Source organism: Micromonospora sp. ATCC 39149 (genome assembly GCF_000158815.1).
Lineage (GTDB): Bacteria > Actinomycetota > Actinomycetes > Mycobacteriales > Micromonosporaceae > Micromonospora.
In genome coordinates, this window is the sequence record NZ_GG657738.1 from 67,346 (window position 1) to 121,899 (window position 54,554).

The 54,554-nt window shown below is 70.6% G+C and carries 53 protein-coding genes and 3 pseudogenes; 31 read left to right on the forward strand and 25 right to left on the reverse strand.

The window, feature by feature from the left end; genetic code table 11:
* Window positions 1-140: 140 nt before the first annotated feature.
* A complete protein-coding gene (locus tag MCAG_RS00255; protein WP_036371694.1) occupies window positions 141-479 on the reverse strand; it encodes a hypothetical protein in 339 nt (112 codons plus the stop codon).
* A 50-nt stretch (window positions 480-529) separates the two neighbouring features.
* Here MCAG_RS00255 and MCAG_RS00260 point away from each other — a divergent pair, with 50 nt between their 5' ends.
* Entirely contained in the window at window positions 530-1,195 is a 666-nt protein-coding gene (locus MCAG_RS00260; RefSeq protein WP_232290020.1) for a TetR/AcrR family transcriptional regulator, read from the forward strand.
* A gap of 171 nt (window positions 1,196-1,366) precedes the next feature.
* Here MCAG_RS00260 and MCAG_RS00265 read toward each other — a convergent pair whose 3' ends face one another.
* On the reverse strand, window positions 1,367-1,897 hold the full coding sequence (locus MCAG_RS00265; RefSeq protein WP_050778128.1) for a hypothetical protein: 531 nt from the start codon (window positions 1,895-1,897) through the stop codon (window positions 1,367-1,369).
* A gap of 419 nt (window positions 1,898-2,316) precedes the next feature.
* Entirely contained in the window at window positions 2,317-4,257 is a 1,941-nt protein-coding gene (locus MCAG_RS00270) for an ATP-binding domain-containing protein (protein WP_232290021.1), read from the reverse strand.
* A gap of 103 nt (window positions 4,258-4,360) precedes the next feature.
* On the opposite strand from MCAG_RS00270, the gene MCAG_RS00275 reads away from it, so the two are divergent.
* Together MCAG_RS00275 and MCAG_RS00280 are read left to right on the forward strand one after the other, a co-directional pair.
* Window positions 4,361-4,621, forward strand: coding sequence for a hypothetical protein (locus MCAG_RS00275; protein ID WP_007071004.1), 261 nt, complete (start codon window positions 4,361-4,363; stop codon window positions 4,619-4,621).
* 139 nt (window positions 4,622-4,760) lie between these two features.
* Window positions 4,761-5,417 (forward strand): flavodoxin family protein, encoded by a 657-nt coding sequence (locus MCAG_RS00280; RefSeq protein ID WP_036371699.1) that lies wholly within the window; start codon window positions 4,761-4,763, stop codon window positions 5,415-5,417.
* Here MCAG_RS00280 and MCAG_RS00285 read toward each other — a convergent pair.
* The 7 genes from MCAG_RS00285 to MCAG_RS00310 are packed head-to-tail and all read right to left on the reverse strand — an operon-like array spanning window position 5,360 to window position 10,488.
* Window positions 5,360-5,896 (reverse strand): hypothetical protein, encoded by a 537-nt coding sequence (locus tag MCAG_RS00285; protein ID WP_036371701.1) that lies wholly within the window; start codon window positions 5,894-5,896, stop codon window positions 5,360-5,362. The genes MCAG_RS00280 and MCAG_RS00285 overlap by 58 nt on opposite strands.
* Window positions 5,886-6,134, reverse strand: coding sequence for a carboxymuconolactone decarboxylase family protein (locus MCAG_RS30095; RefSeq protein ID WP_083802145.1), 249 nt, complete (start codon window positions 6,132-6,134; stop codon window positions 5,886-5,888). Before MCAG_RS30095 ends, MCAG_RS00285 begins: the two co-directional genes overlap by 11 nt.
* Window positions 6,131-6,277, reverse strand: a complete 147-nt coding sequence (locus MCAG_RS31935) for a hypothetical protein (protein ID WP_157547768.1) — start codon at window positions 6,275-6,277, stop codon at window positions 6,131-6,133. The genes MCAG_RS30095 and MCAG_RS31935 overlap by 4 nt, the downstream gene beginning before the upstream one ends.
* Before the next feature lie 3 nt (window positions 6,278-6,280).
* A complete protein-coding gene (locus MCAG_RS00295; RefSeq protein ID WP_050777800.1) occupies window positions 6,281-7,489 on the reverse strand; it encodes an MFS transporter in 1,209 nt (402 codons plus the stop codon).
* Between the two features lie 7 nt (window positions 7,490-7,496).
* Window positions 7,497-8,009 (reverse strand): aromatic-ring-hydroxylating dioxygenase subunit beta, encoded by a 513-nt coding sequence (locus MCAG_RS00300; RefSeq protein ID WP_050777801.1) that lies wholly within the window; start codon window positions 8,007-8,009, stop codon window positions 7,497-7,499.
* Window positions 8,006-9,325 carry an aromatic ring-hydroxylating dioxygenase subunit alpha gene (locus MCAG_RS00305; RefSeq protein WP_232290022.1) on the reverse strand — a complete coding sequence of 440 codons (1,320 nt, stop codon included), beginning with the start codon at window positions 9,323-9,325 and terminating at the stop codon, window positions 8,006-8,008. Before MCAG_RS00305 ends, MCAG_RS00300 begins: the two co-directional genes overlap by 4 nt.
* Window positions 9,322-10,488, reverse strand: coding sequence for a glycosyltransferase (locus MCAG_RS00310; RefSeq protein WP_036371704.1), 1,167 nt, complete (start codon window positions 10,486-10,488; stop codon window positions 9,322-9,324). The genes MCAG_RS00305 and MCAG_RS00310 overlap by 4 nt, the downstream gene beginning before the upstream one ends.
* Before the next feature lie 676 nt (window positions 10,489-11,164).
* On the opposite strand from MCAG_RS00310, the gene MCAG_RS30100 reads away from it, so the two are divergent.
* A complete protein-coding gene (locus tag MCAG_RS30100; RefSeq protein WP_083802147.1) occupies window positions 11,165-11,509 on the forward strand; it encodes a non-reducing end alpha-L-arabinofuranosidase family hydrolase in 345 nt (114 codons plus the stop codon).
* A gap of 110 nt (window positions 11,510-11,619) precedes the next feature.
* On the opposite strand, the gene MCAG_RS00320 is transcribed toward MCAG_RS30100, so the two are convergent.
* Window positions 11,620-12,441 (reverse strand): NPP1 family protein, encoded by an 822-nt coding sequence (locus tag MCAG_RS00320; protein WP_007071012.1) that lies wholly within the window; start codon window positions 12,439-12,441, stop codon window positions 11,620-11,622.
* Window positions 12,442-12,719: 278 nt separating this feature from the next.
* Here MCAG_RS00320 and MCAG_RS00325 point away from each other — a divergent pair, with 278 nt between their 5' ends.
* From MCAG_RS00325 to MCAG_RS00335, 3 genes are read left to right on the forward strand one after another with little or no spacing between them, the layout of a single operon-like run.
* Window positions 12,720-13,499 carry a sugar phosphate isomerase/epimerase gene (locus MCAG_RS00325; protein WP_198141451.1) on the forward strand — a complete coding sequence of 260 codons (780 nt, stop codon included), beginning with the start codon at window positions 12,720-12,722 and terminating at the stop codon, window positions 13,497-13,499.
* Window positions 13,492-15,390, forward strand: coding sequence for a heparinase II/III family protein (locus tag MCAG_RS00330; protein ID WP_050777802.1), 1,899 nt, complete (start codon window positions 13,492-13,494; stop codon window positions 15,388-15,390). Before MCAG_RS00325 ends, MCAG_RS00330 begins: the two co-directional genes overlap by 8 nt.
* Window positions 15,377-17,347 (forward strand): DUF2264 domain-containing protein, encoded by a 1,971-nt coding sequence (locus MCAG_RS00335; RefSeq protein WP_007071015.1) that lies wholly within the window; start codon window positions 15,377-15,379, stop codon window positions 17,345-17,347. Before MCAG_RS00330 ends, MCAG_RS00335 begins: the two co-directional genes overlap by 14 nt.
* A gap of 45 nt (window positions 17,348-17,392) precedes the next feature.
* On the opposite strand, the gene MCAG_RS00340 is transcribed toward MCAG_RS00335, so the two are convergent.
* The gene (locus MCAG_RS00340) at window positions 17,393-18,490 is read right to left on the reverse strand and encodes a substrate-binding domain-containing protein (RefSeq protein ID WP_050777803.1); all 1,098 of its coding nucleotides are present in this window, start codon (window positions 18,488-18,490) and stop codon (window positions 17,393-17,395) included.
* 168 nt (window positions 18,491-18,658) lie between these two features.
* On the opposite strand from MCAG_RS00340, the gene MCAG_RS00345 reads away from it, so the two are divergent.
* From MCAG_RS00345 to MCAG_RS00375, 7 genes are all read left to right on the forward strand, one after another.
* Entirely contained in the window at window positions 18,659-19,672 is a 1,014-nt protein-coding gene (locus tag MCAG_RS00345; protein WP_007071016.1) for a hydroxyacid dehydrogenase, read from the forward strand.
* A gap of 55 nt (window positions 19,673-19,727) precedes the next feature.
* Window positions 19,728-20,990: an ABC transporter substrate-binding protein gene (locus tag MCAG_RS00350; RefSeq protein ID WP_007071018.1), complete on the forward strand. Its 1,263-nt coding sequence runs from the start codon at window positions 19,728-19,730 to the stop codon at window positions 20,988-20,990.
* 88 nt (window positions 20,991-21,078) lie between these two features.
* Window positions 21,079-21,993 carry a carbohydrate ABC transporter permease gene (locus MCAG_RS00355; protein ID WP_007071019.1) on the forward strand — a complete coding sequence of 305 codons (915 nt, stop codon included), beginning with the start codon at window positions 21,079-21,081 and terminating at the stop codon, window positions 21,991-21,993.
* Entirely contained in the window at window positions 21,990-22,895 is a 906-nt protein-coding gene (locus MCAG_RS00360) for a carbohydrate ABC transporter permease (RefSeq protein WP_007071020.1), read from the forward strand. Before MCAG_RS00355 ends, MCAG_RS00360 begins: the two co-directional genes overlap by 4 nt.
* A 7-nt stretch (window positions 22,896-22,902) precedes the next feature.
* Window positions 22,903-23,643: a DUF624 domain-containing protein gene (locus MCAG_RS00365; RefSeq protein ID WP_007071021.1), complete on the forward strand. Its 741-nt coding sequence runs from the start codon at window positions 22,903-22,905 to the stop codon at window positions 23,641-23,643.
* A gap of 178 nt (window positions 23,644-23,821) precedes the next feature.
* Window positions 23,822-25,021 carry an erythromycin esterase family protein gene (locus tag MCAG_RS00370; RefSeq protein ID WP_007071022.1) on the forward strand — a complete coding sequence of 400 codons (1,200 nt, stop codon included), beginning with the start codon at window positions 23,822-23,824 and terminating at the stop codon, window positions 25,019-25,021.
* 70 nt (window positions 25,022-25,091) lie between these two features.
* On the forward strand, window positions 25,092-25,565 hold the full coding sequence (locus MCAG_RS00375) for a DnaJ family domain-containing protein (protein WP_036371709.1): 474 nt from the start codon (window positions 25,092-25,094) through the stop codon (window positions 25,563-25,565).
* Window positions 25,566-25,726: 161 nt separating this feature from the next.
* On the opposite strand, the gene MCAG_RS35525 is transcribed toward MCAG_RS00375, so the two are convergent.
* The 3 genes from MCAG_RS35525 to MCAG_RS00390 all read right to left on the reverse strand — a co-directional run bounded on the left by MCAG_RS35525 (window position 25,727) and on the right by MCAG_RS00390 (window position 30,808).
* Window positions 25,727-28,327 carry a tetratricopeptide repeat protein gene (locus MCAG_RS35525; protein WP_255348969.1) on the reverse strand — a complete coding sequence of 867 codons (2,601 nt, stop codon included), beginning with the start codon at window positions 28,325-28,327 and terminating at the stop codon, window positions 25,727-25,729.
* A gap of 458 nt (window positions 28,328-28,785) precedes the next feature.
* On the reverse strand, window positions 28,786-29,238 hold the full coding sequence (locus MCAG_RS00385; protein ID WP_007071025.1) for a hypothetical protein: 453 nt from the start codon (window positions 29,236-29,238) through the stop codon (window positions 28,786-28,788).
* A 715-nt stretch (window positions 29,239-29,953) separates the two neighbouring features.
* A complete protein-coding gene (locus MCAG_RS00390; RefSeq protein ID WP_007071026.1) occupies window positions 29,954-30,808 on the reverse strand; it encodes an SDR family oxidoreductase in 855 nt (284 codons plus the stop codon).
* A 1,319-nt stretch (window positions 30,809-32,127) separates the two neighbouring features.
* Here MCAG_RS00390 and MCAG_RS00395 point away from each other — a divergent pair.
* The 3 genes and pseudogenes from MCAG_RS00395 to MCAG_RS30105 all read left to right on the forward strand — a co-directional run.
* Window positions 32,128-32,715: a GNAT family N-acetyltransferase gene (locus MCAG_RS00395; protein ID WP_007071027.1), complete on the forward strand. Its 588-nt coding sequence runs from the start codon at window positions 32,128-32,130 to the stop codon at window positions 32,713-32,715.
* Between the two features lie 464 nt (window positions 32,716-33,179).
* A complete protein-coding gene (locus tag MCAG_RS00400) occupies window positions 33,180-34,040 on the forward strand; it encodes a hypothetical protein (protein WP_036371717.1) in 861 nt (286 codons plus the stop codon).
* A gap of 466 nt (window positions 34,041-34,506) precedes the next feature.
* Window positions 34,507-35,068, forward strand: a pseudogene (locus tag MCAG_RS30105) (GNAT family N-acetyltransferase); the annotation flags it as partial.
* 71 nt (window positions 35,069-35,139) lie between these two features.
* Here MCAG_RS30105 and MCAG_RS00410 read toward each other — a convergent pair.
* Complete coding sequence (locus tag MCAG_RS00410; protein WP_036375834.1) at window positions 35,140-35,532, reverse strand: MerR family transcriptional regulator; 393 nt, start codon at window positions 35,530-35,532, stop codon at window positions 35,140-35,142.
* Between the two features lie 61 nt (window positions 35,533-35,593).
* On the opposite strand from MCAG_RS00410, the gene MCAG_RS00415 reads away from it, so the two are divergent.
* Window positions 35,594-36,904, forward strand: coding sequence for an MFS transporter (locus MCAG_RS00415; RefSeq protein ID WP_036375836.1), 1,311 nt, complete (start codon window positions 35,594-35,596; stop codon window positions 36,902-36,904).
* Between the two features lie 558 nt (window positions 36,905-37,462).
* Here MCAG_RS00415 and MCAG_RS35985 read toward each other — a convergent pair.
* Window positions 37,463-37,801 (reverse strand): annotated as a pseudogene (locus MCAG_RS35985) (hypothetical protein); the annotation flags it as partial.
* A 154-nt stretch (window positions 37,802-37,955) separates the two neighbouring features.
* Between MCAG_RS35985 and MCAG_RS30115 the strand changes: the two are divergent.
* The 4 genes from MCAG_RS30115 to MCAG_RS00435 all read left to right on the forward strand — a co-directional run bounded on the left by MCAG_RS30115 (window position 37,956) and on the right by MCAG_RS00435 (window position 41,779).
* Window positions 37,956-38,210 (forward strand): nuclear transport factor 2 family protein, encoded by a 255-nt coding sequence (locus tag MCAG_RS30115; RefSeq protein WP_007071032.1) that lies wholly within the window; start codon window positions 37,956-37,958, stop codon window positions 38,208-38,210.
* A 315-nt stretch (window positions 38,211-38,525) separates the two neighbouring features.
* On the forward strand, window positions 38,526-39,494 hold the full coding sequence (locus MCAG_RS00425) for a sensor histidine kinase (protein ID WP_157547770.1): 969 nt from the start codon (window positions 38,526-38,528) through the stop codon (window positions 39,492-39,494).
* Window positions 39,491-40,153 (forward strand): response regulator transcription factor, encoded by a 663-nt coding sequence (locus MCAG_RS00430; RefSeq protein WP_007071034.1) that lies wholly within the window; start codon window positions 39,491-39,493, stop codon window positions 40,151-40,153. Before MCAG_RS00425 ends, MCAG_RS00430 begins: the two co-directional genes overlap by 4 nt.
* A gap of 144 nt (window positions 40,154-40,297) precedes the next feature.
* Complete coding sequence (locus MCAG_RS00435; protein WP_157547772.1) at window positions 40,298-41,779, forward strand: multicopper oxidase family protein; 1,482 nt, start codon at window positions 40,298-40,300, stop codon at window positions 41,777-41,779.
* A gap of 68 nt (window positions 41,780-41,847) precedes the next feature.
* Here MCAG_RS00435 and MCAG_RS34175 read toward each other — a convergent pair whose 3' ends face one another.
* Window positions 41,848-42,006, reverse strand: coding sequence for a hypothetical protein (locus tag MCAG_RS34175; RefSeq protein ID WP_232290023.1), 159 nt, complete (start codon window positions 42,004-42,006; stop codon window positions 41,848-41,850).
* Between the two features lie 38 nt (window positions 42,007-42,044).
* Complete coding sequence (locus tag MCAG_RS00440; RefSeq protein ID WP_007071036.1) at window positions 42,045-42,983, reverse strand: FAD-dependent monooxygenase; 939 nt, start codon at window positions 42,981-42,983, stop codon at window positions 42,045-42,047.
* Between the two features lie 60 nt (window positions 42,984-43,043).
* On the opposite strand from MCAG_RS00440, the gene MCAG_RS00445 reads away from it, so the two are divergent.
* Window positions 43,044-43,670, forward strand: coding sequence for a TetR/AcrR family transcriptional regulator (locus MCAG_RS00445; protein ID WP_007071037.1), 627 nt, complete (start codon window positions 43,044-43,046; stop codon window positions 43,668-43,670).
* Window positions 43,671-44,384: 714 nt separating this feature from the next.
* Complete coding sequence (locus MCAG_RS31665) at window positions 44,385-44,600, forward strand: helix-turn-helix domain-containing protein (protein ID WP_036371728.1); 216 nt, start codon at window positions 44,385-44,387, stop codon at window positions 44,598-44,600.
* Here MCAG_RS31665 and MCAG_RS00455 read toward each other — a convergent pair.
* On the reverse strand, window positions 44,590-45,084 hold the full coding sequence (locus MCAG_RS00455; RefSeq protein ID WP_007071039.1) for a MarR family winged helix-turn-helix transcriptional regulator: 495 nt from the start codon (window positions 45,082-45,084) through the stop codon (window positions 44,590-44,592). The two genes, MCAG_RS31665 and MCAG_RS00455, sit on opposite strands and share 11 nt — an antisense overlap.
* A 35-nt stretch (window positions 45,085-45,119) precedes the next feature.
* Here MCAG_RS00455 and MCAG_RS00460 point away from each other — a divergent pair, with 35 nt between their 5' ends.
* A complete protein-coding gene (locus tag MCAG_RS00460; RefSeq protein ID WP_007071040.1) occupies window positions 45,120-46,346 on the forward strand; it encodes a multidrug effflux MFS transporter in 1,227 nt (408 codons plus the stop codon).
* 52 nt (window positions 46,347-46,398) lie between these two features.
* On the opposite strand, the gene MCAG_RS33145 is transcribed toward MCAG_RS00460, so the two are convergent.
* The 3 genes and pseudogenes from MCAG_RS33145 to MCAG_RS35535 all read right to left on the reverse strand — a co-directional run bounded on the left by MCAG_RS33145 (window position 46,399) and on the right by MCAG_RS35535 (window position 46,731).
* Window positions 46,399-46,536: a hypothetical protein gene (locus MCAG_RS33145; protein ID WP_198141453.1), complete on the reverse strand. Its 138-nt coding sequence runs from the start codon at window positions 46,534-46,536 to the stop codon at window positions 46,399-46,401.
* Between the two features lie 4 nt (window positions 46,537-46,540).
* Window positions 46,541-46,588 (reverse strand): annotated as a pseudogene (locus MCAG_RS35530) (hypothetical protein); the annotation flags it as partial.
* A 47-nt stretch (window positions 46,589-46,635) separates the two neighbouring features.
* The gene (locus MCAG_RS35535) at window positions 46,636-46,731 is read right to left on the reverse strand and encodes a transposase (protein ID WP_255349008.1); all 96 of its coding nucleotides are present in this window, start codon (window positions 46,729-46,731) and stop codon (window positions 46,636-46,638) included.
* Window positions 46,732-46,758: 27 nt separating this feature from the next.
* On the opposite strand from MCAG_RS35535, the gene MCAG_RS00470 reads away from it, so the two are divergent.
* Complete coding sequence (locus MCAG_RS00470) at window positions 46,759-47,367, forward strand: class I SAM-dependent methyltransferase (protein ID WP_007071041.1); 609 nt, start codon at window positions 46,759-46,761, stop codon at window positions 47,365-47,367.
* Between the two features lie 446 nt (window positions 47,368-47,813).
* Here the strand turns inward: MCAG_RS00470 and MCAG_RS34185 are convergent, their stop codons facing one another.
* Window positions 47,814-47,987, reverse strand: coding sequence for a hypothetical protein (locus tag MCAG_RS34185; protein WP_232290433.1), 174 nt, complete (start codon window positions 47,985-47,987; stop codon window positions 47,814-47,816).
* Here MCAG_RS34185 and MCAG_RS00475 point away from each other — a divergent pair.
* The 5 genes from MCAG_RS00475 to MCAG_RS00495 all read left to right on the forward strand — a co-directional run bounded on the left by MCAG_RS00475 (window position 47,908) and on the right by MCAG_RS00495 (window position 53,802).
* On the forward strand, window positions 47,908-49,854 hold the full coding sequence (locus MCAG_RS00475) for an APC family permease (RefSeq protein WP_232290332.1): 1,947 nt from the start codon (window positions 47,908-47,910) through the stop codon (window positions 49,852-49,854). The two genes, MCAG_RS34185 and MCAG_RS00475, sit on opposite strands and share 80 nt — an antisense overlap.
* 26 nt (window positions 49,855-49,880) lie before the next feature.
* Window positions 49,881-51,278, forward strand: a complete 1,398-nt coding sequence (locus tag MCAG_RS00480; protein WP_083802390.1) for an ATP-binding protein — start codon at window positions 49,881-49,883, stop codon at window positions 51,276-51,278.
* Entirely contained in the window at window positions 51,275-51,958 is a 684-nt protein-coding gene (locus MCAG_RS00485) for a response regulator (protein WP_007071044.1), read from the forward strand. The genes MCAG_RS00480 and MCAG_RS00485 overlap by 4 nt, the downstream gene beginning before the upstream one ends.
* Window positions 51,959-52,124: 166 nt before the next feature.
* Window positions 52,125-52,550 (forward strand): Hsp20/alpha crystallin family protein, encoded by a 426-nt coding sequence (locus MCAG_RS00490; protein ID WP_007071045.1) that lies wholly within the window; start codon window positions 52,125-52,127, stop codon window positions 52,548-52,550.
* A 250-nt stretch (window positions 52,551-52,800) separates the two neighbouring features.
* A complete protein-coding gene (locus tag MCAG_RS00495) occupies window positions 52,801-53,802 on the forward strand; it encodes a tyrosine-type recombinase/integrase (RefSeq protein WP_007071046.1) in 1,002 nt (333 codons plus the stop codon).
* Window positions 53,803-53,822: 20 nt separating this feature from the next.
* Here the strand turns inward: MCAG_RS00495 and MCAG_RS00500 are convergent.
* On the reverse strand, window positions 53,823-54,554 hold a 732-nt coding region (locus tag MCAG_RS00500), incomplete at its 5' end, for an acyl-CoA dehydrogenase family protein (RefSeq protein WP_036371735.1).

The following is a 54,554-nucleotide window of genomic DNA, read 5'->3' on the forward strand; positions in this document are numbered from 1 at the left end:
CCGCTGGCAGGCGCCGTCGTTGTCCGGCAGTAGCGAAACGGCCGGCCCGCGCCGGCCCGCTGGGGCACGTCGCGTCCGCAGTGCGCGCAGGGACGGGTCTCGGCGGTGGGGGAGGGCTGGTCGTCCATCGAGGCGGAAGTCTAGCGACGGCCACCGTCGGGCCCGGCCGACGGGCGGCGGCGCGGGACGGCCCGAATCGGGTGCGCGGGCAATCCGATGCCGGCGGTGGGGCCGGCCCCGCGCCGGGACGCAGACGTCGGCATCAGCGCGAACGGCGGCAACTGCATCCCGGTGAACGCCACGTACGGGACCCCGGCCAGCGCCAGGTCGTCGTCGCACAGCAGCAGCGGTCCGGGTACGGTGACCCAGGCACTCGTGCCGAGGCAGCCGGCGGCGAGGCCGATCAGCGGCCCGCGCGGCAGGTCGGTGCCCGGCGCGCGGGCGGGCCGGGGGCATGGTCTGCGTTCCTTCGACGGCACACCGCCCTAAATCCAACAGTTGCCGGATTGCAGGGGGGACAATGGCGGCCATGACCATGCCCCGACGGCGTCCCGGCCGGCCCCGGCGTTCCGAGAGCCGCGACACCCGCGAGGTGGTGCTGACCGCCGCCACCGAGCTGTTCGCCGCGCGGGGCTTCGACGCCGTCGGGCTGCGGCAGGTCGCCGCCGCCGCCGACGTCGACGTCGCCACGGTCTCCCACCACACGGGTACGAAGGCCCAGCTCTACGACGCCTGCTTCGCCCGGGTGTTCGTCGCCGAGCGCGAGGCGCTACAGGCGGCGACGCGGGCGGCCCACGACGCCCTCGGCACCGGGCCCGCCGCCGCCCGGAAAGCGCTGCACGACCTGGTCGACGTGTTCGTCGACTTCTTGCAGGAGCACCCGGAGACCACCACGCTGTGGCTGCGCCGCTGGCTGGAGCCGCACCGGCACGCCGACCTGGACCAGCGCTACTCCGCGCCGCTGTACGAGTTGGTGGAGGAACTGCTGCGGGCCGCCGCGGCGGCCGGCGCGCTGGCCGAGCCCACCCCGCACATCACGGTGCGCAGCCTGGTCTGGGCCGTGCACGCGCACGTGGTGGCGTTGGCCGCCGGCGGCACGTCCCCGGCGCGGGAACGCCGGGAGTTCCGCGACTGGATGCACCGGTTCCTCGACGGTCTGTACTGGGCCGGGCAGGAGCGGTGGGGGGCGCCGTAGCCTGCCGGCGCGCGCGGGGCCCGGTGGGCGGCCGGCGCGGTGAGCAGGCGACGCGCAAAAACGCCCCGCCCCGCAGCTGCCGCCCACCGGGCAGCGACCCCGGCGCGCCTGGCGGTGGCCATGGCGACGCCGTCCCCATCCCACCGCACCAGCCCGCACCGCCTCGTACGGTCAAGGCAACGCAGCCTGCCACGTCCAGGAGCCGCGGCGGGGCCGGCCGGCGAACGCGGCCCGCCCGGTCATCCACAGCAGCACCTCGCCCGGCGGGCCGGGCGGGGCGTCCGGGAACAGCCGGACCAACACGACGGTTGCCAGCCGAGCGGGCAACTGCCAGTCCACCCCCAGGCCCCGGGTGATGTCGTAAGTGTGTAGCAGGGTCTCGGCCACACCCATCGCGGCGAACCCGGTCGGATCGCAGGGGCCGAAGTGCCAGGCCCGCAGGCCCGGGTCGGCCGCGTCGAGCGCGACGGCGAGCAGGCCGCCGCACGCGGCGGCGACCGCCAGCGCCTCGGCGGGCGACGCGGTGGGGGAGACCATCAGGTCGCACAGCAGGTAGCCGTCCGCAGGCCGCCCAGCCAACTGCCCCGCACAGGCGAGCAGGTCATGCGCGACGTGCGCCACCGTGGTCCAGCAGCTCCACTCCAGCGTCCCCGCCGCGACCGTCCAGTCGCCTCCGACGTGTGACCCGAGAACACGGATCATCTCGTCGACCGCGAGGCGTACCTCCGCCCCGCCGGCTCCCGTCACACCCTCGTCGCTTCTCGTTCGATCTGGCGAATCTGGCGCGGGTTGACCTGCGGGTCCGCCAGTTGGGCGTGGTGTGGTCACTGGTCATCGTCTCTCAGTTGAAGGGCGTTGACGGTGCTGCGGAAGCCTTCCCTGCCGACGACGGTCCCTGGCCGTGGGAGCCAGTCTACGAAGGCACGTGGCCGGATGACTCGTGCCATGCGGGGTCCACCAGCGGCGGTGCCGCCGGCAGAGCTGCGCGAACGGCAGGGGCGGACCCTGGCTCGCGGACGGCCCGGGATCCAGGAAACCCGGTGGTCGCGTAGGTTTCCGTGCAAACAGGTGAAAGAGCACCGACGGCCATGCCGGCACCTCGACAAGCAGAGCGGTGTGAATCAGGCCCGCTCACTTCCGATGACCGTGACCCTCCGGGTGGCCCTGGTCAGCGCCACGTAGAGGTCGCGTTTACCGCTGGGGCGGGCCGCTTTGATCCGATCGGGGTCGACCACAACGACCGCGTCGAACTCGAGCCCTCGCGCCCGGGAGACCGGCAGCACCCGCGCCCGGTCTCCGAGCTCGGCGGCCAGCCGGGCCGCGTCCGCGTCGGCGCAGATCACCGCGGTGAGCTCGCCGGGTCGCAGCTCGTCCGCGACGGTCGCGCCGGTCAGGACGCGCGGCGGCTCGCCGTGCCGCAGCGACCGGCTCGGCGACTGCTCCGGGGCGATCTCGGCGAGCAAGTCGCGGCTCGCCTCGAGGATCTCCGCGGTGGTGCGGTAGTTGACGGTCAGCGTGTGGACGGTGATCCGGGTGCCGAGCGCCTCGGTCCAGCCGCTCACCGTGGAGACCGGGCCGGCCTGGGCGAAGTCCCCGACCACGGTCATCGACCGGCTCGGGCAGCGGCGTAGTACGGCCCGCCAGTCCATCTCGGTGAGCTCCTGCGCCTCGTCGACGACGACATGTCCGTACACGTCGCCGGGCGGGCCGTCGACCAGCTCGCGTGCCTCGTCGAGCAGAGCGAGGTCGGCCGCGGTCCACGGCGCGCCCGGCTCGCGGCCCAGCTCGGGGTGGGCGGCGAGGAGATCCTCGACGGCCTCCTCGGCGGACAGCGGCGGCCAGAGGCTGGTGACCGCCGAGTCGAGGGCGGGACAGGCGCGCAGACCCGCGCGGGTCGCGGCCGGGTCGACCAGCCGGACGGTCACCGCCGGGGCGCCGGCCAGCCCGAGCGAGCGCAGGTCAGCGGCCACCGCCTCGTCGAGGTCGACGCCGGTGGCCACGGCGGCCTCCGCGTCGAACCGGTCCAGATGCTCGTGGACGACCTGGACCTGCGCCCGCGCGACATGGTCGGCCAGTCGTTCTCGGAACGCGGCCCGGCCCGGGTTGTGGGGCAGGTCCGCCGCGGCCGCGAGGGCGTCGCCGACCGCCGCGGCGTCGAGCGTGATCCGGTCCGGCCCGGCCGGCAGGGTAACCGCCGTGGCGGCCGGCCGCCGGGCCCGCACCAGGGTGGCCATCTCGGCGGCGAGGGTGGCCCGGCCCTTGCGCCGGGCCACGTCGAGCGGCTCGGCGGCGACCGGCCCCGACCCGCCGATCTCGGTGCGGGCGACCAAGCGCACGTCATGCTCCCCGAGCGACGGCAACACCTGCGAGATGTAGTCGAGGAAGCGCGCGTCCGGGCCCACCACCAGGACGCCCCGGGCGGCGGGCGGGTAGGCGAACAGCACGTACGCGGCCCGGTGCAGCGCCACCACCGTCTTGCCGGTGCCCGGCCCGCCCTGCACCACGGTCACGCCCCGCCCCGGTGCGCGGATTACGGCGTCCTGCTCGGCCTGCAGTGTGGTGACGGCGTCGCGCATGCGGCCGGTGCGCGGCGCGCTCAGCGCCTCGGCGAGCGGCCCGTCGCCGACCACATCCCCTGCTTTGGGCGGCGAACCGTCGAGCAGCTCGTCGGCGATTCCCACCACTGTCCGCCCGGCGAGCCGCAGGTGCCGGCGTCGGCGCAGGCCCATCGGGTGGGCCGGCGTCGCGGTGTAGAACGGTCGGGCGGCCTCGGCCCGCCAATCGACGAGCAGTGGTTCGCCGTCGGCCCACAGCCCGCGGCGGCCGACGTGCAGTGGCTGCGCGCCGGTCCGGTCGATGCGCCCGAAGCACAACCCCGGCTCGGCGGACTCGAGACCGGCGAGCCTGCCGGCCAGCATCGCGGCGACTGCGGGCCGCTCGGCAGGTGGCACGGCGTCCAGCGCGGCCTGCTCGGTGCGCACTGCGGCGGTCTCGGCGTCCAATCGCTGGTACATGGCGGACACGTGGGACTGTTCGGCGGCGATTTGTTCGTTCGGCTCCACGTCCACCTATTGTCGGCAGAATTTCCGGAAAGGTAAGGCTTGACTTACTTGGGCGGTTCAGCCGGCGGGAGGTATCCGGCTGCGTCTAGTTAAGGACGACGCCTTGAACGAGCCGCCCAGCCTGGCGGACCCGCACGTCTCGGTCGCGGCGCTGTTGACCGCGCACGCGCTCAACGTCGGGTTCGGGCCGGTGATCGCCGGCACGGACGCGTTGGCCCGCGACCGGCTCGCCCACGTCGACCAGGTCGTCTCGCACGATGGGCCGTGCGATGGAAGCAGGTCCTCGACGCATTTTCCATCACCTTCGGGCGACCGGTTCCCAGCCGCTGAAACCTACTCGCTGAAGACGCCGGAAACACCTTAGCGAGACAGACCCTCTCGATACCCGTTTCGGTGGTGCTCAATTGTGAGTAGGTTGAGGCTGCCTCGGTGTGCGGCCACCAGGGGGCTTCGTCAGGTGGCCGGTCCTGGGTGGCGCTGAGCGGACAGGGGAGGCCCTTCGGATGAAGATCGTCGCGTTGTCCTGCACGCAGAAGCGTCTTCCGTCGCTGACCGACGCGCTGCTCGAGGCGGCGATCGCCGGCGTCGTCCGGGAGGTCGGTGACGCGGAGATCCAGCGGATTCGGTTAATCGACCATCGCATCGCGATGTGCGAAGGCGAGGACACCTGCCTTGATCCCGGGGTGGGCCGGTGCACGCTCGACGACGACTTCGAGCATGTCGTCGATCTGGCCGAGGGTGCGCAGGCGATGCTGCTCGCCATGCCGGTGTACGCGGGGAACGTACCCGCGGTGCTGAAGATCTTCCAGGAACGCCTGAAGAGCTTCATGAACGCCGGGCAACGCCCGTTCGGCAACCTGCTGGTGGGGACGATCGTGCATTCGCGCACGATGCTGACCGAGCCTGCACTGGGGTCGTTGTTCCCGTGGTACCTGCGCCTACGGAACAAGAACGTGGCGTCGGCGTGCTTCACCCAGAACGATCATCAGGACCTGACCCGCACCGCGGCGCTCGACCTGTGTGTGGCCGTGGGCCGGCAACTCGGCATGACGCTCGACGGCATCCGGTCGCCGGCCTTCGACCGTACGGCACTGCCGTTGGTTCAATCACCGGCTCGTCCGCGGTGCGGTGACCCGGCCGCGTCCTCTCCCGGAGCGTGAGGAGACTCCGCACGCCAGGTGCACCCGTCGCCCGCCTGTTCGCACGACACCGTGACGTCCGGTTCCACGTAGCGGGCGGCGATGGCGGTGTTGAGTTCCTGGCAGTACGGGCACGGTGACGAGAACGTCAGGACCACGCCGGCGCGGGCGGCCCGTTTGCGGTACCGGAGGATCCCACAGTCGGCGTTGCGCAGGACGGTGCCCGAGGGCTGGGGCTCACTGGTCACCGCCGAGTCGTACAGCAACAGCTGACGCTGCAGCCGGGTCATGAAGTGATCGGTGGCGGACACCCCGGCGGGCCGTTGCGCTTGCAGCAGCTCCGCGGTGATGCGGGAGTTCGCCTGGATCCACGCAGCCAGGCCTTCTTCGCCGTGCTCTCCCAGGATGAACTCCTCTGCGGCCGCCTGGGCCTCGAAGAACCGTTGGCGCCACAGGTCGACCTTCTCGGCCGGGTCGAGGGAGGACCATTCACTGGTCATGGTCGGCGTCCCTGCCGGTGGCGCCGTCCAGCTCGGCGAAGACCTCCTGGGCGACGCGCAGCCCGTTGTTGGCGACCGGCCAGCCACCGTAGTAGGCGAGCTGAATGATGACTTCGACGATCTTCTCTCGCGACATCCCGAGGTGCAGGGCCGCACCGATGTGACCGCGCAACTCCCAATCGGTCCGCGCCAGCGTGACCGCGGTCAGCGCGACCAGTTCCCGCTCCTCGACGCTCAGGTGCGGTGCAGGAACTCCGGGTGGGAACCCGGACGCGGTTCGCGGCCGAAGACCTGCTGGAACATGGCCTCACCCCGCTCATGTCCGAAGACCTGCTGGAACATGGCCTCACCCCGCTCATGTCGGGCAGACGGCTGATTCATCGATCAACTCCTTCGTGTTGGTCGAACAGTTGTCAACGTCCACGACGCCACGAAGGCGACGACCAGCAGCACGGCGCCGCTGCCGAAGGCTGCCGGAACACTCACCCGCTCGGCGATGAGCCCGACGACGACCGGTCCGACTACGGCGCCGACATCGGTGCACATCGAGAAGACGGCGACGCCACTGCCGGCCCGACCGGCGACGACGTCACCGATCAGCGCGGCCGGTGCGGCGTTGAGCAGCGCTGATCCCGCCGCGTACACACTGAGCAGGACGACGAGCCAGGCGTACCCGTCCACGAACACCAGGGCTGTGATCGCCGCCGCAGCCACACCGGTGCCGGCGATCATGGCGGGCCGGCGGCCGGCCCGATCGACAACCCGGCCGGCCGGCATGATCAGCAGCGCCTGAACGACGGCGGATATCGTGAACGCCCACCCGACCCACGTCACGTCATGCCGCCACGCCACGACCACCGTGGGGACCAGTGCGCTGCGCAGCCCGAACAAGACCCATCCCTGCGCCAACGCCGCGAGGCAAGCCACCGGGTAGCGTCGATCCCGCAGCAGGACCGACAGCCCGACCACGTCACGGCCAGGTTCTGCGCCGGCGGTTCGACCGGTGCGTAGCACCGCCAGTGTCAGCACCGCGGCGGCCAGCAACAGCACGGCGTACGCCATGAACGGCGCGGGCAGGGCGACGAGAGCAAGGAGCCCGCCCAGTGCCGGTCCGCAGATCCCGCCGAGCAGGAAACCCGCTTCGAACACGGCGCTGGCCCGGCCCCGCTGGTCGGCCGGCGAGATCGCCAGGAGCGTCGCCAGTGCGGACACCGAGAACAGCACTGAGCCGACGCCGCCGAGGCCGCGGAACACGAGCAGCTGCCCGTAGGACCCGGCGAACGCCGTCAGGGCCGAGGAGACCGCACACAGCAGCAGGCCGGCGACCAGGACTCGCCGCTCCCCGAACCGAACTCCGAGCCGGCCGCAGAACGGACTGGTGGCCAGCCGCATCAACGCGAACAGGGCGACGAGCGCTCCGATCTGGGTGGGCCCGGCCCCGAACGTCGCCGCGTACACCGGCAGCACCGGGAGCACCAGTCCCAGGCCCAGCATGACGCAGCCACCAACGACACTGAGGACGTAGACCTCACGGGGGAGACTCGGCTGGGCGGCGGCAACGGGTGGGACGCTGCCAAGGCCGGCCGCCGTCACTGTCCGGTCACAGGATGATGCTGAGCTTTCCGTGCTCGTACAACGTCTCGTGGTCGAGCACCACGACCCGTCTGCGGACCCGGAACGACTCGCCCTCGACGACGAGCTCGAGCCGGCATTTGCCGACGAAAGCATCAGAGCGCCCGTGCCCGAACCGGTACACGATGACATTCGCCGCCACGTCGAGGTGCGTGCCCCGATCGGTCAGGATCTCCACGTTGCTGATCGTCCGATTCGTCCGCGACCGAGGGTTCTCGCACCACACCTCACCGTTGAGGAGCTGCTCGATCCGCTGGCGTAGCCGGGCAGCGTCGTCGTCGATGAGCCCGAGCGCATCGACGGTCTCGCCGCGGACGTCGGTGGCCGGCACCGAGTAGCGGATGTCGTCGGTCAGCATCTCGTCGTACCACTCGAGCAGGCGCCACTCGTCGAGCAGCCGCGCCTCACGGAAAAGGAACTGGCTCACCCGGTGCCACAACCGCACCTGGGCCGCCTCGTCGACCGTCAGCTCGATGGTCATCGCGGTTCTGCCCCTTGCGTCTCGGCGCGGTGAGCGACCTCGAGGTGACCGTCGTCGCCGTGCATCAGTCGGTCCCACTGCCGCCAGAACTCGCGGGCGGGAAGCTCGTCGGTCGTCTCCGGGACCTGCTTGTTCATGCCGCGTGACAGATCCGAGTAGCGGACCGTGCGGTTGAGATAACCCCGCTGGCACGACTCGATGATCTCGATGTCGTCGGGGGTGGCGAAGCCGGCGGGGCCGAGGAAGGTCAGGTAGTGACTCTTGCGGAGTTTCCGGATGTCCGGATCCTCGTCCTTGGGGGCCAGGGCGACCGAGGTGATGGCCATCTGGCCGGCGCCGATCGGGTCGATCTTGCGGATCGTGATCGCGATCGCGTCGATGATCATCAAGTTGGGGAAGATCAGCAGCGCACGATTGGTGCCGGTGATCCGTTCGGCGCGTTCGGCGCCGAACCGGTCGACGAACCGTGCGGCCGTCGCCTCGATCCGCGGCCGGACCTCGGCGTCGAACATCGGCGTCCAGTAGGCGAGCGGGCGGGCTGCCGCCGGTGGCAGCTCGTTGGCTCCATGCCCCAGTCCGAGGGCGCGGCCGAAGCCTCCTCGTCGCCGTGGTGGCACCGACCCCAGCGACTCCATGTAGCCGACGTAACGCTTGTGCAGGGCCCGGAAGTGGTAGATGTCGACGCTGTTCTCCATCATGAGCTTCCAGTTGGCCCGGGCCCCGTGGAGTTGCGCACCCTGGATCACCTCCATCCCGACCTCGGACTGGTCGTCGATCAGATCGAGGTACTCCGTCGCACCCGCCAGGTACTCGGTCAAGGTGCGCGGCTGCTCCGGATCGAAGGTGACGAACACGAAACCGCGGTAGCTGTCACTACGGTGCTGGGCCAGGCCGAAGTCCGCCTTCCGGAAGCCTGGCCCGTACCCGTCCGGGATCGGGACCCCGACCAGGTCGCCCTGGTTGGAGAACGTCCAGTCGTGATACGGGCACCGGAACGACCTGGCCTGCCCGGCCGGCTGCGAGCAGATCAGAGCTCCACGGTGCGTGCAGCTGTTCGCGAACACCCGGATCACGCCGTCGGACCCGCGCGCCATGACCACCGGGCGCCCGCCGACGTCGCGTGCCACGTAGGAGCCCGGCCCGGGCACCTCCGATTCGTGCCCGACGTACAACCAGCAGCGATCGAAGATCCTGGTCATCTCCCGTGCGGCCAGGGCGTCGTCGGTGTAGGCGCGGCGATCCACGCGGAACGAGAGCCGCTCAAGGTCATCGAATACGATCGGGTCGCCCACCGGCCGCTGCAGTTCGATCGTCACTGCTCCCCCTTTCGCTGTAGCGTCTCGACCGTGCTGATGACCAGCTCGGCCGTACGCACGGCAGAATCGCCGCACTCCGGCTGCGCAGCGCGCAGCCGGGCCCGGTAGTCCCGGGCGGGATCGAGCAGATCGGTGACGGCGTCAGCGACCGCCTGCTCGGTGACGCCGGCCGGCTCCAACGCCGTCCCGAAGCCCGCGTTACCCACGAAGTACGCCTGAACAGGCTGATCCACAGCCAGCGGGATCACCAGCATCGGTGTCGCCGCCCGGATCGACTCCGCCACGGAGTTGTACCCGCCATGGGTGATGAACACGTCGGCGCGCTCGAGCACCTCACGTTGCGGCAGATACGGGGCGGTGAGCACTTCGTCGGGCAGCGCGAGCTCCTCGGCGAGATCTCCTACCGCAGCGATCACCTGTGCACCGGTCGCCGCCGCCCCGGTGATCACCGTGCGCAGCAGGTCCGGCCGCCGGTAGAAGATCGTGCCGAAGGAGACGTACACCACCGGGCGGTCGGGGTCGATCCGGTCCAGGCCCGAGAAGGCGACCTCGTCGCCGCGGGTGCCCGCCGCACCCGGCAACCCGACCAGCTGCACACCGTCGTCGGTGACCGCGTCGGACCCGACGAGAGCAGGAATCGTCGGCATCAAATTGAGAATCGGCGAACGGGCCGAATGAGTCCGGGTCGACCACAACACCCCGTGCCTGGTCAGATAGTCGCCGACCTGCTCGTCGTACGGCCAGCGACCTCGTCGATGCTCGCTCGGGCATACGCCACCCAGGTTGGCCCAGATCATCCCGTACGGCACGCCGGACGCCTGTGCGCCGACCATGGCCGACGCCGTGACCGGCAGCGAATCGACGAGCACGAAGTCCGGCGCCGTCGCACGGAGCGCGTCAGCTGTCTGGTCTGCCACCGGCGACGACTGGAGCATCGGGCCGATCTTCGCCGGGTCGCCGCTCCACGGCGCCATCTCGACCTGCCCGATCGCGTGGACCTGCGTCTTGCCCAAGGCCTGGCGACGCTGCTCGTCGAGCGCGCCACCGTCGGCAGACAACAACAGCAGGTCAACCTCACTGCCAGCAGTTCGCAGCGCATTGACCACCGGAACATACGGGTTCAGGTGACCGTGCTGAGTCGTGGTGAGTAGGGCGACGCGCATCAGATCTCCGATCCATCGAAAGAAGACGAACAGGGCGACTCAGGATCTGGCTCTGGATGCACCACAGCGGCCACGACCGCGACACCCCCTGCCTTCAGAAACGAGTCGAGACGGCGACGCACGAACGGCAGAACTCCGCCCCCGGACAGGCGAGAACGCCCGGCAGGTGAAAGGGACCGTCGACGTCCGGGTACTACTAGGAGGCTCTACGCATTCCCCACCATCGCTGAGGGACACATCGGTCGACGCTACTCGGAACAACCTCGAAATAACCGGATTCACCACCTGCCCCAGGCGGTTTCACAAAGCCTGCCGGGATGCGCAATCGATGTCAATGCCCCTCAACTGGCAGCTGCCCCAGTCGTACTCGGCGTCCTCGCGGTGCAGGTCCCGGTATTCGAGCTTAGTGGGGTCTCGTCCATATTCGGCAATGGGCGTGGACAGTGGCGCGTTCGGCGGTGTACCGGGCGACCGAGCGAGCCGCCGCCGTGAAGTCGTCAGGTTCAGGCCGGGGGTGGGCTGATGAGGGCCTGGACGACGACGAACACCGCGATGGCGAGTACGAGGTAGACGAAGGCGCGGCTGAGACGTTTCGCGGCTAGTCCGGCGGCAAGGCGTCCGGCGGCGAAGGAGCCGGTGATCGCGGCGGCGGTGAAGGCGGCGGCGTTCGCCGCGGATCCGGGGTACCGACGCGTACCTGACGATCGTCGAGGGGTTCGACTCCCAGGGGCGGCGGTGCTACCGGGCGTGGACGGCGGACCGCCTCGACGGGGTTTGGACGCCCCACGGCGCCGGCGACGACGCCTTCGCCCACCACAGCAACGTGACCTTCCCCGCCGGCGTGTGGTCGGCCGCCGTCAGCCACGGCGAACTCGTCCGCGCCGGGTACGACGAGCGCATGGAGATTGACCCGCAGCGGCTCCAACTGCTGTACCAGGGCGTGGACGTGGCCGGGGCCGGCACGCCGTACGCGCTGCTGCCGTGGCGGATCGGACTGCTCACCCGCACCGACGGCGAGTGACCGTGGCGCGGCCGGGCTGGGCCCGACCCTGCGCGATCCGCTCGTGGCCGACTCCGCCCGCCGCCGACCCGGGAACACCCCTGCCCGGGCAGGGGTGTTCCCGTGGAAGCTCACACGTCCGGGCTGAAGGGGATCCCGGCGGGCAGCGCCTCTCGCAGCGTGGCAGCGAACGTGCCGTCCTTCAGGCCGAAGTTGGCGCTGCCCCAGTCGGCGCCGCTCAGCTTCTCCCGCACCCCGGCCGGATAGCCGTTCCAGCCGACCAGCGTCGGCTGGTGCCAGCTGCCGTGGTGGTTCTCCGGCGGCTCGTCGGCGGCGTTGGCCAGCCGGAAGGCGTGCGACCCGACACCCTCCTTGTGGTAGACGACCTTCGGATGGGTGCCCTCCCAGCGGACCCGGTCGGCGGCGTGCACTGTGAAGTCGCCGTGCGCTGAGGTCGCCACGTAGTGCGCCCGGTCACCGTGCACCCAGACCACGACGTGCTCCCAGTCGTGCCGATGCCCGCTGTGGACGTTGGCCACGAGCTGGTCCTTCTCGAAGTAGAGGCCGTAGGCGTAGGCGCACCAGCCGTTGTTGCAGGCGTGCCGCGAGTACCCGTTGGCGTTGTCCAGGTCGGACCAGTCGCGGCACTGACCGGCGAGCGGGCCGGTCGGCTTCAGCCCGCCGTTGAGCGTCCCGTCGGGGCCGATCGCCGGGGCCGGGTAGCAGCCGTCGGTGTCGTAGTCGTAGGCGGGTTGCCACTTGCGCTCGGTCGCCTCCGCGTTGCCCGGCAGTTTCCGGTGCGTCGTGGCGAGGGCGACGCCGGCCCCGGCGATGACCATCGCGGCGGCACCGACCACGGCGACCAGCGGCCGCAGAACGTGCCGGGTCCTCGCCCTGCCCCGCCGGCCACGCCCGGGATCGTCGGCGGTGGACAGCGCTACGGGATCGGCCATATCGAAAACTCCTCACATCTGGTCCAGGTTGGGCACGAGTGTCGCCACGGGAGCTGTCCAGCGCCAGACGCCCATGCGTCTGTGTCCTGAACTGCTGCCACCGGTGGATACGGCGCGATCGTCAGGTGACCGCGGCCGACCAACCGGAATGTGCGCCGCCGGTCCGGAAGCGACGAAGCCAGGCCGTCCGCGCGGCCCCTTGCCCCGTGCCGCTGGTTGATCTAGGCTCGGAAAGCGCTTACCCCACCCCGTCTGCCGAGAGGGCGAGCGTGCCACCAGTGAACCGGCCCCTGTCTCCCGGCATCTGCTCGGTGACCCTTCGACACCTGCCCGCGTCGACGGTGCTGGATGTCACCGCCGACGCCCGGCTGTCCTGCGTCGAATGGGGTGCCGACGTGCACGTCCCACCGGGTGACCGCGCGACGGCGGCCCGGGTACGCGCCGAGGGCCTCGACCGGGGCATCCGGGTCGCCTCCTACGGCTCCTACTTCCACGCCGGTCCGCACACCGCCGACGACTTCACCGCCGTGCTGTCCAGCGCGGTCGCCCTCGGCGCCCCGCGGATCCGGATCTGGGCCGGCACCGTCGGCTCCGCGGCGGCCACCGTCGAGCAGCGCCGAGCGGTGGTCCACGAAACCCGCGCCGCCGCACGGCAGGCCAGCGACGTCGGAATCGACCTGGCCTTCGAGTACCACTCCGGCACGCTGACCGACACCGTCGGGTCGACACTGGACCTGCTCGCCGACGTCGGGCATCCCGGCGTGCGCACGTACTGGCAGCCAAGCGTGGGGCTCGCCGACGCCGACGCCCTCGACGACCTGCGGCAGGTGCTGCCCTGGGTCGACACGGTGCACGTGTTCTCCTGGTGGCCCCGGCAGGAGCGCCTGCCGCTGGGGGCCCGTGACCGGCTCTGGCGCGACGTGTTCACCCTGCTGCGCGGCACCGGACGCCAGCACGACACCCTGCTGGAGTTCGTGGTCGACGACGACGCCGACCGGGTCGCCGACGAGGCCGCCACGCTCACCCGCCTCATCGCGGAAGGCGACGAGCGTGACTGACCGGGGACCACTGGCCCGCCGCTGGGAGTTGCTCGGCGCGGACGTCCGGGCGGCCGCCCTCGCACGGGGGCGGGAGGCGATCGGGCTCGCCCCGCCCGGTGACCGGCGGGCCTGGTCCCACGTGGACGAGGTCACCGCCCGCGCGATCATCGAGCGGGCCGAGGCGAACCGGCGCAGCCCGTGGCCGCAGCTGCGGCTGTCCGACTACGCACGCTACTGGCGCGACGGCAACCGCACCGCCTACGAGGAGCCGGCCGGCGAGCTGCGTCGGCGTACGTCCGTGGCGGTGCTGGCCGCGGTGCTCGGCGGGCAGCCGTACCTCGACGAGGCGGCGGACGGCCTGCTGGCGCTCTGCGAGCAGACCACCTGGTGCTGGGCGGCACACGAATCCTTCGCCGCGGAGCGCGGGCAGGTGCTGCCCGACCCTGACCGCCCCTACCTCGACCTCGGCGCCGCCGAAACCGTCGCCGTGCTGGCCTGGGCCGACCTGCTCCTGGCCCCGGCCCTGGACGCCCGGGTGCCCGGACTGCGTGACAGGATGCGTCGGGAGGCCCGGCGGCGCGTCGTCGAGCCGTTCCTGGGCAGCCGGGAGTGGCACTGGCTCGGCCTGGACGGGCACCTGCACAACTGGAACCCGTGGATCCACGGTCACCTCCTCGCGACCGCCCTGTTCCTGGTCGACGACGCACCGGTGCGGGCTCGGGTGGTCGACCTCGTCGTCGACGGCCTCGACCGGTACCTCACCGCCCTGCCCGCCGACGGCGGCTGCGACGAGGGCTACGCCTACTGGTGGAACGGGCCGGCACGTCTCGCCGAGGCCCTCGACCTGCTCGACCGGGCCACCGACGGGCTGCTGGACCCGTGGCACTGGGCGCCCCTGCCCGAGCTGGCCCGGTACCCGCACCGGATGGCGCTCGGCGACGGATGGTACGTCAACGTCGGCGACGGCCCTGCCCGTCCCGACGTCGAGCAGGCGTGGCACGTGTTGCACCGGTGGGGTCGGGCCACCGGCGACCAGCAGGTCGTCGCGCACGCGGCGAGCCACCGCGTCCCGGGTACGCCGGCGGTGACAGCCGACGCCGGGCTGGGCAGGGCCGTGCTCGGGCTCGCCGACGTGTCGTGGGCCGCCCAGTCGCCGGCTGCCGCGCCGTTGCCCGCGACGTCCTGGCTGCCCGAGGTCGAGGTGCTGGTCAGCCGCGAGCACCCCGGCTCCACCCGAGGGCTGTGCGTGGCGGTCAAGGGCGGGCACAACGACGAGAACCACAATCACAACGACGTCGGCTCCTACCTGGTGGCGCTGGACGGGGTGCCCGTGCTGGTCGACCTCGGGCAGCCGACCTACACGGCGGTCTCCTTCACCGCCCGGCGGTACGAGCAGTGGGTCACCCAGAGCCAGTGGCACAACCTGCCGGTCGTCAACGGCCACGGGCAGTCTCCCGGGCCCGGGTTCCGGGCCACGGCGATGACCGTCGACCTCGGCGCGGACGGCGACACCGCCCGACTCGACCTCGCGGGCACGTACGCCCCGGACGCCGGCTGCCGGTCGTGGCAGCGGCAGGTACGCCTCGACCGGCGTACGGGGACGGTCGCCGTGACCGACGCCTGGCAGGTCGACCACCCAACCGACGTCCGGCTGCACCACGTGATCGCCGGCGATCCGCTCGCCCACCAGGCCGGGGAGCTGACCATCCGCTCCCTCGGCGGGCGCGTGCTCACCCTGGCGTGGGATCCGCACGCCGGAGCCGGACGGCTCGAACGGCACGTCGTGGACGATCCGCTGCTGTGCGGTGTCTGGGGTGAGGCCGTTCACCGGCTGATCCTCGTGCCGCCGGCAGCGACCGCCGGCTCGTTCACCCTGACCGCCTCGGGAGGCCAGCATGACCGCCGATGACAGGCGACTGTCCCCGTTCACCGGCTACACCCGGGCGCACTGGGCCGCCTCGGCGGACCGGATGCTGCTGGCTCTGCGGCCGTACGCCTCGGTCGACCACGCACGGATCGACCTGCCGGGGCGCGCCAGCGCGTACGGCCGGGACAGCGACTCGCTGGAGGCGTTCGCCCGGTCGTTCCTGCTGGCCGCGATCCGCCTGCGCGGCGAGTCGGGCGCGGATCCGCACGGACTGGCCCAGTGGTACGCCGACGGGCTGCGGGCCGGCACCGATCCCTCCTCGCCGACTGCGTGGCCGCGCCCGGACCGGCTCGGCCAAGCGAAGGTCGAGGCCTGCTCGATCGCGCTGGGCCTGCACCTGAGCCGGCCGTGGCTGTGGGATCTGCTGACGTCCGGTGACCGCGAGCGGATCGTGGCCTGGCTCGGCACCGTGGTCGGGCAGGAGTACCCGCCGATCAACTGGGTGTGGTTCCAGATCGTCGTCGAGACGTTCCTGCGTTCGGTGGGTGGCCCGTGGTCGGCGGAGGACGTGGAGCGTGGACTACGTGTCCACGAGTCGCTGTACCGCGCGGACGGGTGGTACAGCGACGGACCCGAGCGGGCCTACGACCACTACGGCGGGTGGGCCCTGCACGTCTATCCACTGCTCTGGGCGGAGATGGCCGGCGAGTTCTGCCCCGATGGGCTCCGCCTCGCCTGGCGGGAGCGGCTCGCCCGGTTCCTCGACGACGCCGTGTGCCTGATCGGCGCGGACGGCTCCCCGCTGTTGCAGGGCCGCAGCCTCAGCTACCGGTTCGCCGCCGCCGCACCGTTCTGGGTGGGCGCGATGACCGGCGCCAGCGATCTGGCCCCAGGGGTGCTCCGGCGCGCGTGCAGCGGCATCCTGGCGCACTTCGAGGCCAACGGGGTGCCGGACGGGCGAGGGCTGCTGACACTCGGTTGGCACCGCGAGTGGCCGGCGATGGCACAGTCCTACTCCGGCCCCGGCTCGCCGTACTGGGCGGCCAAGGGGATGCTCGGCCTGGCCCTGCCCGCCGACCATCCGGCCTGGACGGAGCCGGAGGGGCCGCTGCCGGTCGAACGGGGGGACGTGGCCGTCGCGCTGCCGGTACCCGGCTGGTTGGTCAGCGGCACCCACCGGGACGGTCTGGTGCGGATCGTCAACCACGGCACGGACCATTCGGTGCCGCACGACGAGCGGGCGGACTCGCCGTTGTATGCCCGGCTGGGCTACTCGACTGCCACCCTGTCGCCGCTGGTCGGGGCGGCGGTCGGCGACCCGTCGGACAATTCCGCCACGGTGGTCGACGGGACGGGTCGGTTCACCCATCGCAACGGTTTCGAGGCGCTGGGCTGTGACCTGGTCGACGGCGTGGGCCGGGCATTGTCGCGGGCCCGGGCACACTGGGTCGCGACGGAGGACGACCACGGTCCGGACCACGGCTCGGGCCGCCGGGGTGCGGTTCGGCACGGTCCGACGCTGACCATGGGGTCGCTGCTGCGCGGCGCGGTGGAGGTGCGGGCGGCTCGGGTCGACTCCTCGGTCGGGCTGGACGCCGCGACCCGGCTGGAGTTCAGCGGTTGGCCGGTGGCCGGCGACGGGCCGCCCGAGGTCCGGGTGCTAGCCGATCCCCCCGGCGTCGAGGTGACCGGTGACCGGTTGGTCTCCTGCCTGGTGGGGCTGGTCGGGCTCGACGCCGCCGAGGCACGCCGGGAACGACACACCTCCCCGCTGGGCGAGCATGTGGCGGTGCCGCTGCTGCGGACCGCGCGGGCGCCCCGGGTGGGCGGTGTGTACGTGGCGGCGGTTGTCCTGCGGGGGGCGGACGCGGCGCAGACCGCGCTGCCGACCGTGACGGTACGGCTGGACGGGACGGCGGACACGGTCACCGTCCGGTGGCCGGACGGGGTGACGTCGACCCTGTCCCTGCCGTCCTGCCCCAGCGCGGAGGCGACCTGAGACGGCGCGGGGTCGCCGCCGGCCACAAGCAGCGGACTCGGCCGGTCAGCGGGACGGGCGGGGGGTGGACGAGTCCCGGATCACGAGTTCGGGGGTGATCAGCACGCGCTGCGAGGAGCGGCGTCTGCCCTCCAGCAGCCGGGCCACCATCAACTCGACCGCCACCCGGCCCACCTGACTCTTCGGGGGCCGGACCGCGGTCAGGGCCGGCTCGGCCAGATGCGCGACCTCGTCGTCGTACGACACCAGGGCGAGGTCGTCGGGGATGGACACTGCCTGCTCGGCGCAGTACTGGGCAATGGACATCGCGTCGGGATCGCCGTGCACGATCAGCGCCGTGGTGCGTGACCGCCGACACCGGCGCAGGATGCCGTCGATGATTTCCCGGTGCCCCGGCGCGTCCAGCGCGACCGCCTCCCGGATCACCATGTCGTCGGGCAGGCCGAGGTCGGCGCAGGCCAGCGCCCACCCATGGGCCAGGTGGGCGGAGGTGGGGCTGCCCTTGGAGAGCACGAGTCCGATCCGGCGGTGGCCGTGCTGGTGCAGGTGACGCACCGCCATCTCCAGGCCCAGCGAGTGGTCGCTGCGCACCCACTCCAGCTGGCGCAGGGTGGGCGTCCATCGGGGTGTCTGCCGCTCCACAAGGATAGTCGGCACGGGCAGGTTCCCGATCCAGCCGATCATCTCGTCGACCCCGTCGCCCTCCAGGCTGGGTGCCAGCAGCAGCCCTTGGACCTGCTGCGACTCGATGAGTCGGGTGATCTGCCGGCGGTCTTCCTCCGGGTCGTAACTGGACCCGCGTAGTTGGATGTGCACGCCGAGGGAGGCGGCGGCGTTGCGGGCGCCGGTGACGATCGACGGCCAGTAGTAGTCGAGCGACGGCACCACCATGCCGACGGTGAAGCGGGTGGGCGCCGGGCGTTGCCGCCGGGGCTCGGGCCCAAGCTGGGTGGGAAGCGTCGCCCCACCGTGAACCTTCGTCAGCAGGTTCTCCTCAGCCAGGGCGGTGATGTCGCGGCGCACGGTGAGTTCGCTGACGCCGAGGGTGCTGGCCAGCTCATTGACCCGCACCGCTCCGTGGCGACGCAACTCCTCCATGAGTCGCTCGCGGCGCTGGAGGTTGAACATCCGGTTCCTCGGCATGGAGCCGTCCTCCAGGCTTGTGTTCGTTCGTGAATGTTTCGGATCGATCCAGACCGCCTTGTAGCGACCGTGTTCGGAATAGGTTATCCATGTCACCGACACGAATTCAAAGGCTTCGTGCCGGTCGAATGTCGGCCAACGATCCGTAATCGGGGAGACAGGTTGACGGTGCAGACCAAGCAGCAGGCACTCGTCGTGATGGACCGGAACTCCTTCCGGGCCCACTTCGACGAGGCACGGCTGGCACGGCTCGCCGAGCTGGTCGCCCTGGCCGATCCGATCTGCGTGGACGAGCTGGACTCCCCGGCCGCTCGCGCCCGGATGGCGGCGGTCGAGGTGCTGGTGACCTCCTGGGGGGCGCCGACGCTGACCGCCGAGCGGCTCGCCGCAGCCCCGGCCCTACGGGCCGTCTTCCACGCCGCCGGCAGCGTCCGTTCCCTGGTCACCGGTGAGGTCTGGCGGCGCGGCATCCGGGTCACCAACGCCGCGGACGCCAATGCGATCCCGGTCGCCGAGTACACCATCGCCGCGATCATCTTCGCCGGCAAGAAGGCGCCGTTCATCGCCGCCGATCCCGAGGCGGCGTACCAGGGCTGGGGCCACCGCGACGGGTACGGGGACCTGTCGAACTACCGCCGGACCGTCGGCGTGGTCGGCTTCTCCCGGATCGGCCGCCGGGTGGTCGACCTCCTGGGTTGTCTCGACTCCGCGCAGTGTCTGGTGGCGGACCCGCACGCCGATCCCGCCGAGGTCGCCCTGGCCGGCGCGACGCTGATGGACCTGCACGAGTTGCTGCCGCGCAGCGAGATCCTGTCACTGCACGCGCCCGCGCTGCCGAGCACCTACCACATGATCGGCGCGGCGGAACTCGCGCTGCTGCCCGACCACGCGACGGTCATCAACACCGCCCGAGGCAGCCTGGTCGACTCCGAGGCTCTCGCGGCGGAGTGCCGCTCCGGTCGGCTTTTCGCGATCCTCGACGTCACCGAGCCCGAGCCGCTGCCCGCGGACGCCGCGCTGCGTGGCGCACCCAACGTCATGATCACTCCGCACATCGCGGGGTCGCTCGGCTCGGAGATCCTGCGGCTGACCGACCACACCCTCGACGAGCTGTCCCGGTGGATCGCCGCCGAACCGCTTCGGGCCGAGGTCACCCCCGAGGCCCTGACCCTGCACGCCTGACCCGCCAGCGACTGCCCCGGTCGTCGCGCTTGAATCCCCCGATGAAGGAGTTCTTGTGAAGAGAAGGTTTACCCAGGCCCTGGCGATCGCCACCGGTATCGCGCTGGCCACCACCGGCTGCGGCAGCGGCGAGAAGTCCGCCACCACCGCCGACGGCAAGACGATCCTGACGGTGGCGCTGTGGAACTACGACACCACGCCGGAGTTCAAGGCCCTGGTCGAGGCGTACGAGGCGGAGCACAAGGATGTCGACGTGCAGCCGGTCGACATCCTGGCCGACGACTACCCGGAGAAGGTCACCACCATGCTGGCCGGCGGGGACAGCACCGACGTGATCACCATGAAGAACGTCATCGACTACGCCCGGTACGGCACCCGCGGGCAGCTGGCCTCCCTCAAGGAGGAGGTGGGCAAGCTCGACAAGAGCAAGTACCGCGGCCTGGACGCCTTCGACCTGGACGGCGACTACTTCGCCCTGCCCTACCGCCAGGACTTCTGGGTGCTCTACTACAACAAGAAGCTGCTGCAGAACTCCGGCGCCGACCTGACCAACCTCACCTGGCAGGAGTACGCCGACCTGGCCAAGAAGACCACCACGGGCAGCGGCGCGAACACCGTGTACGGGACCTACCAGCACACCTGGCGGTCGCTGGTACAGGCCATCGCGGCGGCGCAGACCGGCGGCGACCAGCTCGGTGGCGACTACAACTTCATGAAGCCGCAGTACGCCCTCGCGCTCGACCTGGAGAAGTCGGGGGCGACGCTGAAGTGGGCCACCGCCAGGACCCAGAAGGTCACCTACCACACGATGTTCTCCGAGGAGAAGGCGGCGATGCTGCCCATGGGCACCTGGTACGCCGCCCGACTCATCGACGAGAAGAAGGCTGGCAAGATCAAAGTCGACTGGGGTATGGCGCCGCTGCCGCAGGCCACCGAGGGCGCCTCGACCACCTTCGGCTCGCCGACGGCGTTCGCGGTGAACAAGAAGGCCCGCAACGCCGAGGCGGCGCGGAAGTTCGTCGCCTGGGCGTCGGGGGAGAAGGGCGCGGCGACCATCGCGAAGATCGGGGTCTTCCCGGCGTACACCGACGCGGCCATCACCGACCTGTACTTCGGCGTGGACGGGATGGCCAACGACGAGGTGGCGAAGAAGGCGTTCCAGCCGGGCGAGGTGAAGCTGGAGATGCCGGTGAGCGAGAAGTCCTCCGACGTCGACAGGATCCTCAACGAGGAGCACGAGCTGATCATGACCGGTGAGAAGTCCGTGGACGCCGGCATCGTTGAGATGGGCAAGCGGGTCAAGTCCGAGGTCGACTGAACGCCGGGTGCCCCGGGGGCCCATCGCCCCCGGGGCACCGTCCACCTCAGGGAAGGAGGAACGTCCGGGCCCCGGACGAGCACCCACCATGGTTTCCACCACCGCATCCGCGTCCGCCCCCCGGACGCGCAGCAGGCTCCGCCGGCGCAACACGCTGGCCGGCTGGAGTTTCATCCTGCCGAACTTCATCGGCTTCGCGGCCCTCACGCTGGTGCCCGTCGTCGCCTCGCTGGCCCTCGCCTTCATGAAGTGGAACTCCTACAGCACGCCCGAGTGGGTGGGCCTGGACAACTTCCGCCGCATGGTGGACAGCGAGAGCTTCTGGACCGCGCTGTACAACACCATCTACTACGCCGCCGGCCACGTGCCGCTCACGCTCGTCGCCGCCCTGGGCTTCGCCGTCCTGCTCAACCGCAAGCTGCGCGGGGTGCGGTTCTTCCGTACCGCACTGTTCTTCCCGTACATCACCTCGCTGGTGGCCGTGGCGGTGGTCTGGAACATGCTGTTCAGCCCCGACGCCGGCCCGGTGAACCAGTTCCTGCGCGCGGTCGGCGTCGACAGCCCACCCGGCTGGACGACCTCGACGACCTGGGCCATGCCCGCGCTGATCATCACCAGCGTCTGGCGGGACATGGGCTACTACATGGTGCTCTACCTGGCCGGGTTGCAGACCATCCCCGGTGAGTTGTACGAGGCCGCCAAGATGGACGGCGCCTCCCCCTGGCAGCGGTTCTGGCACATCACGCTGCCCTCGCTGCGCCCCACCACCTTCTTCGTCCTGATCATGCTGACCATCTCCAGCTTCAAGGTCTTCGACCTGGTCCAGGTGATGACCGAGGGTGGCCCGGGCCGCTCCACCCTCGTCCTCTCGCAGCTGATCTTCCGGGAGGGCATCGAGCAGGGTCGCTTCGGATACTCCTCCGCCATCGCGATGGTCCTGTTCGTGATCGTCCTGCTCATCACGGTGGTCCAGTTCCGGATCCAGCAGAGGAAGCAACGATGACCGCGACCGCCACCACACCGCAGCGCCGGGACGGCGCTCCCACCGGGGCCGCCCCCGGCCGCCCCCGGACGCCGCGCCGGCGGCCCAGCGCCGTGGCCGGCCGGATCGCCCTGCACGTCCTGCTCACCGTCCTCGGGCTCGCCGTCATGGTTCCGTTCCTGTGGATGGTGACCTCCTCGCTGAAGCTCGACTCCCAGGTCTTCACCATCCCTATCCAGTGGATTCCCGAGGAGTTCCACTGGGACAACTACACCCGCATCTGGGAACGCATCCCGCTGGTCACCTACCTGAAGAACTCGCTGTTCCTCAGCGTCGTCATCACGGCGTTGCAGGTGCTCACCGGCAGCTTCGCGGCGTACGGGTTCGCCAAGGTCCGCTTCCCCGGGCGGGACGCCCTCTTCGTGGCGTACATCGCCACCATCGCCGTGCCGTGGCAGGCATACATGGTGCCGCAGTACATCATCATGGAGCGGGCGGGCCTGGTGAACACCCACCTGTCGCTGATTCTCCTGCAGGCGTTCGGCGCGTTCGGGGTGTTCCTGATGCGGCAGTACTACCTCACCATCCCCGACGAGTTGTGCGAGGCCGCCCGGGTGGACGGCCTGAGCGAGTACGGCATCTGGGCGCGGATCGTGCTGCCGCTGTCCAAGCCGGCGCTGGCCAGCCTCGCCCTGTTGACCTTCGTCAACACCTGGAACGACTACATGGGTCCGTTCATCTACCTGACCAGCAACGACCTGTGGACGGTGCAGATCGGTCTGCGTTCGTTCGTGGGCGTCTACGACGCCGAGTACGCCATGATCATGACCGGCTCGGTGCTGTCGGTGCTGCCGATCCTGACCGTCTTCCTCATCGGGCAGCGCTACTTCGTCCAGGGCATCGCCACCAGCGGGCTGAAATGACCAGCACATGACCGCTCCCACCACCCCCCACCGGACGCTGTCGGCCCGGGTCAACGTCAGCGCGGACACCTGGACGACCGTCTGGTCGTTCGTCCACCGGGTGCTCGTGGTCAACCTGGGCCTGGCCGTCACCAACCTGCCGCTGCTCGTGGCGCTGGCCGTGGTCGCGCAGCCCTGGCGCTACCCGGTCTTCTTCGGGCTGCTGGCGATCATCGTCGGCCCGTCGCTGGCCGCCGCGTTCGGCTACCTTGCCCGGGCGGCGACGCCGGCCGACCAACCCCCCGTCCGCGAATTCGTCCGCGCCTATCGGCAGTTCTTCGTCCCCGCGCTCGCCCGCTGGACGGCCACGGTGGCGCTGCTCGCCATCCTCACCACCGACCTCGTCGTCCTGCACGATTCCCGGTACGGCGCACTGCTCGTCCCGCTGCTGGCCGTCATGGCGGTCCTCGTGCTCGCCGCGAGCCTGCAGGCGCTGGCACTGGCCGTGCTGGCTCCGCGTCTGGGTTTCGGGCCGGCCGTCCGGATCGCCGCGTACACCGCGGTGCGACGGGCCCCGCTCAGCCTGTTCAGTCTGGTTCTGCTGCTGGTGGCCGCGCTGTCTGTCAACCAGGCGCCGCTGTTGGGGCTGGCCACCGTACCGGGCTGCGCGCTGGTCGCGGTGTGGGCCAACAGCCGGGCCGCGCTGGCCCACCTCCTCCCCGACGATGAGCCGGATGGCCATCACCCACCCCGCGAGGAGAAACCATGACCGGACCCTCCACCCCGACCCGGCCGGCGGCCGTGCAAACCGCGACCGCCGACGGCGGGTACCCCCGCCAGCCCGCCCGCTGTCGGCTACGCCAGGCCGCGAATTGAGGGTTTGTGGGCAACTACCGGCCTGTTGAGCGGAAAAGTTTGTATCGTTGGTTCAACGATACGGTTGAGGCATGGTTGCTGGCATCGAAGACATCGCCCATCCCGTCGACGCCGCCACTGTCCTGAGCCTGCTTCCGGCTCGGCCGCGGCTGCTCGCCGTGGGCGAGCCCACCCACGGCGCGGACGTGCTGCTCGACGTGCGAAACCATCTCTTCCGGCAGCTCGTCGAACAGGCGCGCTACCGGACGATCACGATCGAGAGCGACTGCATGTCAGGACTGGTCGTGGACGACTACGTCGCCTCGGGCGAGGGCACCCTCGACGAGGTCATGGAACGTGGCTTCAGCCACGGGTTCGGCGCGTCCGAGGCCAACCGCGAGCTGGTGCGTTGGATGCGTGCGTACAACAAGGATCGGCCGGCGGCGCAGCGGCTGCGCTTCGCCGGGTTCGACGGACCGCTGGAGATCACCGGCGCCGCGAGCCCTCGGCAGTCCCTCACCGCCCTGCACGCCTACCTCGCCGCCCGGGTCGACGCCGAACTGCTTGCCCGCACCGCGCGGACACTCGACCACCTGCTCGGCGCCGACGACCGGTGGACCGATCCCGCCGCGATGATGGACCCCTCCCGGTCCGTGGGGCAGACCCCGGAGGCCGCGCAGCTACGGCTGCTCGCCGACGACCTGGTGGCACTGCTCGACGCGCAGACGCCGCACCTGATAGCGACGTCCTCGCTGGCGGACTGGGACCGCGCACGCCTGTACGGGCGCACCGCCATCGGGCTGCTGCGGTACCACTTCTGGATGGCCGACACGTCACCGGACCGGATGGCGCGGCTGCTGGGCCAACGGGCGTCGATGATGGCAGCCAACCTGCTCGCTCTCGCCGAACGCGGCCCGACACTGGTGTACGCCCACAACGCCCACCTACAGCGGGACAGGAGCACGATACGGATGGGCGGCCTGCCGGTGCAGTGGTGGAGCGCCGGCGCGATCGTCGGCGCGCAGCTGGGCGAGGCGTACGCCTTCCTGGCCACGGCCCTCGGCACGTACCACCACCACGGCGTGGGCACCCCACCCCCGGCCACCATCGAAGGACTCCTGTACGCGCTCCCGCAGGACCGGTACGTCGTCGACGCCCGCCGGCTGGCCTCGATCCTCGGCGACGTGCCGTCCGCCCGCGTGTCGCCGTGGTTCGGTTACTCTCCGCTGGACCCGGCCCAGGTGGCCCGCCACGACGCCATCGTGTTCGTCAAGGACGTTCCGCCGACCTGACCTGCGCACGCGGCCCCTCACCGGCCTGTCGGCGGTGGGTAGCGGCTACCGTGGAATGGGGGGTGGCCAGGTGAGCAGCAGGTGGGAGGCGGCAGCCGAGGCGCAGATCCGCGCCGCCCAGGAACGCGGCGAGTTCGACAACCTGCCGGGTATGGGCAAGCCGATCCCCGGCCGCGGCGTGCCCTACGACGAGTCGTGGTGGATCAGGAGCTACCTGGAGCGCGAGAAGCTGCCCAGCGAACTGCTGCTGCCCACCCCCCTGCTGCTGCGCCGCCGGATCGAGCGAATCCCCGACGAGGTGCGTGACCTGCCCACCGAGGCGTCCGTGCGGGCGTACGTGGCCGACCTCAACACGCAGGTGGTGGCCTGGCTGCGTAACCCGGTCGGTCCGCGGGTCTTGGTCCGCCCGGTCAACGCCGACGAGGTGGTCCGCCGGGGCTCCGCCCGCGACGCGGGCGACGCGCGGGAGCGCCCCGCCGCGCAGCCACCGCCCACCGGGCAGCGGCCCCGGCGCGCCTGGCGATGGCCGTGGCGACGCCGCTGACCCACGCCGTCCCCGTCCCACCGCACCGGCCCGCGCCACCTCCTGCGGTCAGGGCAGCGCGGCCTGCCACATCCAGTCGGTGGAGCGGACGCCGTGGACGGCGGCGTCGAGGTAGCCTGAAGGAAGTCGTATCACCACATAGCGGATTCGACGCTGTGGGCTTACATATCGAGCCGCCGCCGCAACTTGGTCGTCTCCCTGCTGCGGCCCAAGCAATCGAGGACATCGGCGAGGGTGCGGGATGCCGCCTGGAGGAGCGGTGTGAACGCATCCGGGATCTGTTCGGCGAGCCGCTGGTAGATGCCCACCGCTTCCTGCGCCGTGGCCAACGCGCCGGGCAGATCATGATTCAGCCCCAGACAGACCAGTGCGTACGACCACAGGGACCTCGCGAGGTCGGGTTCGTAGGCGGCGGGTTCGGCTTCGGCCAGTCGGCGGCGGATGGCCACGGCCTCCTCGGCTGGGGCCAGGGCCTCTTGCCGGCGCCCTGATTCCGACAGGAAGAGGCCGAGGTTACCTAGCGACGTTGCGAGGTCGGGTTCGTAGATGGCGGGTTCGGCTCCGGCCAGTCGGCGGCGGATGGCCACGGCCTCCTCGGTCGAAGCGAGGGCCTCCGGGTAGCGCCCCAGTTGTGACAGGCGGACGCCGAGGTTGCTCAACGCCGTTGCGAGGCCGGGTTGGTAGGCGGCGGGTTCGGCTTGGGTCAGCCGCCGGAAGACCTTGACGGCCTCCTCGCCCGGGGCCAGGGCCTCCTGGTGGCGCCCCAGATCCGCCAGCTGGATGCCGAGATTGTCCAGCGAGATTGCGAGGTCGGGTTGATGGGCGGCCGGGTTCGTCTCGGCGAGTCGGCGGCGGATGGCCACGGCCTCCTCGATCGGGGCGAGGGCCTCCTGGTGGCGCCCCAGATCCGCTAGGCGGGCGCTGAGGTTGTTCAGAGAGTGTGCGAGGTCGGGTTGATGGGCGGCCGGGTTCGTCTCGGCGAGTCGGCGGCGGATGGCCACGGCCTCCTCGATCGGGGCGAGGGCCTCCTGACGGCGCCCCAGATCCCACAGACAGCTACTGAGGATGGTCAGCGACGCGGCGAGGTCGGGTTGGTAGGCGGCCGGGTTCGTCTCGGCGAGTCGGCGGCGGATGGCCACGGCCTCCTCGATCGGGGCGAGGGCCTCCCGGTAGCGCCCCAGATCCCACAGACGGGCGCTGAGGTTGTTCAGCGACGCGGCGAGGTCGGGTTGGTAGGCGGCCGGGTTCGTCTCGGCGAGTCGGCGGCGGATGGCTGCGGCCTCTTCGGCCGGGGCCAGGGACTCCCGACCGCGGCCCAGCCCTACGAGAAAGACGCCGAGATTGCTCAGCGACGCGGCGAGACCGGGTTCGTGGGCGGCGGGGTCGGCTTCGGCCAGCCGGCGGCGGATCGCCACAGCCTCCTCGGCCGGAGCGAGCGCCTCCTGGCGACGTTCCAACATCCACAGACGCACGCCGAGGCTGGTCAGGGACGCTGCGAGGTCGGGTTCGTGGGCGGCGGGGTCGGCTTCGGCCAGCCGGCGGCGGATCGCCACAGCCTCCTCGGCCGGAGCGAGGGTCTCTTGGCGTTGTCCGGCGTTGTGAAGGCGGCCGGCGTGATCGGCGTGGAGTTGTGCTTTCCGTGCGGGGTCGGTGGTGGCGGCGAGACGAGTCTGGATGAGGGCGGTGGAGATGGCGGCGGCGGCGATGTCAAGGTTGACGTGCTGGTGGGGTGGTAGGAGTGCGTCGATGGCTTCCAGGACGCTGGGGTCGACGTTGGGGATGGTGGCCAGTCGGGTGATGGTGGTGCCACCAGCAGTGAGAGCGAGGTCGGGTCGCTGCCGCAGGAGGGGATAGAGCATGCCTGTCGCGATGTGGGGCCAGCGGTGGGCGGTTTCGGTCAGGACGGTGACTGCGGTGCTGGTCCACGGGGGTGGATCATCGGTCGTGGCGAGGAGGTTATGGGCGGCGGTGGTGACCCAGTCATCAGGTTCACGTCCGCCGTCGGTGGTGTGGGGGTGTCCTGGAGTTGTGAGGGCGATGAGGTCTTCGGCAAGCCGGTCGGGGCGCAGAGCTTCCAGGACCAGGCGGGGGTCCTCGGGTGGGTAGCAGTGGCGGTGGGCGTCGATGACCTCATCGGCGGCCTCGATGGTGGAGGCGAGCCCCACCCGGGCCAGGGCGGCGTGGGCGGTGGCGCGGGGGACGGCGTTGGTGACGGCGGCCAGGTAGGTGGTACGGCCCATCACCTCCGGTCGGATCCCGGGGACATCGGGCAGTCGGGGACCCTGGCTGCGTTGGTGGAGGGCGAGCCAGTAGGCCTCCTCCCGGTCCAGCAGGTACGCCGACAACGCATGCGGCGCAGTCGGGGCTCTCGCGCCGCGGCGGTGGGCGTCCACGGCCACCAGGGCGGCCATGTGGACCGCGAGGATCTGGGCGAACTCCTCCCCTGTCAGGGCGTCGGGTGGCCGCAGCCCCCTGGGGTCAGGCACGTCCATGGTCTGTGCGAAGCGGCTTCGGGCATCACGGAACAGATCGCCCCGGTCGACTTGGTCCCCCAACGGGGGCAGCTCCTGGGTGCTGGCCTCGATCCGCAGGTCGCTGGTGACGCGGGCGCGGACCGCGGGCCACCACGCGCGGGAGGAACGGGCCAGTAGCAATACCCGCATTGTCGCCCTTGCGCGTTGCGAGATGAAGGTCAGATGGGTGAGCAGGGCCAGCAGGTCCGACGGCGGCCACCGGTCGGCGTAGTCGACCACCACCAGCACCCGCCGCGATCCCGGCAGCTTCACCCGGCAGACCTGCCCCGGTGCCGGAGTCGGGGTGTGGATGACCCGCCAGGTCCCCCACCCCTGCCCGGCGTACCCTGCGGCCAGGTGCGCGGCCAGGCGGGTCTTGCCCTGCCCACCCCCGGCGAACACCAACCGGACCGATACCCCACCCGGCTCGCGCATCCACACGTGGAGGTTCGCCAGGTCAACCTCGCGGCCGGTGAAAGGCACTACCTGGTGCTGGGCCAGCAACAACCGGCTGGGCTGCTCCCGCGCTCGCTCCGGCGACAAGGGCTGACGGTTGAGAGGGAACTCCTCCACCCGGTATGGCGGCCGGTCGGTGGTGATCGTGACGTCCCCGCCAATGCCGAAAAGCTGAATGACGTCCCCGAAGACGACGCTGCCGATCACCGCCTGCCCCGGATCGACCCGTTGCCAACGGCGCCACAGCGGGCTCACGGGTCGACCTCGACGTCACCACCGACCTCACGCACCTGCCGCACCGGCCCCGCCACACCGGACCCTGCCACCGCCTGCCCGCCACCGCCTGCGGTGCCCCGGTCGGGTCCCGTCTGCCGAGGAGTCGGGGCATGCGGCCCGCGACGCCCCGGCTCCTTGGCGGGCGGGCCGATGCGGACGCTACCGGTCACTCCGGCCAGCTGCGTCACTCCGCCGGTTACATCGCAATCGGTCACCCACTGGCCAGATACCTGAGACACGCCCCGGCGGCTGAGCACGGCCCCGTACACGCTCACACCCAGGCCGACCAGCGTGGCGAACAGCCCGATCGCGCTGCCGAGCCGGTTGCCGTCGTCCAGCCCGGCTACGACGAAGTACACCCCGAGGGCCGCCAGGGCGAGCCCTCCGGCAGCCACCGCCCACCCTGCGATGCGTCCCCGCTTGCTCACGGAACCATGATTGGCGATGGCGGTATGTCGCGTAGCGCCCGGACCGGGCGTAGTCAGGTACCCGACACTCGGGAGAAAACGTGATCATGTCGGGGTGATAAGGGCCAACCGGCGGGTCATGTCGAGGTGGACCTCCCGTAGGGGGCGACGTGGGTCCAGAACAGCGGGGTGAGGCCGCGCCGGCCCTCGGGGGTGAGCGCGCCGGCCCAAGCGGGGTCGGCGAGCACGTCTTGGAGCAAGAGGGTGCTGACGTAGACCAGTCCTGCACGCCAAGGGCCGCCACTTCCGCACCCTCGACGGCATCGTGCTCGGCGCCACCGACGACATGTGCGGCGAACTGATCTTCGCCGTATCTAGGAAACGGCCCTCGAGGAACGTCGGAACGGAAACTGGCGCACCGGGCGGCGACGGTAGACAACTCCCGGCTGCAACGCTTGGACGAGAACAGCAGCGCTGCGGATCTGCTCGGGCTGGCCAACGACGCGGAGGTGGCCGACCTGATCGCGATGCGGGACCTGGCCCGTAAGCGGCTGATCCCCAAAGACATCGACCACCATACCGGTGCCCGGAGCGGACGGGAGCACCCCGGATCGCGACGGCGGACGCCGAGTGTGTCATCCGGAACACCGGGCGGCCGGGACCCGCCGGCCACGAGTTCCGTCAGGGCGTGGCCGCGGCTCCGTAACTGCTGTTCACCCCCGGGCCCGCGCCGCGTTCACGCCGGCTTGTCGGTCGACGCGGGTCGAGCGAGGATGTGCTGGCCCGCCTTGACGACCTGGTCGTACTCGGCGCGCCGGGCGTCGTAGGCAGGCTCCAGGTACGTCACCGAGTCGGTGCCGACCGGCAGCCGCAGCGGTGGCGACTCCATCTGGCCGAGCCGCCAGACCACGTCGGCGAAGAGTTCGGGAGAGTTGATCTCCGCCTTGGTGTTCATGCCCCGAACCGCGGCCAGCATGCCGTCACCGACCGGGGCGTAGTCCGCGATCCGGCGCTGCGGCATGACAAGGTTGGCGCTGTAATCGGTGGCGAAACCGCCCGGTTGCAGGATGGTGACCTTCACCCCGAGATGCCCGGCCTCGGCGGCCAGCGACTCGGCCGCCCCCTCCACCGCGAACTTGCTCGCGGTGTACGCGGCAAGCCCCGGGAAGGGCACCACGCCGGCGACCGAGCTGACGAAGACCGCGTGCCCGCGACGCTGCGCCCGCCACAACGGCAGGACCGCCTGAGTGAGCCGCCAGGGCCCGAACACGTTGGTGTCGAACTGCGCGGCGAGTTCCGCGTCGGAAACCTCCTCGAAGGTGCCGAACTGTCCGTAAGCCGCGTTGTTGACCAGGACGTCAACGCCGCCGAAGGCGTCCACCGCCCGCCCGATCGCCGCCGCGCACTGCGCCGCATCCCGTACGTCCAGGGCGGCGGCCACCACGTTGCCCGGATGCCGTGCCACCAGACCGTCGAGGGTCTCGGGCCGCCGGGCGGTCGCCACCACCTGCTCCCCCTCGGCGGCGAGCCGGGCCGCGAGGGCGCGGCCGAGTCCACTCGAACACCCCGTGACCAGCCAACGCTTCGTCATCGCCCTCGGTCTCCATCCATTGGTTCACCTGCCGACCGCAGAGTGTCAGAACCGGCGGAGCAGCTGAAGGGGCATCGGCTGTCGCCAATCAGATTCGTCGGGTATACGGCGCGCACCGCCGCGTGACATTTCGGGCCCGCTCACCAGCGCGCCATCTGTTCGATCCGCCGTCCGTCGGTGGCTCGATGCGCTCCCCCCGGAGCTCGGCCAGCAGCTCCTGCCGGGCCAGGAACACCACCGCGTCGTCATGCAGCTCGCAGCGGCCGCGCGGAAACCGGCCTTGCCAGGTGTAGAACTTCAGCCACGCCGGCTGTTCGTCGCGGCGGTTGGAAGTGATGTCGCCGCCCTTGCCGAAGAAGATGGCGCTGTCGGCCCGGTTCGACGGCTCTTGCCGGCATCCCGAGCAGGCCGCCGCACGCGGCGGCGACCGCCAGCGCCTCGGCCGGCGACGCGGTGGGGGAGACCACCAGGTCGCACATCAGGTAGCCGTCCGCACGCCGCCCAGCCAACTGCCCCGCACAGGCGAGCAGGTCATGCGCGACGTGCGCCACCGTGGTCCAGCAGCTCCACTCCAGCGTCCCCGCCGCACCTATTAACGGATTGTCGGTAACAGCAATCCATTAATAGATGTGCCCAAACCGGGCAAAACGTCGCTACATCATAATGACAGTTATGTGCGCGGCGGCCGGGTGTGGCCGGCACCGGGAGAAGGACCCGGTGTCCTGGCGCAGTGCACCTGATGTGGCGCAGTGAAGTTGACGCCTCGGCTCGGTGGATCTGATGCGGGCTCAGTGAAAGTGATGTCGTAGCGTCACCAGGGTGGGTCTGCTGATGGTGCTTCCTGACCGCGGAAACCGGCGTCGGGCAACACCACCAGGGCGACTTCCCCGAGGACATCCATGAAGCCGTCGCAGGCGTCCTACGCCCAGGCCCCGCCCTCCGCGCTTCACCAGGGGAAATACAACGGACCGTCAACCCGCGCTACCGCTGGTATGGCCTGGCCGCGTTACCGCAAGTTTGCGCCATCGCCCAATGGATCATGGACCGGATCGAGGCCATCCGGGATCACAATATGCTGCTGCGCTGGCACCAGCCGCCGGAGCAATACGGACAAAGCGCCGGCCTTCCGCACCCGCGACGCTGTCCTCAATGCCGCGCACCGGGACTTGCCTCACCTACAGGAGTAGAGAAGACGGCCGACTATGCCAATCAAGTTACGGCACCGCAGGTCAGGAGCGTGGTCTGCCTCCGACGACCGATGATGCGCAGCCATCCCTGCCGACATGACACCCGTGATCATCGCCAGAAAAGGATGAGTTTTGACCTCAACTCTGTCAACGCCGCCCGCCATTCCCGCCGGCGCACTCGCCAACAGTCAACAACCGGTTCTGCTCGCCGCCGGCGGCCTGCTGTTGCGCCCCTGGGAAGCGGCGGACGCTGCAGTATTCTTCGCCGCCTATCGCGACCCCGACATCCAGCACTGGCACACTCGTCAACCCACATCTGAAGACCAGGTACGTGAGTGGTTCGAACTGTATCGTCGGGCCTGGGAAGAGGAGACAGGCGCAAGTTGGGCGGTGACCCGCGACGGCGGTGAGGTGCTGGGGCGCATCGCGCTGGGCGGAATGAATCTTAATGACGGTGTCGCTGGATGCGCATATTGGGTGCTCCCGGCCGCCCGCGGAGCAGGTGTGGCCCCCCGCGCACTGACGGCACTGAGCGTCTGGGCACTCGGCGAGGCTGGTTTCCACCGTCTGCACCTGGACCACTCGACCCGCAACAACAGCTCCTGCCGCGTCGCCGTCAAGGCCGGGTTCCGCCTGGAGGGCACCAAACGCAGCGACGCCATCCACTCCGACGGCCGGCACGACATGCACCTTCACGCCCGCATCCGGGGCGACGAGTGATCGCCCGATCAAGGCGACTACCGCAGCTGCTCGCCAGCCCCTGGCGGACGGCCGGACAGCAACCTGGCGCTGACGCGGGTTCGACCCGCCACGGGTGAGCCGAGCCCGCCGCCGCGTCAGCACAGGCGCATCCGGTGGAAGACACCCCGAACTCTGTCACGTCGACGTCTTACGGGCCCACCTGAGCCGTTCATGACAAGAAGTTCGCGTCGCCGTTGCGACATCAAAGACGCTGTTTGGCGACCGAGTGGGGCCGGTCCCCGGTGGCGCTGGTCACAGAACGGCCCGCCGGTCCGCTGGCCGCGGCGCTTCTGTCACGTTTCTGTCAGCGTGCTCGAAGGGTGGTGCCAGCCGAAAAAGCGCGGGCCCTTGCCGTGTGAAGGGTTCAGTATTGCGTCTTGCGCGCATCGCCCCGGATGCGCTCCCGCATCGCTTGCGGGACCCAACACACAGAAAGTGAAGCGATGGGCATCAACGTCAGATGGTCCGTCCTGCGGGCCGGTGCCGCCGTCACTCTTGCCGCGGCGCTCGGTGTCGGCTCGGCGCACGCACATGCGCAGGATGGAACCGAGTCGGGGATCAACCACGCTCTCCCGCTGGCGGACGCCGCCACCGAACTGATCACCAACCTTGATCTGATCGGGTGGCCGGACGAGAGCGCCTACAACTTCTACAGCGACACCGGGGCCACCACCACGATCGTCTTCGGCACCCCCGGGGTAGGGACGTCCTACCGCAACGAGACGCAGTGCGCCACGTTCGTGCGCCGGCTGATGACCCATTCGTCCTCGTGGGCAACCGACTCGTACTTCACCACCGAGTTCGCCTCGAAGTTCCCCAACAGCGCGAAGTTCTTCGACGCGTTCGCGGCCGACCGGGACGGCACGAACGACGTGCCGAAGATGCGCGGGTTCGACCTGTCGTTCCTGATCTACATGACGCTGCAGCCAGGCGACATCATGGCGATCAAGTACGTGGGCGCGACCACGGGCGGCAGCGGCCACATGGCCATCATCGGCCCCGGTTCACGCCTGATCAGCGACAGCCACCCCGACTACAAGGAGTGGGCGATCCGGGTCATGGACAGCACCGACAGTCCGCACGGCGATCCGGCCGATCAGCGAGGCTTCGGTGACACCCGGTTCTACGACCACCCCACCGACGGGTGGCAGGAGGCCGACGGTGCCGGCATGGGCTGGATGTTCATCCGCACCAGCAAGGCCACCGGCCGCATCATCGCTCACAAGTGGAGCGTGATCGGCAATGACTGGCACGACATGACGACCCGCCCGGTCATCTTCGGTCGTATCGACCCTTACGCGTGATCCGCCTTGCGCCGCCCCGATGGCGTTGTCACGCCGACCGCCATCGGGGCGGCAACCACATCGATCCGATGTGCCCTCCCGGCGGTGCCGCGCTGCTCGACGTCGCCGTGTCGCTGCCGAGCAACGTCCTGGCCGGGTTCACGGTCGGCGCTGGCGGCGGCACCGACAGCCACGTGGTGGCGGCACGGCAACCGCTCCGTGGCCAGCGTCTACCGCATCCTCGCCGCCAGCGACGGCGCGCCAACCTGGCCCCCTCGGGCGCCACTGGATTCAAGATCACCTCGCCGAGGGCATCCGCAGCTACTCACAGTCACTTTGGCTACTGTGGGGCTCGTTGTGCGGACCCGAGCGGAGGGCCGGGTGCCGCAACCGATTGGTGGCAGGTCCATCGGTGTGTGCCTGCTGACACTGAACGCGCCGCCTCGTCGGGCTTCCGGGGGACATGAATGCCTGATAGGCGTAAGGGATGCATACCCATATTGACCGTTACTCCATCCGGCCGGGGCTCGCCTCGGACGCCGCTGACCTCGCTTGTCTACAAGCAGCTGTCCAGCTTCAGGCAGCGACCGGCGGGCAACCGCATCCCGGAATCGGAGCTTGGGTCGAAGACCTGCTCGACGGGCATTCGTCAGTGGTGCCGGACGACTTCCTCGTCGCCGAGGACTCGGCCACCGGCCGCCCGGTGGCCAACCTCGTCGAACTCCGGCAGGAATGGAGCCTGGCGGGCGTACATCTGCCGGTTGCCCAGATCGAACTGGTCGGCACTGCGCCGGAACATCGCGGAAACCGGCTCACCGAACGGCTGTTCGCCGCGCTGCAGCAGCGGCACGCAACCTGCCTGCCCCGGGCAGCATCAGCGGCACGGTTTCTCCGGCGGCATGGCGGTGCGCCCCGCCACGGTCGCCGACGCGGACGTTCTTGCCGACTTCGACCGGCGCCTCACCGACTGCAACACCCTGAGCTGTCCGCGCGATGCGGCAGTGTGGCGCTATGAGATTGCCGGGCGCCGACCAGCAGATATCGCCCGCTTGCCTGGAGCGCATCGCGCCCGTCACGCCGCAGGCGCGGTTGCGGGCGGTCTGTCGTGAGCGTCTATCGGTCAGGGTGTCGCGTCTGTCGCGCCGAGTAGTACGCATTGATCGAAATTCATGCAGCCGCACTCCAGACAGTCCGCTACTGCCTGCCGCAGGGCCTGGATCTGTGCGATGTGTCGGTCGAGTTCGGGCAACTTACGCGTGGCCATGTCCCGCCACTGGCGGGTAGCGGATGGTGTGGTGTCGTCGGTCAGCAGTTGTGTGATCTCGGCGAGGGTGAACCCGGCCCGCTGTGCCATCTTGATCAGGGCGACCCGGCGGAGGGTGGTCGCGGGCCACACTCGGCGTCCGCCCTCGCGGCGCGTGCCGGGCAGCAGACCGCGCTCCTCCCAGTAGCGCAGTGCTGAAGCGCGCACCCGGGCTTTGTTCGCGATCTCACCGATGGGCAGATATCGCATGCCCGCCCCTTTCCGGGTCCGGCTTGACTTCAAGCGTGCTTGAAGGACGACTGTGACCTGCATGTTCTCAGCAGCACCGGGGCGGTTGATGCCCGGCCCCTACCGCTCCCTGTTCGCCGACCGCGCCTTTCGGCGGCTGATGCCGGTCTTCGCGTTGTCCGACCTGGGCGACGGCATGACCGTCGTCGCCGTCGCGTGGCTCGCGCTCGCGCTGGCGCCCGACGGCGGCCAAGGTGCGCTGGCTGGCGTCGCTGTCGCCGCCTACGTCCTGCCCGGCGCCCTGGGCGCACTGGTCCTGGGCCGATGGATGCGGCGGCTTCCCGCGCAGCGGCTCCTGGTCACTGACTCCGCGCTACGGGCCGTGCTGCTGGGGGCGGTCCCGATCGCGCACGTGGCGGGAGTGCTCACCCCGGCCGTGTACGTCGGGCTGCTGGGTGCCTCCTCGCTGCTGCACGCCTGGGGCAAGGCCGGCAAGCATGCCCTGTTCGCTCCTCTGCTTTCCGACGACCTGCGTCTGGCGGCGAACAGCGTGCTCAGCACCAGTCTGTGGAGCGCGATGATCGCTGGCCCAGCTCTCGCGGGTTTGCTCGTGGGAGTGGTGTCCCCGGTATGGATCATCGGCTTGGACGCTGCCACGTTCGCCGTGCTCGCCTTTCAGACCGGCCGCATCGCCCTGCCGTGTCCACCGGATTCAGGGCCGGTGACCAGCGGCACACGGCAGGGGCTGAGTATTCTGCGGCGTCAGCCGGAACTCCTCGGCCTGCTCGTCGTCACCTGGGTGTTCAACCTCGCCTTCGGTCCCGTCGAAGTCGCCCTTCCCTTGTTCGTCTCCGACAACCTCGATGCCGGCGCAGGGCTGCTCGGTGCCTATTGGGGCGCCTTCGGAATCGGAGCCGTCATCGGCGCTCTGGCGCTAGGCGCGGCTAGACGGCTTCCCCTGTGGCCAGCCATGCTGGGCATCATCACGGGTCACGGCGTCGGAATGCTTCCCTTCGCCGTCACGCACACCCCCTTCCCTTCCCTGATCGGCTTCGTTTTCGCCGGTCTCGTCTACGGCCCCTACTCCGCGCTCTCCTTCACCGTGATCCAGGACCGCGCGCCCGCCGACTCGCTCACTACGGTTCTGGCTGCACGCAGCGCCGTGCTCTTGACGGCCTCACCCCTTGGAGCGGCGCTCGGAGGCTTTCTCCTCGACCGGACCAGTGCCCCCGCCATCCTCGTCGGATGCGGCGTGTTGATGATCCTTATCGTTCCCGCCAGCACCGTCGCATTGAAGCTCCGCGGAAATCACCGACGCCGGCATCAGCCCCCATGTCCCGGCCGACCGCCCAGTAGGCCGCGTCCGCAGGTGCCTGGGCGGAAGCCGGCATGAACGCTGTGACCACCGCTGTCGGCAGCGAGGTAGAGCCGTGGGGCATGACTTGATCGTGGCCTTGGTTCGGGCGAACAAGCCACGCCTCAGGGGGCTGACAAGTAGAGATTGGCATTGAGTCATTAAGTACGACGGCCCACCGGCGAGGTCGCCCCAGTCGATCGGTCCGGCGGGGTTGATCGCGAACACGGTGGCGGCGAAGCGGTAGGTGCGGGCCAGCCGCTTCGGCGTGACGCCGATGAGTTCCTTGAACCGCTGTGCCAGATGAGTGCTGCTGACACCGGCTGCCACGCTCAGGTCGCCAATGGCCACCGCCCCGCTGGTCGCCGCGATGACGCTGCTCGTATGGCGGACCAGCCCCAGGCCGGCGGTCTCGCACAGCCGTCGCATTAGCTCCTCCTCGAGCAGCGTCAGCATTTCGTGCGGTCCGTCCGCCGTGGCCAGCCGGTCTCGCAGCTCAGCAATGGCGGGCCGGCCCCAAACCTGCTCTACCGTCACCGGCCGGTCACACAGCTCGGCTGCGGGCATCGGCAGCAACGGCGCCAGCCCCCACGGCTTGAAGTGCATGCCGACGGACCGGGTCCGGAGCGGGTAGCCGAACTCCAACGCGCGGGTGGGCATGGTGACCACGCAGCCGTCGGCGTACTCGGCCGTTTCGATGTCGGTGCCGGCGCGGATGCAAAACGGCGCCCCGAGGTTGACGATGAGCACCGCCGCCGGCATCGGCGGCAGCGTCAGCCGGGCGTACGGCGACGCACCCTCCAGGTAGTAAAGGTCGTCGATCAGCCCGTCCAGCGGCGGTCGCGGCACTCTGGACACGTACTCCACGCCCACAGCATCGTCGACGCCCCGCCGGCATCGCGCGCCGGGATGGTCCAGCCGCGCTGCCGCCGGCATCGAGCCGGCGCCGATTATGGCTGTCCAGGGTAGGACCGTCTTTGGTCTAGGTCATGGTTGATCAGGCTCGGAATGGTTCTGGACCGGTCGTATTTGAAGGGGCTGGTGGTGGCCGCAGCTTATAAGGGAGAAACCATGGCGAGTAGTCCACGTGATGTCGTCGAGCAAGTCCGGCGGATGGTGGCTGGTGAAGGAGTGGTCTTCGCCGACCTGTTCGCCGAGGACGGCGTCAATCGAACATTACGGGCGCTCGATGGTCACCGGCGAGGCATATCGGTTCCAGGCGCTGGGCATCATCCGGGTCCGCGACGGCGAGATCGTGTCGTACCAGGACTACATGGACCCGATCGCCGCCGCTCGGCTGCTGGGCCGCACGGCCGATCTTGCAGCCGCGCTGACCAACGCGTAACGCAGGCTTGCGGCAAGCCCTGTGTGACGATTCACTCCAGGCGTGGATCCGGTATCGCGGCGGCTACTGCATTCGCGGCTCACGGGCTTTCGCCGATCAGACCGGCATCGGAGCGGGGGCAGAGTGAGCGCCATGCGGCGTACCGGGATCGCGACGTGGCATGATGCTGCCATCGCGGCCGTGGTGCTCGCTCTCACCGTCGCCACCGCGGTGGCCAACCGGGAGGGCGCCAGCCGCCCGCTCGTTCCGTGGGGCTGGACGCTGATCCTGGTCGGTGCGGCCGCGCTGCTCTGGCGGCAACGGTTCCCGGTGCCCGTGTTGCTGGTCACGGCCGGCGCGGCCTTGCTCTACTACCCGCTGGGTTTTCCCGATTCGTCGATCGGGCTGTCCCTGGTCGTCGCGCACTACACGGTGGCCCGCGCACGCGGTTGGCCGATCGCAGCCGGCGCAGCCGCCGTGTTGACGGTGGCGTTCTCCACGCTGGCCCAAGACGGCGTCGCGGATCACCTGCAGGCGGCGGCGCCGGTCGGAGCGATCCTGCTGCTGGCGGTCGTGCTGGGCGAGGTGACACGCAGCCGGGCCCAGCAGGTGGCGCAGGCCCACGAGCGGGCCGCCCTGGCGGAGGCGAGCCGCGAGAGCCTGGCGGCGCAGCGCGCCGCCGAGGAACGCTTGCGGATCGCCCGCGAGCTGCACGACGTGCTGGCGCATCAGATTTCGCTGATCAACGTGCAGGCCGGTGCCGCGCTGCACAATCGCGAGCCGGAGGTGGCTTTCCAGGCGCTCGCCGCGATTCGTACGGCGAGCAAGGATGCGCTGCGCGAGGTGCGGGCGGTGCTCGGGGTGCTGCGCCAGGTGGACGCCGCCGACCCGGTGCAGTCGGCACCGTCCCTGGCTCGGCTGGCTGAGCTGCTGCAACGTACCGAGGCGGCCGGCCTGCCGGTGCGCGCAACGGTCGCGGTCGAGCCGTCGCAGCTGCCGGCCGCCGTCGACCTGATCGCGTACCGGATCGTGCAGGAGGCCCTGACCAACGCCGTGCGGCACGCCGCCGCGTCCGCCGCCGTTGTGCAGATTCGGCGCGACGGCGATGACGTGATCGTCACCGTGGACGACGACGGCGCGGGGCCGGCCAACATTCAGGCGTTGCGGCAGGGCACCGGCCTGCGCGGCATGGCCGAGCGGGTGGTCGCGGTAGGCGGTCAGGTCCAGGCCGCGCCGCGGCCGGGCGGCGGTTTTCGGGTACGCGCACGCCTGCCGATCGGTCCCGAACAGGAGCACCCGCGATGATCTCCATAGTCCTCGCCGACGATCAGACCCTGGTACGCGCGGGTTTCCGCTCGATCGTGTCCGGCGAACCGGACATGGCCGTGGTGGGTGAGGCGGCCGACGGCTCCGCGGCGGTACGGCTGGCCCGCGAGCTGCGCCCCGACGTGATCCTGATGGACATCCGGATGCCCGTGACCGATGGGCTCGCGGCGACCCGGGAGATCTGCGCCGACGACTCGCTCGCCGCCGTGAAGGTGATCATCCTGACCACGTACGAGTCGGACGACCACGTATACGGGGCGATCCGCGCCGGTGCCAGCGGCTTCCTGCTCAAGGACGCCGAGCCGGTCGACCTGATCCGTGGAGTACGGGTGGTCGCCGCCGGGGACGCCCTGCTCGCCCCGTCGGTCACCCGGCGGCTGATCAGCGAGGTCGCGGCACGCCGCACCCCGCCTCCGGCACCGGATCTGGCCTCGCTGACCAACCGCGAGGTCGAGATCATGGACCTGGTGGCGCAGGGGCTGTCGAACGAGGAGATCGCCGGCCGGCTGGAGATCAGCCACGCGACGACCAAGACCCACGTCAGCCGGATCCTCACCAAGCTCGGCCTGCGCGATCGGGCACAGCTGGTGGTCTGGGCGTACGAATCGGGCCGGACGATTCCCGGCTGGCTGGCCTGAACGTACCTCCGCGGCGGCATTCGCGGCCGCCGCGAATACCTCTTGAGATGTACGCCGGACCTCTTTTGACCAGGTGGAACCCGCAGCCCGTTTTGCGGGAGAACAACGGATTCCGGAACGCCGCACCCGAGTCACGATGAATGCGTGAAGCGACGAAGCGTGTTCTCCCTGGCCGCCCTCTCCGGACTGAGTGCCGCAATCGGCGCGTGTTCCTCCGACGCCACGCGCACCCCGCCGAAGGACGCCTCCGGTTTCACCCACCGGCTTCGGATCCCGCCACTCGCCCGGCCCGAGGTCGGCGCAGACGGGGCCAAGCGGTTCACGCTGACCCTGCAGGCCGGTGGCCGAAGCGAGTTCCTGCCTGGCAAGCCCACCGACACGTGGGGCATCAACGGCGCCTACCTCGGTCCGACGGTACGCGCCGCCCGAGGCGACCGGGTCCGGATGGCCGTGACCAACCGGCTGCCCGAGGCCACCACCCTGCACTGGCACGGGATGCGGCTGCCGGCGCGGATGGACGGCGGGCCGCACCAGATGATCGAGCCGGGCACCACCTGGACGCCGGAGTGGACGATCGAGCAGCCCGCCACCACCGCGTGGTTCCATCCGCATCCGCACGAGAGAACCGCCCAGCACGTCTACCGCGGGCTGGCCGGCTTGTTCCTCGTCGATGACCCGGAAGGCCCGCGGCTGCCCGGCGAGTACGGGGTCGACGACGTGCCCTTGATCGTCCAGGACACGGTGCTCGACGACGACGGTGCGCTCTCCGGCCGGGTCGACGGGGGCACGTTCGGGCTGCTCGGCGACACCATTCTGATCAACGGCACCTATCAGCCGGTCTTCCAGGCGCGTACCGAACTGGTTCGGTTCCGGCTGCTCAACGCCTCCAACGCCCGCGTCTACCGGATCGGCTTCGCCGACCAGCGGCAGTTTCACGTGATCGGCACCGACGCGGGTGCCCTGCAGCGGCCCGTTCCGGTCGACCGCGTCAAGATCAGCCCGGGGGAGCGCGCCGAGATCGTGGTCCGGTTCACCGCCGGCGAGACGACCGTTATGGACAGCCGCGGCGAGCCGGAAAAAGAGGCCAACGACATCGAGGAGGGCGACTTCGCGCTGCTGAGGATCGTGGCCGTGGCCGCGCCGGCCGCCTCGCCTGCGCTACCCGCCACGCTCGGCGGCTCGCCACCCGAGGTCTTGCCGCCCGGCATCCGGGTGCGCCGATTCCAACTCTCCGGCTCGGAGATCAACGACAAAGACATGGACATGACCCGGATCGACGAGGTGGTACCGGCCGGCGCCCTGGAAATCTGGGAGATCGACAACACCACGTACGCGCACAATTTCCACATCCACGAGGTGGCGTTCCACGTCCTCGACGTCAACGGGCAGCCGCCGCCGGCCTACCAGGCGGGGCCGAAGGACACCGTTTTCGTGCCCAAGAAGGCCAAGGTACGCCTGGCGGTGCGGTTCGGCCGGCACACCGATCCGCTGACGCCATACATGTACCACTGCCACCTGCTGCGCCACGAGGACAAAGGCATGATGGGTCAGTTCGTCGTCGTCAAACCTGGCACCGAGCAGCAGGTGGCGCGCACGCTGCGCGTCGGCCATCACCACCACGACTAGCGGCAACGCCGTTTGTGCGTTCAGCGAAGGCGTTCGGACAGTGATGACGCGCCTGGTTGGCGCCGTGGTCACATCAGCGGTGGCGGGCGCCAGTCGGCGTAACGGGCCATCGAGCGCAGAGCCAGGCGCGGCGGCGTGAGCCGCATGATGGTATTGCGGATCGCTACCGCGATCGGGTTTTCCAGTTGCTGGCCGAAGCGGCCGATCGCGCGGGACGCCTTAGCCACTCGCTGGCTTCGCGGGCGGCGCTGCTGGTCATAGGTAGCTAGCCCATCGGGGCGGCCGGCGACGCAGCGAGCACGACGGCGTCCTCAAGGGCCTGGTTGGCGCCTTGCCCGAGGTTGGGTGTCATCGCGTGGGCGGCGTCACCGAGCAGGGCGACCGCGCCCTTCACGTACGTGGTGAGCGGCTGGTCCACACAGGTGAGATCGTCGCGCAGGACGGTGTTGGTCGCGGTGATCAGGGCCGGGATCGGATTGTGCCAGCCACCGAACCGGGCGCGGAGCCGGGCCTTGTCGTCGTCGGTCGGGTCGCCGGGGGCGGCGTTGATGGCGGCGAACCAGTAGATACGCCCGTCGACGAGCGGGACCATCCCGAACTCCGCGCCTCGGTCCCAGCTGATCGCAGCGACGAGGTCGCTGTCCCAGGTCGGCGTCACCCCGCGCCACGCGGTCACGCCGATGCGAACCGGGGCGGCGGCCTCCGGCCACAGCAGTCGGCGCACCGTGCTGTGGACACCGTCCGCGCCGATCACGAGGTCGGCGTGGGTCATGACCTGTCGGCCCTGGTGCTGATAGGCGACCTCGCCGTCTTCGGTGACCGCGACGACCTGGGCGCCGGTCACGACGACGCCATCGGGCAGGGCGCCGAGCAGGATCTCGTGCAGCGCGGCGCGGTGAACACCGATCGCGGACGTGCCCAGCGCACGTTCCAGCCCGCCAGCCTCGATGCGAGCCAGCCACCGCCCGTCCGATCTGCGGGTGCCCCCGGACACGTCGACACGCCCCTGTTCCCGTATGGCCGCGCCCAAGCCGAGCACCTCCAGGCAGCGCAACCCGTTCGCCTGCAGAACGAGACCCGCTCCGGCCGGACGGAAGGTGGCGGCACGTTCGAGCACCGTCACCTGCCAGCCCGTGCGACGCAGGCCGATGGCCGCGCTCAATCCCCCGATGCCGGCTCCCACCACTACCGCCGTTCGCACCATGACCCACTCCTTCTACAAATGTAGAAAGCGATACTACAGGCGTAGAAGGAGGTCGCCACCATGCCAACTGACCGGCTCGCGGCCCTGACCGACGCCGCGATCGACGTCCTGGCCGAGCTCGGCATGCGCGGCCTCACCCACCGCGCCGTAGACGCCCGCGCCGGACTGCCGCAGGGCACCACGTCGGCGTACTTCCGCACCCGCAAAACACTCATCGAGGCGGTGGTGCACCGCCTCGCCGACCTGGACCGAGCAGACCTGCAAGCCAACCGGCTGCCCGCCGGCGCAGACAGCCCGGCGGTCGGGATGGACGACATCGACGCGGTCGCCGCCGACATCGCAGCAGTACTGGACCGATGGATCAGCACAGCGCGCAACCGCACGCTCGCCCGCTACGCCTGCCTGCTGGAAGCCACACACCACCCAGAACTCCAGACGATCCTCGCCCACGGCGACGCGTCGCGTACGCAGGCCAGGCTGATGCTGGCGGCAGCCGGCGCTCGACACCCGGAGCAGGCCGGCAACCACCTTGTCGCCTGCATCGACGGCCTGCTATTCGACCGGCTGGCCGGCGCCGGCGCCCGAACCGCGCCACCAGCCGGAACAGCCGCCAACCGCGCCGACCTCGCCACCGCCGTCGCTACGCTGCTACGGGCGTTCGCAGGCACCGGCCCCAAGGGGCAGTAGCCCGGTGCCTGCCGCCAGCGGGTGCCGCCACTCCGGTCCACCGCGCCAGCCGGATAGTGCGTAATCAGATGCGTCGAGCTCCAACCGTCACCCGCCGAGGCCCGCCCGGGTCGAGGTCCGTGGCCGCTCGATGGGCCCGGCCAGGGGCCCAGGCAACGACCTCTCGCGCAACCCTGCTTCGTTGCCGAAGTCAGGTGACGGCGACCGCGAACGCCGCAGTGCTGCTCGGGACCGCTGGCGTGCTCGGGGCCGTGCCCGTCGTTTTGCTGATCGTCCTGCGTCGACGCCCGGCCCGCACGCACTGCCTCGCCGGCGGGGTCGAGTGCGGCCAGCCGGCGGCGGGCGGCGCGTTCGACGGACCGGCTTCGCGGTCACGTACGTGCACAACTCCGGCGCCTACAAGCTGTGATCTTTAGCGGCCTATGGCACTGAATCTTTGTCAGTAGCTGGCGTAACGTAGGGTGGCCGGGATTGGCCACCAGGGTGATCGGTGCGTAACGAGTACCACCCAGTGGGGGCGAGCCACTCGGCGTCCGGCTTCCGTGAGTGCGTCGCCCGGCCGCCAGGGGTGAACGCCTGCGTGGTTCGTGCCAAGCCCCGCCAGCGCAGGGGTCGCCGGCGACCGAGCCCGGGCCGCACCCGGGCAATGGACCGGGGATAATGCGTTGCCGGGGTGTGGAGCGCGCTGCCACGCCCGGGCGGGCCGTCGCTCGCATGCGAACCCGGGAAGGGATGAAGGTCGCAAAGGCGAAGGGTCGGCTGCGGGGTAAGCAGCCGAAGCTCAATGCCCGGCAGGAGGCGCACCTGGTGGCGCTGCACGCCGCCGGCGAGCACACCAGCGCGGAGCTGGCGGAGTTGTTCGGTGTCGCGCGGTCGACGGTGTATCGGGCGATCGAGCGGGCTGAGGCGGCGCGGACGGCTACTGCCTGACCGGGCGGTTGTCGGCGGCCGGGTCGTCGCCGGTGAGGTGCTGCTCCAGGCGGTTGAGCAGGTCGGTGCACTGCCGGACGGTGTCGAGGTCGTCGCCCAGGACGCCGGCGAGTTCGCGCGCCCAAGCGGTACGCAGCACGCGCAGGTTGGCTGCGGCGAGGTCGGTCGCACGTACGGCGACCCCCCGCCCGGTGGCCGCGGTGCGGGCGACCATGCCCTTGCTCTCCAGGGTGCGCAGAGCCGTGCTGACGTTCGTGCGCTGCAGCCGGGCGCGGCGGGCGATCTCGCTGGGGGCGGTGCCGGGATACAGGTCCACGATCCGCATGACCTGCCGTTCGGTCTCGGTCAGCGGCACCACCTCGGGTCCCTCGGGTGTGCGGGCGCGCACGAGCCGGCCGACGTTGAGGATCAGGTCGGCCAGCTCGGCCAGCGGCCCTCCGGCGTCGGCCGCGCTGTCGATGGCGTCGTGCGTGTCACGGGACATGGCATCACCCTAGCTGGTTATGGCATCATAATTATGTGACAATAACTCGCGGCATGAAGGACCGGCCGGAGCCCCTGCCAGCAGGCGGTGCTGCCCTGCCGACGTCTATGGGGCGCCGGGCGCGGCTGGCGCTCATCCTCGGCTCGCTGAGCGCGTTCGGCGCGCTCACGATCGACATGTATCTGCCCGCGATGCCGGGCATGGCGGATGAGCTGCGTACCAGCGCGCCGATGGTCCAGCTAACCCTGACGGTGTTCGTCGTCGGCCTCGCGGTCGGCCAGGTCATCGTCGGCCCGCTGTCGGACGCCTGGGGCCGGCGCCGGCCGCTGCTGATCGGCATAGCCCTGTATGTCGCGGGGTCGCTGTGGTGCGCGCTGGCGCCCACGGCGGGCTGGCTCATCGGGGGCCGGATCATGCAGTCGCTGGGCGCCGCGGCCGGTACCGTCCTGGCCCGCGCCGTCGTGCGGGACCTGTTCGACGGCACCGCCATGACCCGGTTCTTCTCCACCCTGATGGTGATCAACGGCGTGGCACCGATCGTGGCGCCCGTCATCGGCGGTCAGCTGCTGACCGTCGCCACCTGGCGGGCGGTGTTCCTCGTCCTGGCCGCCGTCGGCGCCGTGCTGATGCTCGCCGTCGCCGTCGCGCTGCCCGAGTCCCTGCCGGCCCGTGACCGCGCGCCCGCTCACGGGCACGCCTTCCGGACGCTCGTCACCGACCGGCAGTACCTGCGGTACGTGCTCGCGGCGGCGCTGATGTTCGCCGCCGTGTTCGCCTACATCTCCGGCTCGTCGTTCGTCCTGCAGGACACCTACGGACTGACCGCCCAGCAGTTCAGCCTCGTCTTCGGCCTCAACGGCCTGGGCATCGTGGTGTTCGGGCAGCTCGGCGGCCTGCTCGTCGGCCGCGTCACCACCGAGCACACCCTGCTGCGCATCAGCCTGGGCGTGGCCACCATCGGCGCCGCCGGCGTGCTGGCCAGTGCCGCCCTCGGCCTACCACTGCCGCTGCTGCTGGCCTGCCTGTTCACGGTGGTCTCCACGTTGGGCGTGGTGCTGGCCAATGCCACCTCCCTCGCCCTAGCCGGCCACGGCTCCGCCGCCGGGGCCGCCTCCTCCCTGCAAGGACTGCTGCAGTTCCTCGTCGGTGGCCTCGCCGCCTCCGCCATGAGCCTGCCCGGCCAGATCACCGCCACCGGCATGGCCATCACCATGTTGGTGTGCGCCGCCGCCTCCCTGGCCGTTCTCCACGCCCGCCGATGACGAATCCGCCTGCGCCTGGGCGCTGACCCGATCTCCCGCGCCCAACGCGAGATCACCGATCGGGCACGTCGCCGCGCAGGGCCAGCTGCTTGGTCATGTTGAGCTTGACCTCGCCGTACGGGGCGACGTGGGTCGTGCAAGCACGCCACCGACAGCTCCTGCTCGTCGCGGCGGTTAGTGGCGATGTCACCGCCCTTGCCGTAAAACAGCACCTGGTTGCCGCCGTTCCAGCCCTCGGCCACGTTCAGCCCGTCGTGGATCTCGCGTTGCGGGTCCTGGCCGCGTAGGTTTACCGGGCTAGGAAGACGGTCTTGACGGCGCGGCCGACCTCCAGCATCGCCTGGTACGTCGGGTGGGAGGCGGCGCGGGTGAATCGGCGTAGGATCGCCTCCGTCGGTCATATGATCACGCGGTGAACGTGGAGCGGGTCCGGGACGCGTACGCCTCAGTCGCAGACCGCTACATCGAACTGTTCGGCACCTGCCAGCAGGTAGCTGCCGACGACCTCGCCTTCATCGGACGACACCTGACGGTTCGGCCGGGCAGCGTGCTTGATGTGGGCTGCGGGCCTGGCCACCTCACCGGCCACCTTCGGTCGCTGGGTGTCGACGCGACGGGGATCGACCTGGTTCCCGAGTTCATCGCCCACGCGAGGACCGCCCATCCGTACGGCAGGTACCGCCTCGGGTCGATGCAGAGTCTGGACGTCGAGGACGGTTCCCTCGCCGGCGTCTTGGCCTGGTTCTCGCTGATCCACGTACCGCCCCCGGAGCTCGACGGTGCGCTCGCCGAGTTCCGGCGGGTGATGGCTCCCGCCGGCACGCTGGTGGTCGGCCTCTTCGACGGCGACGACGTCGCCGCCTTCGACCACAAGGTCGTGACGGCCTATCGCTGGCCGGTTGACGAGTTCTCCGAGCGGTTGGCGGGAGCCGGCTTCCGGGAGGTCGAGCGCCAGCATCGGCCCAGCGATGGCACCCACCGGCCGTACGCTGCGATCGCGGCGGTCCTGGGCGAACCGTGAGCCGAGAACGACAGCCGTGGAGCGCGGCCGCTGCTGCCGGCGGAACTGAGCCTCTTGCGGTCGACAAGCAGGTCCATGGCCTCGACGGTGACCGGGCCCAGGTGCCCGAGGAGCTGAGGGTGCCGTCCATCGCCACCAGCTTCAGATACGGGGCGATGTCGGGGCCCACGCCGAGAAAGCGCAGGGGCTCGACCCTTGGGGACAAATGGCAGTGGATCCGGCGCTAGGCCCTGACTGCCTGACCGCGTGATGACGACCCGGGTGCGGGCGCTCGGGTGCTGCCGGTGCGGATACGAGCATGCCGAACACCAGTTTGCCGTGCGCGCTCGGCGATCAGTACGGGGAGCCGTATCTGCCGAGCGGGGGATGTCAGGAGGTGAGGGGGGTCACCGTGGCGTCGGAGAGTCGCCAAGATGGTGGGCAGTGGCGTTAAGAACGCGCCAAGATCACCGATTGAGTGTGGTGGTCGGGTCTTGACTCCATGGTGTGTTGAACTGGTTGAAGCGTGTGCTGGTCGGGCGTCCGTTGCGCAGCGACCGGTTGGGCGAGACATTGCTGTCGAAGCGGCTGGCGTTGCCGATTTTCGCGTCGGATCCGTTGTCGTCGGTGGCATATGCCACGCAGGAGATCCTGCTGGTGCTGACGCTGGGTGGTTTGGCGTACCTGTTCCTGGCGCCGTGGGTGGGCCTGGCGGTGGTGGTGCTGCTGGCGGTGGTGGTGGCCTCGTACCGGCAGGTGGTTCGCGCCTACCCCAGCGGCGGCGGGTCGTACGAGGTGGCCTCGCGTAACCTCGGCCCGTCAGCCGGGTTGGTCGTGGCGGCGGCGCTGCTGGTGGACTACATCATGACGGTGGCGGTGTCGGTGGCCGCCGGCGTGGACAACGTCATCTCGGCGGTCCCGTCGTTGAATACCCACCGGGTTGCCATCTGTGTGGGGTTCGTCTTCGCATTGATGGCGATGAACCTGCGCGGGGTGCGAGAGTCGGGTAAGACGTTCGCCTGGCCGACGTACCTGTTCATCACCGGCGTGCTGGTCATGGTGGCCCTCGGGCTCGGCCGAGCAGTGGCCGGGCACGCGCCGGTGGCCGAGTCAGCCGGGTGGCAGGTGCGCCCGGAGCAGGTGGGGTTGACTGGGCTGGCCCTGGCCTTGTTGACGTTGCGGGCGTTCGCGTCGGGGTGTACCGCGTTGACCGGGGTGGAGGCGATCTCCAACGGGGTGCCGGCGTTCAAGCCGCCGAAGGCGGAGAACGCCGCGCGCACGATGCTGGCGATGGGCGTCGTGGCAATCACCCTGTTCGCCGGAATCACCGCGCTGGCGTTGATCGCGAAGGTACGGGTAGCCGAGCACACCTGCGACCTGATCGGCTTCCCGGGTAACTGTGCTACCGACCCGCAGCGCACGGTGATCGCTCAGCTGGCCGCAGCGGTGTTCGGCAACAACAGTTTCGGGTTCTTCGTCATTCAGGCCACCACGGCGCTGATCCTGATCCTGGCGGCCAATACGGCGTTCAACGGCTTCCCGCTGCTGGGGGCCATCCTGGCCCAGGACCGGTACCTGCCCCGGCAGCTGCACACCCGCGGCGACCGGTTGGCGTTCTCCAACGGCATCATCATCCTGGCGGCGATCGCCGCAGTGCTGATCTGGGTGTTCGACGGGTCGGTGACTCGGCTGATCCAGCTGTACATCCTCGGGGTGTTCACCTCGTTCACGCTGAGCCAGGCCGGCATGGTGCGGCACTGGAACCGCGCTCTGGCCGACGAGCAGGACCCGAAGGTGCGGCGGCGACTGCACCGCTCCCGGGTCATCAACGCGCTCGGCGGCGTGCTGACCGCGCTGGTGCTGGTCATCGTGCTGGCGACGAAGTTCACCCACGGCGCCTACCTGGTCGTCATCGCCGTGCCGGTGTTGTTCGCGCTGATGCGCGCGATCCACGGGCACTACGAGCGGGTGAGCGCCGAGCTGGAGCCCGAGCCCGGCGGGGTGGTCATGCCGGCCCGGGTGCACGCGGTGGTGCTGGTTTCGCGGGTGCACCGCCCGACCCTGCAGGCGCTGGCCTACGCGCAGGCGACCCGGCCGGACAGCTTGACCGCGGTCACCGTGAGCATCAACGCCGAGGAGGTGGCCCGGCTACAGCAGCAGTGGGCCGACCGGGACCTGAACGTGCCACTGACGATCTTGGACTCGCCGTACCGGGAGATCACCGATCCGGTGCTGGACTACGTCAACCGGCTGCGGGAGGAGGGCCCTCGGGATCTGGTGGTGGTCTACATCCCTGAGTACGTCGTGGGGCGGTGGTGGGAGCAGTTGCTGCACAACCAGAGTGCGTTGCGGCTCAAGGCGCGGCTGCTGTTTCAGCGCCGGGTCATGGTGGTCAGCGTGCCGTGGCAGCTCGAATCCAGCGTTCGCCGGCCCCGCCGCGAGCAGGTCAGGGGCGGGCGGCGGCCAGAAGATCGCAAGCCGGTGGCGGCCGGGCGACGCGAGTCGTAGCGGTGGATCGGGTAGAAATGCCCGACATGGGAACAGTTGCGCAGGGCGGGCCGGATTCGGTACGCCGGTCGTGGCGGCGCGCCGGCGTCGGCGTCATCGCGGCGGGCGCCGGGCTGGCCGCCACCACTGCGGCGCTGGTGCCGCTGCGCTCACAGGTGTCGCTGCCCAGCGTGGTCCTGCTGTACCTGATACCGGTGCTGCTCACCGCGGCGCTCGGCGGGTGGGTGCCCGCCGTGGCCGCCGCGGCGGGCGCCGATCTGCTGGTCAACTACTTCTTCATCCCCCCGTTTCGCACCTTCGCGGTCGAGGCCGGGGACAGCATCGTCGTCTTGGCTGTCTACGTCGGCGTTGCGGTGGCGGTCAGTCTCGCCGTCGACCTCGCCGCCCGGCACCGGGCCACCGCCGCCCGCCGTGACACCGAAGCCGCGTTGCTGGCCGTGGCCAGCAGCCAGCCCATCGAGCAGTCGCTGGCTCGCCTGCTCGAGGAGGTCCGCACCACCTACCGGATGACCACGGTCGCTCTGGCCGAGCAGGGACGTACCGTCGAACGGGTCGGCCCCTCGCCACACGGGCAGCCGGCGTTGTCGGTCGCCGCCGGCGGCGGGCTGCGCCTGCTCGGCTGGGGGCCGCAACTGTTCGCCGAGGACCGCCGCGCCCTGGCCCGCCTGGCCGCCGCCGCAGCCCGGGCCCTGCATACCCAGCGGCTGGCGGGGCAGGCTGCCCACGCCGAGGAACTCGCTCACATCGACCGGGTCCGCGCCGCGCTGCTCGGCGCGGTCGGTCACGACCTGCGCACCCCCCTCGCGGGCATCAAGGCCGCCGTGTCCAGCCTGCGCCAACCCGACGTCGACTTCACCGCACACGATCGAGCTGAACTGCTGGCCACCGTGGAGGAGTCCACCGACCGGCTCACCGCCGTGGTCGACAACCTCCTCGCGCTCAGCCGCCTGCAGGCCGGCGTGCTGTCCGTCGACAACCAGCCGACCGCCCTGGACGCGGTCGTGGCCCGCGCCGTGCTGGCCACCGACACCGGCGGTGTCGAGGTGCACGTGGACGTACCCGACGACCTGCCCCTGGCCCTGGCTGACCCGGGACTGCTGGAACGGGTGGTGGCGAACCTGCTGGCCAACGCCTGCGCCGCCACCCCACCCGGGCGTAGCGTGCAGATCCGTGGTCGCGCCGACGACCACCAGCTCCAACTCCAGGTTATCGACCACGGTCCGGGCATCGCCGTCGAGGACCGCGACCGGGTCTTCGCCCCGTTCCAACGCCTCGACGACCACAGCAGCACCGGCCTCGGCCTGGGACTCGCCATCGCCCGCGGCTTCACCGAGGCGCAAGGCGGCACGCTGACCCCCAGCGACACCCCGATCGGAGGATTGACCATGACCATCGTCCTGCCCGCAGCGGTAGCCGATCGATGACCCGCATCCTGCTCGTCGACGACGACGCCCCACTGCTGCGCGCGCTCCGGATCAACCTGACGGCCCGCCGATACGAGGTCACCACCGCCACCGACGGCACCACCGCCCTGACCCTGGCCGCCCGCACCCCACCCGACCTGGCCATCGTCGACCTCGGCCTACCCGACCTCGACGGTGTCACCGTCGTCGAGGGCCTGCGCGGCTGGACCCGCATACCGATCATCGTGCTCTCCGCCCGCGACACCGAGTCCGCCAAGGTCGACGCCCTCGACGCCGGCGCCGACGACTACATCACCAAACCCTTCGGCATGAACGAACTCCTCGCCCGTATCCGCGCCGCCCTACGCCGCGCCACCCCCGCCGACACCGGGCCCGCCGTCGTCGCCGTCGGCGACTTCACCATCGACCTGGCCGCGAAACGCCTAACCACCAGCACCGGCCACGACGTGCGACTCACCCCCACCGAATGGCACCTGCTGGAAATCCTCGCCCGGCACCCCGGCAAACTCGTCAGCCACCGCCAACTCCTGCACGAGGTGTGGGGACCCGCCTACGACACCGAGACCAACTACCTGCGCGTGCACTTCGCCAACCTGCGCCGCAAGATCGAACCTGACCCCACCCGGCCCCGTTACCTCGTCACCGAACCCGGCATCGGCTACCGCCTCACTCTTGGCTAACCATGCAGGGCCGCGGCAAGTAGTAGTGGCCGTGCACGTTGATGTGTTCGTCCTGGGCCGCACCGGGTTGACACGGCTGTCGGTGCGCGCTATCAAGGAGACAAGGACTTGAGTCAATCAGACTCAACTTGACGCCTTCGGCCAGGAGAACCGAGGAGAGATCACGATGCTGATGCGCACCGACCCGTTCCGTGAGATCGACCGGCTCGCCGAGCAGCTGCTCGGCACCAACTCCCGTCCCGCCGTGATGCACATGGACGCCTACCGTGACGGGGACTACTTCTACGCCGCGTTCGACTTGCCCGGGGTGGACCCGGACAGCATCGACTGCACCGTCGAGCGCAACGTGCTGACCGTCCGCGCGCAGCGCCGCCGCCCGACCGGGGACAACGTCGAGCTGGTCGCGGCGGAGCGCCCCATGGGCACGTTCAGCCGGCAGCTGTTCCTCAGCGACACCCTCGACACCGACAACCTTGAGGCTGGCTACGACAACGGGGTGCTGACCCTGCGCATCCCGGTGGCCGAGCGGGCCAAGCCCCGCCGGGTGGCCATCGCCACCGGCGGCAACGGTCGCCGGCAGATCGACGCCTGACCCGGCGCTCGGGTCGCGATCAGGGCGCCCCCGCCGGGTGGCGCCCTGATCCGACGTGCCGGCTGCGGCGACGCGCCCGCTGGCCGGCTGCACCGGGGGAGGAGACCGTCTCAGGCGGCGCCGGGGAAGATCATCGACTACGGGCACAACCAGTCGCGGCGGGTGCGCGCCGGCCGGGGCGCCGGGCGGGCGGAAACAGCACGGGCGCGCCTCACCGCCGATCCGCCCCCAGGCTGAGAGCCTTTCACACATGCTTCGTCCCGAGTTTCCGGTGCTGCCGCGTGGCGCGGCCCGCCCGGCCCTGCGCGGGGCCGGTCCGGGCGACTTCACCGAGGCGTGGCTGCGTAACCGGCGGTTGTCCGAGCACACCCGCGACGCGTACCGGCGGGACGTGGCGGGCTGGTTGGCCTGGTGCCGGGCACGGCAACTGGATCCGCTGCGGGCCAACTTCCTCGACGTCAACGCCTACGGCCGTGAGTTGGAGGCCACCCCGGCGGCGCGCAGCGGCCGGCCGTTGACCCCGGCGACCGTGGCCCGCAAGCTGTCGGCGCTGTCGAGCTGGTACGACTTCCTGGTAAAGCTACGGGCAATCGAGGCGAACCCGGTGACAGCCGCGGACCGGCCCCGTGTCGACCGGGACCACTCCTCGACGGTCGGGTTGACCCCGCAGGAGGTGGACGCGCTGCTGGCCGCCGCGCAGGCCGAGAGCGGCCCGACGGCGGCACGCAACCGGGCGGCGGTCGCGCTGCTGGCCGACCTGGGGCTGCGGGTGGGGGAGCTGGTGTCGCTGGACCTGGCGGACCTGGGCGCGGAGCGGGGGCACCGCAGCGTCCGGTTCGTCGGCAAGGGCGGCAAGCCAAGGCGGCGGGCGCTCACCCCGTCCACGGCGTACGCGGTGGACGCCTACCTGGCCGAGCGGGCGGCGGCGCAGGGGGTGGGGACACACCAACTGACCGGTCCGCTGCTGGTCACCGCAACCGGCGCGCGGCTGGACCGGCACTCGGTGTTCCGGCTGGTGCGGCGCCTGGCCCGCACGGCCGGCATCCCGGCATGGGCGAAGCTGTCGCCGCACTCGTTGCGGCACGCGTTCGCCACCACCGCCCGCGCGGAGGGGGTGCCGCTGGAGGACGTGCAGGACGCCATGGGGCACGCGGACCCGCGTACCACTCGCCGCTACGACCGGGACCGGCACAACCTGGACCGCGACCCGGCGTACGCGATCTGGGCGGCGCGGGCGCGGCGGCGGGCCTGACGCCCGCCGGGGCGTGCGGGTCAGCAGAGCAGGTCGAGATGGCGGTGGGCGTCGCCGGCGATGTCCTCGTGGCGCAGCCGCCGCCGCGCCCACAGCCCGGCCGCGACCTGCGCCTGCTCGTCGCCCCACGCGGCGTGCTCGACGAGCAGGGCACAGGCCAGCGCCGCCGCCATCCGCAAGGCCAGCCCCCGCGCCCCGGCGACCACCTCGACGGCGCGCGGGTCGGCGGTGACCTCGGCCAGGGCGGCGGTCAACTCCCCGGTGACGGCGGCGAGGGTGTCGGCCAGGTCGGCCGACAGCGGCCGGGCCAGGTCGACGGCGGCGGCGAGGCGACGCAGCAGGGGCCCGCCGGCGTCCTCACGGCTGACGGCGCGCAACACGTCCAGGGCGAGCACGTTGGTGGTGCCCTCCCAGATCGGCAGGACCTGCGCGTCGCGCAGCAGCCGGGGCACGCCGGTGTCCTCGACGTACCCCGCGCCGCCGAATGCCTCCACGTACTCGCTGGCGCAGGCCACCGCCAGCCGGCCGGTGGCGAGCTTCGCCAGCGGCGCGACCACCCGCAACTCGGCGGCGGCGTCCGGGTCTGCGCCCACCTCCACCCGGCCGAGCAGCGCGAACGCGTGCCCGGCGAGGACGAACGCGGCGGCGGTGTCCACGGCGAGGACGCCGAGGGTGGCCCGGTGCAGCGGGTTGTCGGCCAACCGCCCCCCGGCGGCGACGCGGGCGGCGGCGTAGGCGCGGGCGTAGGCCAG

Excerpts from the sequence above, each read along its gene's own strand:
- MCAG_RS00260 (WP_232290020.1), top strand. The coding sequence starts at position 530 with ATGACCATGCCCCGACGGCGTCCCGGCCGGCCCCGGCGTTCCGAGAGC.
- MCAG_RS00265 (WP_050778128.1), bottom strand. The coding sequence starts at position 1,897 with ATGATCCGTGTTCTCGGGTCACACGTCGGAGGCGACTGGACGGTCGCG.
- MCAG_RS00280 (WP_036371699.1), top strand. The coding sequence starts at position 4,761 with ATGAAGATCGTCGCGTTGTCCTGCACGCAGAAGCGTCTTCCGTCGCTG.
- MCAG_RS00285 (WP_036371701.1), bottom strand. The coding sequence starts at position 5,896 with ATGACCAGTGAATGGTCCTCCCTCGACCCGGCCGAGAAGGTCGACCTG.
- MCAG_RS31935 (WP_157547768.1), bottom strand. The coding sequence starts at position 6,277 with ATGAATCAGCCGTCTGCCCGACATGAGCGGGGTGAGGCCATGTTCCAG.
- MCAG_RS00300 (WP_050777801.1), bottom strand. The coding sequence starts at position 8,009 with ATGACCATCGAGCTGACGGTCGACGAGGCGGCCCAGGTGCGGTTGTGG.
- MCAG_RS00310 (WP_036371704.1), bottom strand. The coding sequence starts at position 10,488 with ATGCGCGTCGCCCTACTCACCACGACTCAGCACGGTCACCTGAACCCG.
- MCAG_RS00320 (WP_007071012.1), bottom strand. The coding sequence starts at position 12,441 with ATGGCCGATCCCGTAGCGCTGTCCACCGCCGACGATCCCGGGCGTGGC.
- MCAG_RS00335 (WP_007071015.1), top strand. The coding sequence starts at position 15,377 with ATGACCGCCGATGACAGGCGACTGTCCCCGTTCACCGGCTACACCCGG.
- MCAG_RS00340 (WP_050777803.1), bottom strand. The coding sequence starts at position 18,490 with ATGCCGAGGAACCGGATGTTCAACCTCCAGCGCCGCGAGCGACTCATG.
- MCAG_RS00355 (WP_007071019.1), top strand. The coding sequence starts at position 21,079 with ATGGTTTCCACCACCGCATCCGCGTCCGCCCCCCGGACGCGCAGCAGG.
- MCAG_RS00360 (WP_007071020.1), top strand. The coding sequence starts at position 21,990 with ATGACCGCGACCGCCACCACACCGCAGCGCCGGGACGGCGCTCCCACC.
- MCAG_RS00365 (WP_007071021.1), top strand. The coding sequence starts at position 22,903 with ATGACCGCTCCCACCACCCCCCACCGGACGCTGTCGGCCCGGGTCAAC.
- MCAG_RS00370 (WP_007071022.1), top strand. The coding sequence starts at position 23,822 with ATGGTTGCTGGCATCGAAGACATCGCCCATCCCGTCGACGCCGCCACT.
- MCAG_RS00390 (WP_007071026.1), bottom strand. The coding sequence starts at position 30,808 with ATGACGAAGCGTTGGCTGGTCACGGGGTGTTCGAGTGGACTCGGCCGC.
- MCAG_RS00400 (WP_036371717.1), top strand. The coding sequence starts at position 33,180 with ATGGGCATCAACGTCAGATGGTCCGTCCTGCGGGCCGGTGCCGCCGTC.
- MCAG_RS00410 (WP_036375834.1), bottom strand. The coding sequence starts at position 35,532 with ATGCGATATCTGCCCATCGGTGAGATCGCGAACAAAGCCCGGGTGCGC.
- MCAG_RS00415 (WP_036375836.1), top strand. The coding sequence starts at position 35,594 with ATGTTCTCAGCAGCACCGGGGCGGTTGATGCCCGGCCCCTACCGCTCC.
- MCAG_RS30115 (WP_007071032.1), top strand. The coding sequence starts at position 37,956 with ATGTCGTCGAGCAAGTCCGGCGGATGGTGGCTGGTGAAGGAGTGGTCT.
- MCAG_RS00430 (WP_007071034.1), top strand. The coding sequence starts at position 39,491 with ATGATCTCCATAGTCCTCGCCGACGATCAGACCCTGGTACGCGCGGGT.
- MCAG_RS00440 (WP_007071036.1), bottom strand. The coding sequence starts at position 42,983 with ATGGTGCGAACGGCGGTAGTGGTGGGAGCCGGCATCGGGGGATTGAGC.
- MCAG_RS00445 (WP_007071037.1), top strand. The coding sequence starts at position 43,044 with ATGCCAACTGACCGGCTCGCGGCCCTGACCGACGCCGCGATCGACGTC.
- MCAG_RS31665 (WP_036371728.1), top strand. The coding sequence starts at position 44,385 with ATGCGAACCCGGGAAGGGATGAAGGTCGCAAAGGCGAAGGGTCGGCTG.
- MCAG_RS00455 (WP_007071039.1), bottom strand. The coding sequence starts at position 45,084 with ATGTCCCGTGACACGCACGACGCCATCGACAGCGCGGCCGACGCCGGA.
- MCAG_RS00480 (WP_083802390.1), top strand. The coding sequence starts at position 49,881 with ATGGGAACAGTTGCGCAGGGCGGGCCGGATTCGGTACGCCGGTCGTGG.
- MCAG_RS00485 (WP_007071044.1), top strand. The coding sequence starts at position 51,275 with ATGACCCGCATCCTGCTCGTCGACGACGACGCCCCACTGCTGCGCGCG.
- MCAG_RS00490 (WP_007071045.1), top strand. The coding sequence starts at position 52,125 with ATGCTGATGCGCACCGACCCGTTCCGTGAGATCGACCGGCTCGCCGAG.
- MCAG_RS00495 (WP_007071046.1), top strand. The coding sequence starts at position 52,801 with ATGCTTCGTCCCGAGTTTCCGGTGCTGCCGCGTGGCGCGGCCCGCCCG.